Annotated in this window: 54 protein-coding genes and 3 pseudogenes (2 of these 57 running past the window's edge); 26 read left to right on the top strand and 31 right to left on the bottom strand. The window is 66.1% G+C overall.

The genetic code is table 11. From position 1 onward, the window contains the following. Window positions 1-843: the 5' portion of an FAD-dependent monooxygenase gene (locus tag ACQPW1_RS18665; protein ID WP_433663952.1), read on the bottom strand. 402 nt of this gene lie to the left of the window's left edge; the window shows 843 of its 1,245 coding nt (coding positions 1-843); it begins with the start codon at window positions 841-843; its stop codon lies beyond the left edge, outside the window. A 125-nt stretch (window positions 844-968) separates the two neighbouring features. Further along, window positions 969-1,865, bottom strand: a complete 897-nt coding sequence (locus ACQPW1_RS18660; RefSeq protein WP_433663951.1) for an NAD(P)H-binding protein — start codon at window positions 1,863-1,865, stop codon at window positions 969-971. Window positions 1,866-1,932: 67 nt separating this feature from the next. Here ACQPW1_RS18660 and ACQPW1_RS18655 point away from each other — a divergent pair, with 67 nt between their 5' ends. Together ACQPW1_RS18655 and ACQPW1_RS18650 are read left to right on the top strand one after the other, a co-directional pair. After that, window positions 1,933-2,742, top strand: a complete 810-nt coding sequence (locus ACQPW1_RS18655; RefSeq protein WP_433663950.1) for a LysR family transcriptional regulator — start codon at window positions 1,933-1,935, stop codon at window positions 2,740-2,742. A 192-nt stretch (window positions 2,743-2,934) separates the two neighbouring features. Then, the gene (locus ACQPW1_RS18650) at window positions 2,935-4,686 is read left to right on the top strand and encodes an FAD-dependent oxidoreductase (protein ID WP_433663949.1); all 1,752 of its coding nucleotides are present in this window, start codon (window positions 2,935-2,937) and stop codon (window positions 4,684-4,686) included. Window positions 4,687-4,908: 222 nt separating this feature from the next. On the opposite strand, the gene ACQPW1_RS18645 is transcribed toward ACQPW1_RS18650, so the two are convergent. Further along, the gene (locus ACQPW1_RS18645; RefSeq protein ID WP_433663948.1) at window positions 4,909-6,012 is read right to left on the bottom strand and encodes an IS630 family transposase; all 1,104 of its coding nucleotides are present in this window, start codon (window positions 6,010-6,012) and stop codon (window positions 4,909-4,911) included. A gap of 68 nt (window positions 6,013-6,080) precedes the next feature. On the opposite strand from ACQPW1_RS18645, the gene ACQPW1_RS18640 reads away from it, so the two are divergent. Next, on the top strand, window positions 6,081-6,248 hold the full coding sequence (locus ACQPW1_RS18640; RefSeq protein WP_433663947.1) for a hypothetical protein: 168 nt from the start codon (window positions 6,081-6,083) through the stop codon (window positions 6,246-6,248). A 63-nt stretch (window positions 6,249-6,311) separates the two neighbouring features. On the opposite strand, the pseudogene ACQPW1_RS18635 reads toward ACQPW1_RS18640, so the two are convergent. The 3 genes and pseudogenes from ACQPW1_RS18635 to ACQPW1_RS18625 all read right to left on the bottom strand — a co-directional run bounded on the left by ACQPW1_RS18635 (window position 6,312) and on the right by ACQPW1_RS18625 (window position 7,780). Beyond that, a pseudogene (locus ACQPW1_RS18635) lies at window positions 6,312-6,841 on the bottom strand (nucleotidyl transferase AbiEii/AbiGii toxin family protein). Next, window positions 6,838-7,044: a hypothetical protein gene (locus ACQPW1_RS18630; protein WP_433663946.1), complete on the bottom strand. Its 207-nt coding sequence runs from the start codon at window positions 7,042-7,044 to the stop codon at window positions 6,838-6,840. The pseudogene ACQPW1_RS18635 and the gene ACQPW1_RS18630 overlap by 4 nt, the downstream one beginning before the upstream one ends. A 115-nt stretch (window positions 7,045-7,159) precedes the next feature. After that, window positions 7,160-7,780 carry a GNAT family N-acetyltransferase gene (locus tag ACQPW1_RS18625; RefSeq protein WP_433663945.1) on the bottom strand — a complete coding sequence of 207 codons (621 nt, stop codon included), beginning with the start codon at window positions 7,778-7,780 and terminating at the stop codon, window positions 7,160-7,162. A gap of 323 nt (window positions 7,781-8,103) precedes the next feature. On the opposite strand from ACQPW1_RS18625, the gene ACQPW1_RS18620 reads away from it, so the two are divergent. Then, window positions 8,104-8,568: a DoxX family protein gene (locus tag ACQPW1_RS18620; RefSeq protein ID WP_433663944.1), complete on the top strand. Its 465-nt coding sequence runs from the start codon at window positions 8,104-8,106 to the stop codon at window positions 8,566-8,568. A gap of 1 nt (window position 8,569) precedes the next feature. Here ACQPW1_RS18620 and ACQPW1_RS18615 read toward each other — a convergent pair whose 3' ends face one another. Further along, a complete protein-coding gene (locus ACQPW1_RS18615; protein ID WP_433665280.1) occupies window positions 8,570-9,631 on the bottom strand; it encodes a threonine aldolase family protein in 1,062 nt (353 codons plus the stop codon). A 134-nt stretch (window positions 9,632-9,765) separates the two neighbouring features. Here ACQPW1_RS18615 and ACQPW1_RS18610 point away from each other — a divergent pair, with 134 nt between their 5' ends. After that, complete coding sequence (locus tag ACQPW1_RS18610; RefSeq protein ID WP_433663942.1) at window positions 9,766-10,101, top strand: histone-like nucleoid-structuring protein Lsr2; 336 nt, start codon at window positions 9,766-9,768, stop codon at window positions 10,099-10,101. Between the two features lie 70 nt (window positions 10,102-10,171). Here ACQPW1_RS18610 and ACQPW1_RS18605 read toward each other — a convergent pair whose 3' ends face one another. From ACQPW1_RS18605 to ACQPW1_RS18590, 4 genes are all read right to left on the bottom strand, one after another. Beyond that, window positions 10,172-10,504, bottom strand: coding sequence for a hypothetical protein (locus ACQPW1_RS18605; protein WP_433663940.1), 333 nt, complete (start codon window positions 10,502-10,504; stop codon window positions 10,172-10,174). Window positions 10,505-10,763: 259 nt separating this feature from the next. After that, window positions 10,764-11,003, bottom strand: a complete 240-nt coding sequence (locus ACQPW1_RS18600; protein WP_433663939.1) for a hypothetical protein — start codon at window positions 11,001-11,003, stop codon at window positions 10,764-10,766. Window positions 11,004-11,025: 22 nt separating this feature from the next. Then, window positions 11,026-11,193 carry a hypothetical protein gene (locus ACQPW1_RS18595; RefSeq protein WP_433663938.1) on the bottom strand — a complete coding sequence of 56 codons (168 nt, stop codon included), beginning with the start codon at window positions 11,191-11,193 and terminating at the stop codon, window positions 11,026-11,028. A gap of 345 nt (window positions 11,194-11,538) precedes the next feature. After that, window positions 11,539-11,700, bottom strand: coding sequence for a LuxR C-terminal-related transcriptional regulator (locus ACQPW1_RS18590; RefSeq protein WP_433663937.1), 162 nt, complete (start codon window positions 11,698-11,700; stop codon window positions 11,539-11,541). Between the two features lie 53 nt (window positions 11,701-11,753). Here ACQPW1_RS18590 and ACQPW1_RS18585 point away from each other — a divergent pair. After that, a pseudogene (locus ACQPW1_RS18585) lies at window positions 11,754-12,582 on the top strand (LLM class F420-dependent oxidoreductase). A gap of 12 nt (window positions 12,583-12,594) precedes the next feature. Here ACQPW1_RS18585 and ACQPW1_RS18580 read toward each other — a convergent pair. Together ACQPW1_RS18580 and ACQPW1_RS18575 are read right to left on the bottom strand one after the other, a co-directional pair. Continuing rightward, entirely contained in the window at window positions 12,595-12,918 is a 324-nt protein-coding gene (locus tag ACQPW1_RS18580; protein WP_433665279.1) for a GyrI-like domain-containing protein, read from the bottom strand. 32 nt (window positions 12,919-12,950) lie between these two features. Further along, window positions 12,951-13,469 carry a helix-turn-helix domain-containing protein gene (locus tag ACQPW1_RS18575; protein ID WP_433663936.1) on the bottom strand — a complete coding sequence of 173 codons (519 nt, stop codon included), beginning with the start codon at window positions 13,467-13,469 and terminating at the stop codon, window positions 12,951-12,953. Between the two features lie 254 nt (window positions 13,470-13,723). Here ACQPW1_RS18575 and ACQPW1_RS18570 point away from each other — a divergent pair, with 254 nt between their 5' ends. Beyond that, window positions 13,724-15,775 (top strand): phosphocholine-specific phospholipase C, encoded by a 2,052-nt coding sequence (locus tag ACQPW1_RS18570; RefSeq protein ID WP_433663935.1) that lies wholly within the window; start codon window positions 13,724-13,726, stop codon window positions 15,773-15,775. Here the strand turns inward: ACQPW1_RS18570 and ACQPW1_RS18565 are convergent. Further along, window positions 15,765-17,168 (bottom strand): amidase, encoded by a 1,404-nt coding sequence (locus ACQPW1_RS18565; RefSeq protein ID WP_433663934.1) that lies wholly within the window; start codon window positions 17,166-17,168, stop codon window positions 15,765-15,767. The two genes, ACQPW1_RS18570 and ACQPW1_RS18565, sit on opposite strands and share 11 nt — an antisense overlap. Window positions 17,169-17,722: 554 nt before the next feature. Here ACQPW1_RS18565 and ACQPW1_RS18560 point away from each other — a divergent pair. After that, a complete protein-coding gene (locus ACQPW1_RS18560; protein ID WP_433663933.1) occupies window positions 17,723-18,541 on the top strand; it encodes an SDR family oxidoreductase in 819 nt (272 codons plus the stop codon). A 64-nt stretch (window positions 18,542-18,605) separates the two neighbouring features. Here the strand turns inward: ACQPW1_RS18560 and ACQPW1_RS18555 are convergent, their stop codons facing one another. The 3 genes from ACQPW1_RS18555 to ACQPW1_RS18545 all read right to left on the bottom strand — a co-directional run bounded on the left by ACQPW1_RS18555 (window position 18,606) and on the right by ACQPW1_RS18545 (window position 20,239). Then, window positions 18,606-18,809, bottom strand: a complete 204-nt coding sequence (locus ACQPW1_RS18555; protein ID WP_107655522.1) for a cold-shock protein — start codon at window positions 18,807-18,809, stop codon at window positions 18,606-18,608. 277 nt (window positions 18,810-19,086) lie between these two features. Next, the gene (locus tag ACQPW1_RS18550; RefSeq protein WP_433665278.1) at window positions 19,087-19,293 is read right to left on the bottom strand and encodes a zinc ribbon domain-containing protein; all 207 of its coding nucleotides are present in this window, start codon (window positions 19,291-19,293) and stop codon (window positions 19,087-19,089) included. A gap of 262 nt (window positions 19,294-19,555) precedes the next feature. Beyond that, on the bottom strand, window positions 19,556-20,239 hold the full coding sequence (locus ACQPW1_RS18545; protein WP_433663932.1) for an RNA-guided endonuclease InsQ/TnpB family protein: 684 nt from the start codon (window positions 20,237-20,239) through the stop codon (window positions 19,556-19,558). A 79-nt stretch (window positions 20,240-20,318) separates the two neighbouring features. Here ACQPW1_RS18545 and ACQPW1_RS18540 point away from each other — a divergent pair, with 79 nt between their 5' ends. From ACQPW1_RS18540 to ACQPW1_RS18530, 3 genes and pseudogenes are all read left to right on the top strand, one after another. Further along, the gene (locus ACQPW1_RS18540; protein WP_433663931.1) at window positions 20,319-20,606 is read left to right on the top strand and encodes a hypothetical protein; all 288 of its coding nucleotides are present in this window, start codon (window positions 20,319-20,321) and stop codon (window positions 20,604-20,606) included. A gap of 65 nt (window positions 20,607-20,671) precedes the next feature. Further along, window positions 20,672-21,793: pseudogene (locus ACQPW1_RS18535) on the top strand (IS701 family transposase); the annotation flags it as partial. A gap of 20 nt (window positions 21,794-21,813) precedes the next feature. After that, window positions 21,814-21,978: a hypothetical protein gene (locus ACQPW1_RS18530; RefSeq protein ID WP_433653860.1), complete on the top strand. Its 165-nt coding sequence runs from the start codon at window positions 21,814-21,816 to the stop codon at window positions 21,976-21,978. A 14-nt stretch (window positions 21,979-21,992) separates the two neighbouring features. Here ACQPW1_RS18530 and ACQPW1_RS18525 read toward each other — a convergent pair whose 3' ends face one another. Beyond that, the gene (locus tag ACQPW1_RS18525) at window positions 21,993-22,877 is read right to left on the bottom strand and encodes an SDR family NAD(P)-dependent oxidoreductase (protein WP_433663930.1); all 885 of its coding nucleotides are present in this window, start codon (window positions 22,875-22,877) and stop codon (window positions 21,993-21,995) included. A 106-nt stretch (window positions 22,878-22,983) separates the two neighbouring features. Beyond that, window positions 22,984-24,207: an MFS transporter gene (locus ACQPW1_RS18520; protein ID WP_433663929.1), complete on the bottom strand. Its 1,224-nt coding sequence runs from the start codon at window positions 24,205-24,207 to the stop codon at window positions 22,984-22,986. Between the two features lie 62 nt (window positions 24,208-24,269). On the opposite strand from ACQPW1_RS18520, the gene ACQPW1_RS18515 reads away from it, so the two are divergent. Together ACQPW1_RS18515 and ACQPW1_RS18510 are read left to right on the top strand one after the other, a co-directional pair. Further along, entirely contained in the window at window positions 24,270-25,028 is a 759-nt protein-coding gene (locus tag ACQPW1_RS18515; protein WP_433663928.1) for a DeoR/GlpR family DNA-binding transcription regulator, read from the top strand. Window positions 25,029-25,131: 103 nt separating this feature from the next. Continuing rightward, entirely contained in the window at window positions 25,132-26,148 is a 1,017-nt protein-coding gene (locus ACQPW1_RS18510) for an iron-containing redox enzyme family protein (RefSeq protein WP_433663926.1), read from the top strand. Between the two features lie 2 nt (window positions 26,149-26,150). On the opposite strand, the gene ACQPW1_RS18505 is transcribed toward ACQPW1_RS18510, so the two are convergent. From ACQPW1_RS18505 to kduI, 5 genes are all read right to left on the bottom strand, one after another. Further along, complete coding sequence (locus ACQPW1_RS18505) at window positions 26,151-26,396, bottom strand: CDGSH iron-sulfur domain-containing protein (RefSeq protein ID WP_433663925.1); 246 nt, start codon at window positions 26,394-26,396, stop codon at window positions 26,151-26,153. A gap of 56 nt (window positions 26,397-26,452) precedes the next feature. Continuing rightward, a complete protein-coding gene (locus ACQPW1_RS18500) occupies window positions 26,453-26,965 on the bottom strand; it encodes a hypothetical protein (protein WP_433663924.1) in 513 nt (170 codons plus the stop codon). Window positions 26,966-27,068: 103 nt separating this feature from the next. After that, window positions 27,069-27,893, bottom strand: coding sequence for an IclR family transcriptional regulator (locus ACQPW1_RS18495; protein ID WP_433663923.1), 825 nt, complete (start codon window positions 27,891-27,893; stop codon window positions 27,069-27,071). Then, window positions 27,890-28,648, bottom strand: a complete 759-nt coding sequence (locus ACQPW1_RS18490) for an SDR family oxidoreductase (protein WP_433663922.1) — start codon at window positions 28,646-28,648, stop codon at window positions 27,890-27,892. Before ACQPW1_RS18490 ends, ACQPW1_RS18495 begins: the two co-directional genes overlap by 4 nt. After that, on the bottom strand, window positions 28,645-29,463 hold the full coding sequence (gene kduI, locus ACQPW1_RS18485) for a 5-dehydro-4-deoxy-D-glucuronate isomerase (protein WP_433663921.1): 819 nt from the start codon (window positions 29,461-29,463) through the stop codon (window positions 28,645-28,647). Before kduI ends, ACQPW1_RS18490 begins: the two co-directional genes overlap by 4 nt. A gap of 120 nt (window positions 29,464-29,583) precedes the next feature. Between kduI and ACQPW1_RS18480 the strand changes: the two genes are divergently transcribed. Genes ACQPW1_RS18480 through ACQPW1_RS18460 form a run of 5 tightly spaced genes read left to right on the top strand, consistent with a single transcriptional unit; the run spans window position 29,584 to window position 36,436 of the window. Further along, window positions 29,584-30,885, top strand: coding sequence for an ABC transporter substrate-binding protein (locus ACQPW1_RS18480; protein WP_433663920.1), 1,302 nt, complete (start codon window positions 29,584-29,586; stop codon window positions 30,883-30,885). Beyond that, the gene (locus tag ACQPW1_RS18475; protein WP_433663919.1) at window positions 30,882-31,769 is read left to right on the top strand and encodes a carbohydrate ABC transporter permease; all 888 of its coding nucleotides are present in this window, start codon (window positions 30,882-30,884) and stop codon (window positions 31,767-31,769) included. Before ACQPW1_RS18480 ends, ACQPW1_RS18475 begins: the two co-directional genes overlap by 4 nt. Beyond that, window positions 31,766-32,614: a carbohydrate ABC transporter permease gene (locus ACQPW1_RS18470; RefSeq protein ID WP_433663918.1), complete on the top strand. Its 849-nt coding sequence runs from the start codon at window positions 31,766-31,768 to the stop codon at window positions 32,612-32,614. Before ACQPW1_RS18475 ends, ACQPW1_RS18470 begins: the two co-directional genes overlap by 4 nt. Next, window positions 32,611-35,295, top strand: a complete 2,685-nt coding sequence (locus tag ACQPW1_RS18465; protein WP_433663917.1) for a hypothetical protein — start codon at window positions 32,611-32,613, stop codon at window positions 35,293-35,295. The genes ACQPW1_RS18470 and ACQPW1_RS18465 overlap by 4 nt, the downstream gene beginning before the upstream one ends. Then, complete coding sequence (locus tag ACQPW1_RS18460) at window positions 35,285-36,436, top strand: glycoside hydrolase family 88 protein (RefSeq protein WP_433663916.1); 1,152 nt, start codon at window positions 35,285-35,287, stop codon at window positions 36,434-36,436. Before ACQPW1_RS18465 ends, ACQPW1_RS18460 begins: the two co-directional genes overlap by 11 nt. Here ACQPW1_RS18460 and ACQPW1_RS18455 read toward each other — a convergent pair. Further along, window positions 36,389-38,122, bottom strand: a complete 1,734-nt coding sequence (locus tag ACQPW1_RS18455) for an enoyl-CoA hydratase-related protein (protein ID WP_433663915.1) — start codon at window positions 38,120-38,122, stop codon at window positions 36,389-36,391. The two genes, ACQPW1_RS18460 and ACQPW1_RS18455, sit on opposite strands and share 48 nt — an antisense overlap. A gap of 223 nt (window positions 38,123-38,345) precedes the next feature. Here ACQPW1_RS18455 and ACQPW1_RS18450 point away from each other — a divergent pair, with 223 nt between their 5' ends. The 8 genes from ACQPW1_RS18450 to ACQPW1_RS18415 all read left to right on the top strand — a co-directional run bounded on the left by ACQPW1_RS18450 (window position 38,346) and on the right by ACQPW1_RS18415 (window position 49,033). Continuing rightward, window positions 38,346-39,866, top strand: coding sequence for a catalase (locus ACQPW1_RS18450; RefSeq protein ID WP_433663914.1), 1,521 nt, complete (start codon window positions 38,346-38,348; stop codon window positions 39,864-39,866). Window positions 39,867-39,949: 83 nt separating this feature from the next. Beyond that, the gene (locus ACQPW1_RS18445; RefSeq protein ID WP_433663913.1) at window positions 39,950-40,105 is read left to right on the top strand and encodes a hypothetical protein; all 156 of its coding nucleotides are present in this window, start codon (window positions 39,950-39,952) and stop codon (window positions 40,103-40,105) included. Window positions 40,106-40,189: 84 nt separating this feature from the next. Beyond that, a complete protein-coding gene (locus ACQPW1_RS18440) occupies window positions 40,190-41,563 on the top strand; it encodes a DUF5933 domain-containing protein (RefSeq protein ID WP_433663912.1) in 1,374 nt (457 codons plus the stop codon). Window positions 41,564-41,676: 113 nt separating this feature from the next. Next, complete coding sequence (locus ACQPW1_RS18435) at window positions 41,677-43,122, top strand: WS/DGAT/MGAT family O-acyltransferase (RefSeq protein WP_433663911.1); 1,446 nt, start codon at window positions 41,677-41,679, stop codon at window positions 43,120-43,122. Between the two features lie 153 nt (window positions 43,123-43,275). Beyond that, a complete protein-coding gene (locus ACQPW1_RS18430) occupies window positions 43,276-45,408 on the top strand; it encodes an AMP-binding protein (RefSeq protein WP_433663910.1) in 2,133 nt (710 codons plus the stop codon). Next, a complete protein-coding gene (locus tag ACQPW1_RS18425; protein WP_433663909.1) occupies window positions 45,409-45,924 on the top strand; it encodes a MupA/Atu3671 family FMN-dependent luciferase-like monooxygenase in 516 nt (171 codons plus the stop codon). It begins immediately after the preceding gene. A gap of 238 nt (window positions 45,925-46,162) precedes the next feature. Continuing rightward, window positions 46,163-47,386, top strand: a complete 1,224-nt coding sequence (locus ACQPW1_RS18420; protein ID WP_433654210.1) for an IS110 family transposase — start codon at window positions 46,163-46,165, stop codon at window positions 47,384-47,386. 54 nt (window positions 47,387-47,440) lie between these two features. Then, window positions 47,441-49,033 (top strand): aminotransferase class I/II-fold pyridoxal phosphate-dependent enzyme, encoded by a 1,593-nt coding sequence (locus ACQPW1_RS18415; RefSeq protein WP_433663908.1) that lies wholly within the window; start codon window positions 47,441-47,443, stop codon window positions 49,031-49,033. 38 nt (window positions 49,034-49,071) lie between these two features. On the opposite strand, the gene ACQPW1_RS18410 is transcribed toward ACQPW1_RS18415, so the two are convergent. The 6 genes from ACQPW1_RS18410 to ACQPW1_RS18385 all read right to left on the bottom strand — a co-directional run. Next, a complete protein-coding gene (locus tag ACQPW1_RS18410; RefSeq protein WP_433663907.1) occupies window positions 49,072-50,772 on the bottom strand; it encodes a DUF885 domain-containing protein in 1,701 nt (566 codons plus the stop codon). Between the two features lie 38 nt (window positions 50,773-50,810). Continuing rightward, entirely contained in the window at window positions 50,811-52,319 is a 1,509-nt protein-coding gene (locus ACQPW1_RS18405) for an aldehyde dehydrogenase family protein (RefSeq protein ID WP_433663906.1), read from the bottom strand. A 152-nt stretch (window positions 52,320-52,471) separates the two neighbouring features. Further along, a complete protein-coding gene (ilvD, locus tag ACQPW1_RS18400) occupies window positions 52,472-54,178 on the bottom strand; it encodes a dihydroxy-acid dehydratase (RefSeq protein ID WP_433663905.1) in 1,707 nt (568 codons plus the stop codon). 670 nt (window positions 54,179-54,848) lie between these two features. Then, the gene (locus tag ACQPW1_RS18395) at window positions 54,849-55,550 is read right to left on the bottom strand and encodes a cation transporter (RefSeq protein ID WP_433663904.1); all 702 of its coding nucleotides are present in this window, start codon (window positions 55,548-55,550) and stop codon (window positions 54,849-54,851) included. Beyond that, on the bottom strand, window positions 55,550-55,879 hold the full coding sequence (locus tag ACQPW1_RS18390) for an ArsR/SmtB family transcription factor (RefSeq protein ID WP_433663903.1): 330 nt from the start codon (window positions 55,877-55,879) through the stop codon (window positions 55,550-55,552). The genes ACQPW1_RS18395 and ACQPW1_RS18390 overlap by 1 nt, the downstream gene beginning before the upstream one ends. Window positions 55,880-56,042: 163 nt before the next feature. Continuing rightward, on the bottom strand, window positions 56,043-56,887 hold the 3' portion of the coding sequence (locus ACQPW1_RS18385; RefSeq protein WP_433663902.1) for an AMP-binding protein. 577 nt of this gene lie beyond the right edge of the window; only the last 845 of its 1,422 coding nucleotides appear in the window; its start codon lies beyond the right edge, outside the window; its stop codon occupies window positions 56,043-56,045.

The raw sequence follows: 56,887 nt of genomic DNA, 5'->3' as shown, positions 1-56,887 counted from the left end.
CTCGTCGAAGTAGAAGTCGGGCGCCTCGGCCATGGTGTCCAGAATCTCCGGAACCACCCAGCCGTATCCGGCCAGTGCGTCGCGAATCAGCCGCTGCTGCCCCACGATATCCCCGCGCAGTCCGTCGTCGGCGGGAATGCGAGTGGAGATGATCGCCATCGAGGCCGCCGGGTCCGGATCGGGCCGCACCGCGACCACGCTACCCGGCACGGGATACACACCGACCCAACCGGTTTCGAGCTTCGTCCGCGGTGGCGTGGGGATGGTGAAGAATGCGATGTAGGCACCGAGGTACTCGGTGAACTGCTCGTGCGGACCGAATACCTGCGCCCGCATGGCCGAATGCAGTCCGTCCGCACCGATCACGAGATCGAAGCTGTCCGTGGTACCAGAGGCGAAGCGCACCCGCACCGCTTCGGCGTCCTGGTTCAGGTCCTCCACCCAGTCGCCGTAGCGGTAGTCGAGTACACCGGATTCTGCTGAGAGCGTTGCGATTTCGTCGAGCAGCACCTGATTGAGGTCGCCACGGGTGATCTCGATTTCGGCGACGAACCCCTCGCCACCGAACATCTCGGCTGGCATGCGGGCCCGCTGCCGACCGCGCTCATCGATGAATACCATTCCGCGCTCATCGAGTTGACGACGCCGGATGCCCGGCATCAGCCCCATGCGTTCGGCCACCTTGCGACTGGGCCCGCGCAGGTCGACAGCTTGGCCGCCGGGCCGCGGCGCGGATGCGCGTTCGACGACGGTGGTGTCGATGCCCGCACGAAGCAACTGCAACGCGACCGCGTTACCCGCAATACCGCCGCCGCAGACCAGCACACGAATCGATCGAGCCATGGTGAACCCCTCCCACACGACGCCTCAATCAGGCCAGTGTTTCAGCGATCACCACGGCGGAACAACCCGATATTCATCACATCATTCGACCAGCGTGCGGAGTACGGGCGACGGATCAGCCGCGCTCACGATTGAACCGCCGGCTCGAGGACTTCTGCACACCACGCACGGAAGGATGTCGGGCTCGCAGTCTCCGCAGTGCGCGGCACACCGACGTCGAGTCCGTCGTCCTTGGCGCACATCATGTCGATGAGCCCCTGCGCGTGTGCGTCCCCCACGCCGTATCGGGTCAGTGCGGCACGGAAATCATCGACCGACTGCCGCTCATAACGCACCGGACGACCGAGCACCTCGGACATGATGCGGGCCATGTCGTCGGCCGAAAGATCCTCGGGGCCAAGCACAGGCACCTCACCCGTCCCCGTCCACGAGCGGTCGAGCAACAGACCGGCGGCGGCCGCGGCGATATCCCGAGTCGCGACCATCGGCGCTTTCCGTTCGGCGGCAACGATATCGGTGAACACACCATCGTCACGAATCGAAACCACCTGCCGCAGCAAGTTATCCATGAACGACGGGTTCGCGAGCGCCCGGTAGGCCGCGCCCGTACCGGCGATCAGGTCGTCCATGGCCAGCGACGCAGTCACGTGCCCCGCGCGGCCCGCGACGGGAGTGCCGCGGCCGAGCGCCGAGACGCCCACAACGTGCCCGACCCCGTTGGCCGTGAACGCCTTCGCAGCGGCCCGGGTGAATTCGGAAAACACCGAATCCAGGCTCGCGGCCTGCGAGTTCGGCGGGATCAACCAGAAGACGGCGGCCGCGCCCGCGAAGGCCCGGTCGACGACCTCGGCGTCACCGTGCGAACCGATGACGACGTCGACGCGGGCGCGAACCGCCTCGGGGAGCTTCCCGGGATCGCGCACAATGACCCGCAGTTCCTCATTGCGAGTTGAGTTTTCGTCGAGCAGCAGCTCCAGTAGACGGCTGCCGATATTACTGGTGGGAGCGGTGATCACGATCATGCTTCGAGTCTCGGCGCGCCCACCCCACCCGTCCAATACCCTTTCCAGCAATTGATACCTTGAAGGTATGGATCTCGATCTACGCAAGCTCCGCTACTTCGTCACGGTGGCCGAGCAGCGACACTTCGGCCGGGCGGCGGAGCAGCTCTACATCGCCCAGCCGGTGCTCAGCCGTCAGATCAAGGCCTTCGAACAGGAGTTGGACTGCACCCTGCTCGTGCGGACCACCCGCAGCGTGGAACTGACCGCCGCCGGACAGCAGCTCTATGAGGAGGCACGGAGCATCCTCGCGACGATCGACGCCGCAGTCCGGCGCGTGCACGACGCCGATCGCGACGTCCAACGGCTCGTTGTCGCCTTCTCCCCGGGTCTGTATGTGTCCGAGGCAATCCGCGCATTCACCGCGCGCCACCCCGACGTCGAGACCGACGTCGTCCCGGCGCGCTGGTGGGAGCCGGACGCACCGCTCCGCGACGGCCGCGCCCAGGTCGGATACCTGCGACAACCATTCGACGAATCAGGACTGCGCATCATCCCGATCGGCCATGAACCCAGAGTCGCCTGCATGCCCGCGGCACACCCGCTCGCATCCCGCCACGAACTCACCACCGCCGACCTCGACAACGACCAGCGGCTCGACACACCAACCAGACGGACGTCCTCGCTGGAAGAGAAGTTCGAACTCATCGCCGCCGGACACGGCATCGCGCTCCTCCCCCTGAGCGTCGCGCGTTCCTACGCCCGCCCCGACCTCGTCCACCTCCCCGTGACCGACGCACCAGGGGCGGAGACGTGCCTGGCCGTCCCCGCGGACCGACACGAGCCCTTGCTACGCGACTTCCTGGACATCGCCACCACCACACTTCGACGCACCTGAGCGAGCACCGACTGGGCATGCGACCAGACCGGCGAATCTGAAAACACGTCTGCCCCAGCTGAATCCACCCTCGACGAATCGCCCGTACCACCGGCCGGTCAGTCGAGTTCCCCGGTGCACTCCGTGACTTCCGGTACCGTCGGCCGCCGTTGTGGCGAAGTGGGCTTCGCCCTCGTTCCGGGAGGTGCGGGAATGTCAGACAGCAGAGTTTCCCGGCGCCGCCTGCTGAGCACCACGCTGGCCGCAGGTGCCGTTGCCTCCGGTGCGATCGCGACGACGGCGTGTGCGCCGGGCGCGACCAAGGACCGCGGCCACAGCGAGTTGCTTGCCCGGCAGCTGTTGGGGGTCGACGAGAACGGCACCGATCTCACCCTCGCCTATTTGAAGATCCTCATCGATACCGGCCTGCCCGCCACGGACAAGCCCAAGAAGATCGTTGTTGTCGGCGCAGGTCCGGCGGGGTTGAGCGCCGCGAACCTGCTCGCCGAAGCCGGACATCAGGTAACGGTGTTGGAGGCCAACGGAAATCGCACGGGCGGGCGAGTCAAGACATTCCGCGGCATCTTCACTGATCCCGCCCTCTACGCCGAGGCCGGAGCGATGCGTTTGTCCAGCGTGCAGCCGATGGTGCTGGCGCTCGCGGACAAGCTCGGCGTGCCGCGCAGACCGTTCTACAACACCGACGTGCTCGCGGAAACTCGCACACCACCCACTCCGCCGGTGTTCTACCGCTCGTTCACCGGCGAGGAATGGTCCAACGGGCCCAAGCTGCGATACGTGCCGCCGCCTGCGGCCGGACGCAGCCTGATCAAAGTCAACGGAACGACCGCCACCCGTGGCGAATACGCCGCGAACCCCGGTGCGCTACACGCGGGCTTCGGCTGCGAACTGACAACATCCAGCAGCGCGGCCCTCGATACCGCACTGCGCAAAGTCGCAGCACTGCACAACCAACCGATCGAGCGGCAGGTCGAGGCCTGGGCAGAGTTGCTGTCCACTTACGAAAACCATTCCCTGCGTGGCTATCTCATGGAGCAGGGCTGGCCGAAGAAACGTATCGAGGCCATCGGCACACTCGAGAATCTGACCGCCCGACTGCGCCACAGCGTGGTCTTCCCGCTCGTCGACCACACCCTGATCCCGTCCGATGCCACCTACTGGGAGTTGGCGGGCGGCATGGCATCGCTCACCGACGCGCTGGCCGGTCGACTCGGACCGGCCATCCTGATGGGTAAGCGAATGACCCGGCTGGAACAGACCGACCACGGGGTGCGGATCTGGACCACCGGCGAGACCGGTGACGAAGGCTCCGACGGTCAGCCGACCGGTCCGGCCGAGTCGTTCGACGCCGACTACGCGATCGTCGCCATCCCGCTCACCGCGGCCCGGTTCTGCACCTTCGACCCGCCACTGTCCTACGACAAGCGGCGGGCCATCATCGAACTGCACCACGACGCGGCCACAAAGGTATTGCTAGAGTTCCGCAGTCGCTTCTGGGAGCAGGGGCCGACCGGATTCCGCGGCGGCCGCTGCGTCACCGACGCCCCGAACCGATCCATCCATTTCCCCTCGCACGTCGCGGACTCCGACGGCGGCGTGGTACTCGCCTCCTACACCTTTTCCGACGACGCGATGCGCTGGGATTCCCTCACCGAGGGCGAACGCATCCACTTCGCCCTGGCCGGAATGCGCGAACTGTTCGGCGCGCGAGTCGATACCGAATTCACCGGTGTCGGAATCACCCAGAGCTGGGTGCGCGCCAGATACGCCCTCGGCGAAGCAGCCATCCCCACTCCCGGCCAGCTGCACGACCACCACATCGCTACCCGATCGGTCGAAGGCCGGACCCATTTCGCCGGCGATCACACCAGCCTCAATACCGCGTGGATCGAGGGCGCCCTGGAAAGCGGCGTCCGCGCCGCGGTCGAGGTACATCGCCGCTGATCAGGTAGCCCGTTCCGGAAACATCGAGTATCCGGTACTCGTGCCGCACGTCAGAGATCGGTGGACGCTGGCACCTGCCCGAAGCCGATCAACTGGAGGTGCCCGTCATGGCCGCTTTATGGATTCGCACGCACCGGATGGTGCTGCCCAACACATTCGGAAACATCAACGACTTGAAGGCCAGTATCGTCCCGGTCCTAGTGTCTCGTGATTCTGATGGCGTTACTTCCCGTTGTTGTCGACGAGCTTCTTGATGTTGGTTTGAGCGAGTCGGACCTTGGCGAGGATCTCGTCGGTGGTCGCGGTCCATTCGAAGGGCTTCGGGTCGGTGTTCCAGTGAGTGATGTAGTCACGGATCTGTGTGACAAGGACTTTCACCGAACTGAAGGTGCCACGGCGGATCGACTGGCGGGTGATAATGCCGAACCAGATTTCGATCTGGTTGATCCACGACGATCCGACCGGGGTGAAGTGGAACTCCACGCGCGGGTGGGCCTCGAGCCACTTCACCACCTCGGGTGTGGCGTGGGTGGACAGGTTGTCGAGCACGATGTGGATGTCCTTGCCACGGTGTGGCTTGACGGCCTTGTCGAGGAACGCCACGAAGTCGGCGCCGTTGCGGGTCGGTTTGCATTCGCCGTAGACGCGCCCGGTGCCGATATCGAGGGCGGCGAACAGGTTCGTGGTGCCATGGCGCACGTAGTCGTGGGTGCGTTTCTCGGTCACCCCGAAGCAGATCGGCAACACCGGCTGAGTCCGATCCAACGCCTGGACCTGCGTCTTCTCATCGATACTGAGCACCACCGCGCCACCGGGCGGATCGAGGTAGAGCCCGACGATGTCGGCGAGCTTGTCGGCGAAGGCCGGATCGCGACTGAGTGTGAACGTGCCGTGGCGGTGAGGCTTCAATCCGGTGTCGCGCCAGAGTTTGGCCACATAATGCCACGACACCGACACGCCCTCGGTACGCGCGATGAACTTCACCATCTCCCGGCTCGACCACTGCGACAACCCGGCCGGCGGACTGGTACGCGTCGCCGCGAGAATCCGGGCGCGAATCCGCGCGGGCACCTGCTCGCGCCCGGCCCCACGCTTGTGATCAAGCAGCCCGGCGATACCGTCGGCCTCGTACCGGGCCAGCCACGCATCGACCGTCGGCCGCGACACCCCGGCCAGCGCCGCGATCTCGGTCTTGCGCCGATTCTCCGCGCGCCACAACACGATCCGCGCCCGAGTACCCACTGACGCAGCCACATCCGGGCTGTTCACCAGTCCCCGCAACGCCGCTACCTGATCCGCCGTCAACTCCACTCCGACAGTAAACACGACACTGAATCATCCTGTAAGACAATGAGAATCACGAGACACTAGTACAGAACGCATTCGACCACGTCGTGAACACCGAAGGCGAGGTAGCCGGAAACCGAGGCACTATTCGCCTCTCCGTGGTGTACCTGCCCATCGCCGGACGCGAGTTCTATCAGCAGATCATCGCCGCAGGAGACAAAGCCGACGTCACGTTGGCCGTGGTCGAGGACATCCAGCGCCAGATATCTATTTAGCGGGCGCTCAAATTACTCGACGAGAAGCCGGCGTGCCGCAGCCCAGCCATGCATGAACAGATTCTAAGTCGATGTCAGTTCGTGCAGCGCCGCGCGCAGATCACGGTCGCGGTTGAAGCCGCGCTCGGTAATCAAATCGATAGCTTCCTCTGCTTGGTTGACATCGTCTGAAGTTGCGGCCCCGAGGAGGCCATGAAGATCAGCGAGATCCTGCGGACGAGAAACATCGTCACGCGCCAACAGCTTGAGTGCGATGAGGTGCCCAGTGGTCGCGACTGGAAGGGTCAGCCCAGCCACGATCTCCAAGTTCTCGGCGGCCTGCACTATCTCGGGCTCAATCCCTGAACTTGCGAACAAGATGTCGACTAAGACCGCTCCACTGAGGCATAGAGGCCGTACCCCTCACCGATCAGCAGACGGACCAACTCCTCGGCTCCCCGGTCGTCCGCAACCGCTACGGCCATATCGATGTCATGAGTGAATCGCGGTGCCGACCGTGCAGATACTGCGAATCCGCCCACAAGAGCCCAGCCGTAGCCGTAGCGACTGAGGTCCGACGCTGCGCGGCGGAGTGCGGCTTCGAGCTGATTCATGCGAACCGGGTGGACGGACGCCCGAAGGCATCGCCGAGAGGTGCACCTGGGCGGGAGAGGAGCCAATCCTGAACGGCTGCTTCTACCTCTGCCTCGGTAGCCTCTGGTCGTGTTCTCCGGATGCGAGCACGTTGCATTCGCACACCGAAGTCATACATCTCGAAAGCGAGACGCAGACGCTGACCTGGCGATTCTTCCGGCACAAGGTCAGCCTACCGCTTTTGACCGTTCAGCCCGCGGCCAGCGCGCGGTAGGTTAGAACTCTCCGAGACGGTCACTAATCGGGAGGCGTCTACAGCCTGTGTCGACGCTGCTGGCTCAGATATCCACTGAGTTCGGCTCTGACCCGTCGCGCAGAAGCGCCCGGGCGCTGCCGGTTACACCTTGGCCGCGCCATTCGTCTGCCAGCATCGCGTAGATCACGCTGTCGCTCCACTCGTTCTTGAACCACATGTTCTGTAGGTGGACTGCTTCGCGGCGCATGCCTAGGCGTTCCAGGACGCGGGCGGAGGGGTGGTTGCGGCCGTCGATTTCGGCCTTGATGCGGTGCAGTGACAGTCCTTCGAAGCCCAAACGAAGCAGCGCGGTGGCTGCCTCGGTGGCGTAGCCGTGGCCTGCGGCGTCGGGTGAGAACACGTATCCTATTTCGCCGGTGCGGTTTTCGGCGCTGCGCCAGAACAGGACGACGTCGCCGAGCAATCGGCCGGACGCCCGGTCCTCGACGCACAGATTGAGTCCCTGACCTACCTCGGTCAGCTCAGTCCTGGCCCACAGCCCCTTGATTCGCTCGGCCACATCCTCGCGCGACATCGGTTCGTACGGCAGATAGCGGCACACGTCCGGTTGCGACTTGTAGGCATACATGTCGTCGAGGTCCGCGATGGTCGCGGGGCGAAGCAAGAGTCGCTCCGTGGTGATCGGATAGTCCGGCTGCAACACAATTTCCGACTATAGCGTCCGGCAGGCAAGGCGGTTCCCGGCTCGCCTCTGCCCCAGTTCAGTTGCGCTTCAACGAGATCGAGTGGGCGATAGACCGCACCGGTGTCAACAGACCTGCCGCCCACCGCGAGCTACGCACCGACCGCCCCGCATCAGGCATTTCGGCATGCCAGATACTGGCAACCCAACTGGGGACCGCATCGCGACGCGTAGTCGCCGTCACCAGTTGCTGAACAATTCACCGCTGCGGATCGTAGTCACTGATACGGGTGGCGCTTCGATCATCCGATTTCTGCGGATTCGAGGTTTGTGTCATGCATCTGATGTCTTCCGAAGCGAATGCCGGCCCGGCGCCGGGCGGTCGCGGTGCGGTTGTTCTTGGTCTGTTTCGTATTCTCGTCGGGCTCTCCTTCACCATCCACGGGCTGTCCGGGCTGTTCGCCTGGCCGGTGGCACCGCATGGTGGTCATGTCGCGGCCATCGGCAGCTGGCCGAGCTGGTGGGCCTCGGTGATCCAGCTTGTCGCGGGCGGGCTCGTCACGCTCGGCATCGGCACCCGGATCGCCGCGTTGCTCTGCTCGGGATCGATGGCCTACGCGTTCCTGTTCGTGCACCTCAAGACCGGCGTATTGCCGATCCAGAATGGTGGCGAGGGCGCCGTCTTGTTCTGCTGGTCGTTCTTCCTCGTCGCCATTCTCGGCCCCGGCGCGTTCGCGGTGGATGCCCTGCTGCCGAGCCGCGCATTGCGGCGCACGACCCCAGCAGACGTGGCACCCACCCGCGGATAGTTCAGGCCCGGCTCATCTCGTCGGCGATCGCCTCGGCGAAACCGTCGATATCGTCCTCGGTGGTGTCGAAGGCACACATCCAGCGGACCTCGCCGGTGTGCTCGTCCCACACATAGAAGCGATAACGCTTTTGCAGCCGCTCGGTCACCTGCCTAGGCAGAATCGCGAACACCGCGTTGGCTTGCACCGGACGCACCAGCCGCACACCATCGATGCCACCGACCGCCGCTTCCAGGCGCTCGGCCATGGCGTTGGCGTGTGCGGCACTGCGCAGCCAGAGGTCGCCGCCGAGCAACGCCTCGAACTGCACCGAGACGAAACGCATCTTCGAGGCCAGCTGCATCGACATCTTGCGCAGGTAAACGATGTCGCGGACCGCGTCCGGATCGAGCACCACGACGCACTCACCAAGCAGCAGACCATTTTTGGTGCCGCCGAACGACAGTACGTCGACCCCCGCATCCGTGGTGAAATCGCGCAGCGGCACACCCAGCGAGGCAGCCGCGTTGGCCAGCCGGGAACCGTCGACATGCACCAGCATGCCGCGCTCGTGCGCGTGCTCGCAGATCGCGCGGATTTCCTCGGGGGTGTAAACGGTGCCGAGTTCGGTGCTCTGCGTGATCGACACGGCCAACGGCTGGGCGCGATGTTCGTCGCCCCAGCCGTAGGCTTGACGATCGACCAAATCGGGAGTCAATTTGCCGTCGGGGGTCGCGACGGTGTGAATCTTGATCCCGGCCAGCTTCTCCGGCGCTCCGCACTCGTCCATGTTGATATGCGCGGAGTCGGCCGCGATCACCGCGCCCCAGCGCGGCAGCAGTGCCTGCAACGCAACGACATTTGCGCCGGTGCCGTTGAAGACCGGATAAGCGGTAGCACGCTCGCCGAAGTGCTGGACGAAGACGTCCCGGAGGTGGGCGGTGTAATCGTCGCCGCCGTAGGCGGTCTGGTGACCACCGTTGGCCAGCGCCAGCGCGGCAAGTACCTCGGGGTGCACCCCGGCGTTGTTGTCACTGGCGAAGCCGCGCACGGCGGGATCGTGCCTACGGACGGCGTCGGTCATCGGGCTGTCGGCCACAGATCAGGTTCCAATCCAGTTCGGTTGTTCGAAGTCGGATACCGCGAATTCCACGCGTTGTTCCGACGGTCTACGATTGTCGCTTCTACACATTCGAGCATCTACGAAGGGGAAACTCCATGGCACGCAAGGTCGTTGTGACACTGGTCGACGACTATGACGGCAAGTCTCAGGCCGAAGAAACAGTGCACTTCACCTTGGATGGCGTGGCCTACGAGATGGATCTGTCGGCACTGAACGCTAAGCAACTCCGCGGCATTTTCGCGGAGTGGACCGCGACCGCCCGCAAGGTCGGACGCGCGCCGCGCGGCACGAGCAGCCGCACGCAGCCGGTGGCTGGGCGGGAGCAGACCGGTGTCATCCGTGAATGGGCACGCCAGAAGGGTATTGATGTATCGAGCCGCGGGCGGATTTCGGCCGAGGTGGTGGACGCCTACAAGAAGGCGAGCATGTAAGTCCACTCGAAACGCCGAGTCGGGCTCGGCCGTGCAGACTTCGATCTGCCCTGCCGAGCCCGCGGCTTTCTCATCTCAGCCGACCGTTCATCGTTCGGGTGATTCGCCGGATTCGTTCGCGCGCAAGCAATTCGGTCATTTCGGTGAGCGAGTCGGCCAGCAGCGGGTGTAGTTCGGCGCGGGCTTGTGCGACCGCGGCCTGGATCACATTCGGCGACACCGTCGGGAATTCTCCGCCCAGCCGTTGGGCAGTCACCCGGCTGGCGGTCATCGACTTCACCCACTGCCACACCAGATCCGGTGCTAGCTTGCCTGATCCGCTACCGGGACTGGGCGCTGCGGTAATCGGCCGGTATTCCGAAAGATTTCGCGCCGAGCGCAAGTCGGACATATCGCTACTCATCGTGCATTACTCCAAAGACGGCACCCGTACGCAGCGAGCCTCGCTTCGGGACCCGTAGAAAGTAGTTGAACTCTACACCGGATACACAGCGGGTACAGACCAATCCACGTATTTGCCCACGGAAACCGAAGCGCGGCAACCAGTATCAGACCTCGTGTACGGAAACTGAAGTTCCCACTGGTCACAGTTGGCGAAACAGCCAGGGACGATGAGCCCAGCACACTCGAACTGGACAGTTGCCCGACACTACATTTGTGATCTACGTAGTGCCACCTCGACGGTCGGATCTGAGGAACATCACGGAGTTCTTCCCGAACCGATCGTGCAGCGAGGCCAACGTCGGCGAGTCCGCGGCGTCCACGTGCCGCGGCGACTTACTCAACAGCTGCTGGGATGCGTCCAGGACCCAGAAATACCCTTTCGAACAGGCGATAAGGATCTGGTCACCGGAGGCGAACAGGCTGAGGTCGCCCTCGTCCTCGGTGTGCTTCATAACCATGTCGGCCACTCTCTCCGGTCGGTCACTCGAACGCTTCTGGGTACTTCTTCTTCGCTTCATCCAGGACGTTCGGCGATGCCCCGCTGATGACCGCCTTGAGCGCGGTCTCCGCCTTCGCGACCTTCTCGTCGGCCTTCTCCTCGACCCGTTCGGCCTTCTCCTTGCCCCTGGACGCCGAACCAATACCCAAAGGTTGTGGTCAACAACGGAAGGACAACAAGCAGAATGTCTTTGGCCCGTCCGTACGGATCGACGAGGATGTTCCCCTGCGGGTCCTTGGTCGGTCCGGCGTCCACCCGGCCGAAGGCGACGTAGAGCCATCACACGGCGACGGCCAAGATCGCGATCGTGAAAAACCCTCGCCAATAGGTGTTGAACGTTTCCATCGCGACTCCTTGCGTAGAGCTCCGTCCCCTACCTTTGGATACGCAATTATGTGATCTGCGTTACTTCTCGGCCATGGTGTGGATGATGACAGCCAGGCCAATCCCCCGCGTCGGGTGCGCCGAGACGGCATGGGGAGGCCGCGGGCAATTCACAATGCGAGTTCGGCGGCGATGGCGGCGTTCGGGAGTCCCGCGGCTACGAAGGTTAGGACGTCGAATTCTCTGGCGGTCAGTTCCGGGAACGGGCGGGTGTGGTGGGTGGTGCCGGACAGCATGGTTCGGACCGCTGACCGAACCTCGGCACTTGCCACGTCATCTGCGCCCGCACGGAATATCCGGCATTAGGTCGGCGGTTGGTCAGCACATGCAGATCGGTATCAATACCTTCGTTACCGACGAGGGAATCAGCGGTCCGAAGCTCGGCCTGGCACTGGAAGAGCGGGGGTTCGAGTCGCTACTGCTGGCCGAACATTCGCACATTCCCGCGAGCCGGGAGACGCCCTACCCGGGCGGCGGCGACCTGCCCCGGATGTACTACCGGGTGGAGGATCCATTCGTCACGCTCGCCGCCGTCGCGGCCGTCACCGAGACGTTGATCCTCGGCACCGGCGTCACCCTGCTGATCCAGCGCGACGTCATCCACACCGCCAAGCAGGCCGCGACGATCGACCGAATCTCGAACGGCCGCTTGCTCTTCGGTGTCGGCGCGGGCTGGAATCGCGAAGAGATGGCCAATCACGGCACCGACCCGCGAACCCGCGGCGCGAAACTCGACGAGCAACTCGAGGCCATCCGTGAGATCTGGACCAAGGACCTCGCCGAATACCACGGCAAATTCATCGATTTCGACCCGATGTACGCCTGGCCCAAGCCCGTGCAGCAGCCGCTGCCGCCGATCTTCATCGGTGGCGGAGCGGCCGCCGCACAGCGCGCGATCCGGCACGGCGTCGGTTGGATCCCCCTCGCCCTGCCGGACCCCGGCCGCGATACCGGCTCAACTGGCCCTGCTCGAGGGACACGACCTGCCGATCTCGGTGGTAGGCGCCGGGCCCGACCCGGCCGTCCTCGAGGCCTACGCCGAAGCCGGGGTGGAGCGAGTCACGCTCTCCCTCCCGACCATCCCCGAATCGGAGACCCTGCACAAACTCGACGAATTCGCGAAGGTCGCCGATAGCTACCTGTCTGCGCGGTAACGGCCGCGCTCGTTACGCGGATTCGACGGGCAACCACAGCTCGCAGGTCGCGGTGCTGAAGTCGTCCGCGCGGTCGAGCACCGCGACGATCGCCGGGCCCGGCCGCAGCCGCCACGGGTTGGCCGGAAACCACGCGGTCGCGGTCGCGGCCCAGGTCGTCTGCAGGGTCTGCGGATAGGGTCCGGCCGTGTGGAAGACCGCCCACACGCCGGTCGGCACCTCGATGGCGTCGAGGTCGTCGGCGACCGACGTGTCCTGGGCGACCGCGACCCCGTGCAGGTAGGTCAGTTCGCTGCCCTCGGTGCCGTCCGGATCGAGGTCGTCGCAGACTTGCAGCAGGCCCGCGGGCTCGGTGTCCCCGAGGGCCTTCAGCCGCAGATGCTCCTCCTGCGGCAGCGCTGTGATGTGATGTGCTGCTGGATGTGCGGGTTGATGCCCTGGTGGATGAGCGGAACCCGGGCCGCGTGTCCGATGAGCCGGAACGCGGGGCGGTCGATGATGCGGGTATCCATGGGGTTGCTCCCTTCGACAGTCAGGCGGAACCTGAGTTGCGGTTGTGTGCGAAGGGGGCCGCCGTCGCGGCGCACGTCACTCGGACCAACGCCGTGCACGGCCCGGAACGCCCGGCCGAAGGCTTCGGTCGAGCCGTAACCGTGCCGGACGGCAATGCTCAGCAGATCGTCCGCGCCCCGGACCACGTCCGCGGCGGCGACGGTCATCCGACGCCTGCGCACATACTCCGACAGCGGCATACCGGCCAACGACGAAAACATCCGCCGCAGATGGTATTCGGTGGTGCCGAGCTGCTTTGCCAACCCATTGACGTCGAGCTCCTCGGTGAGGTGCTCCTCGACCAGGTCGACGAGCCGGTTGAGTGCCGAGATCATCTGGCCTCCCTTCGACGTCAACTCTGTCCGAATCGTCCCGGCCGGGCCCGACCGCTGCGGACCGATCCGATCATGCGCTGCCGATCATGCGGCCGGACTGTTCTTCCGGCGTCTGTCGACGGTTAACCGGGATTTTGCCAATACCGCTTGGCTCCCGCCAGTTCGGTTCCCAGTTACGGCTTGTTCATTGCCCAGTTGCCTCCGAACGAAAACATCGCAGGTGGTTATAGCAAGCGAACATCGAGAGGAATGCTGTGCCCCACGTAGGTTCTGGTTTTCCAAGGCGGCGATTCATCGGTGGGGCGCTCGGCGCAGCGGCAATAGGCGGTGGTCTGCAGGTATTGTCTTCCGGTATGGCCGAGGCCCTCGCGGCGCCCAGCCGTAAAGGGACGCTGAGTGACGTCGAACATGTGGTGATCCTGATGCAGGAGAATCGCTCGTTCGACCATTACTTCGGCACCATGCGCGGGGTACGCGGGCTCGCCGACGCGAGCGCCGTGGTCAAGGCCGACGGCCGCAACGTCTACTACCAACCGGACCCGGGTCGGTCCGACGGCGGCTACCTGCTGCCCTTTCACGTCGACACCAAGGTGGTCGACGGTCAGGACCTCGGCGACCTGCCGCACGGCTGGGGCGATCAGCATCGCGCGGTCCGCGGCGGCTGGAGCGACGGCTGGACGGCGGCGAAAGGTGAGATGGCCATGGGCTATTTCACCGATGCCGACATCCCGTTCCATCGCGCCCTCGCCGACGCGTTCACCGTCTGCGACCACTACTACTGTTCGGTCCTCGGGCCCACCACACCCAACCGGCTCTATCACTGGACCGGAACCATTGATCCCGCAGGACAATTCGGCGGTCCGGCGATCAGCAACCCGGCGGACTACAAGCCCGTCTACCGCTGGACCACCTATCCGGAACGGCTGCTGGACAAGGGCATCAGCTGGAAGGTCTATGCCAACGACGAGGTGGGTGACGACGGCGGCCACCCCTTCGTCGGCGATTACGGCGACAACCCGCTATGGCTGTTCGACGCCTACCACGATCCGAAGAACACCGAACTCGCTTCGCGGGCAAAGGTATTCGGGGCCGATAACTGGAAACCCGATTCGGGGCAGGGCAAGAAGGTCGACCACGTACTCGCCGACTTCATCGCCGACTGTGCCGGTGGGCGCCTCCCCCAGGTCTCCTGGGTGGTGGCACCGTACGGATACTCCGAGCACCCGGCCGCCCGTCCCGTCGACGGTGCCGCCTACACCCAGGCCGTGCTGAAAGCGTTGTGGGGCAATCAGAACCTGTGGAACTCGACCGCCCTGCTGATCAACTTCGACGAGAACGACGGATTCTTCGACCATGTGCCCCCGCCGATGGCACCGCCGGGCACTCCAGGCGAATACGTCAACGGCCAGCCCATCGGCCTCGGCCCGCGCGTGCCCATGCTGGTGATCTCCCCGTGGAGCCGCGGCGGCTGGGTGAACTCCCAAGTGCACGACCACACTTCGGTGATCCGTTTCCTGGAGAAATGGACCGGCGTCGACGAACCCAACATCTCCGCCTGGCGCCGATCCATCTGCGGTGACCTCACCGGGTGCTTCGACTTCGGCAAGGCCAACACGACCGTGCCGACGCTGCCCGACGCCAATGCCCTTCGGGCACAGGCCGATGCGACCCAGAGCAAACTACCCAAGCCCGCGCCGCCCGCCGTGGGCAGCCAGCATCCGCCGGAGCAGGAATCGGGAACCCGGCCCGCCCGACCGCTCCCCTATGCCCCCGTGGCGAACGCGACCCTCATCGCCAGTGGCGCGTTGACCACGACATTCCGAAACACCGGCTCCGCCGACATTCAATTGGCGGCCTATCGCAACGATGGACGCACCGACGGACCATGGCGCTATGACGTGAAATCGGGGGCCACGGTCACCGATACCTGGAGCGTGCAGAGCTATCCCGACAAGAAATACGGCATCGCGATTCACGGCCCCAATCGCTTTCTCTGGCGGATGACCGGAACCTCGACGTCACCGCTGGAAGTGACCGCCGCCTACTCCACCGACAACAAACTGCAAGTGTCGATGACGAACAAGGGCACCGCACCCGCGGTAGTCACGGTGAAGGCCAATAGCTACCGCACCGACGGACCCTGGACCTTCAAAATCGCGCCCGGGAAAACCACCACCGACACCTGGAACGCCCTCAGCTACGGCAAAGGCTGGTACGACCTGTCACTGACCGTCGACATCGACCCGATCTACCAGCGCCACTTCCGCGGGCACATCGAGAACGGCCAGCCGAGCGTCACCGGCTAGCCGGCGGTTCCGGCCACGGCTCCTGCGCTGGTCGCGCCTGCTCGAAGGCGGCGGCCAGTTGCAGGAGCCGGACGTCGTCGAAACGGCGCCCGATGAACTGGACACCGATCGCCGTGCCGTCGGCGACCCGGCCGCAGTTCATCGAGATCGCCGGGTGTCCGGCCGGGTTGAACGGGACGGTGAACCCGATGTGCCGGAACGGCAGGGTCGGATCGCCTTCGGGGGCGGTCTGTTCCACCGGCCACGCGGTGATCGGGGACGTCGGCGAGATCAGGAAGTCGACCAGGTCGAGCCTGCGATCCGCGGCGATGCCCATCGCGTCGAACTGCGAGTAGCCATCGAAAACCGCCGCACCCGTCAATGTTTCGGCACCGGCGATCCAGCCGCGGATGTACGGCGAGACTTTCGCACGGCGCGATTCGGGCAAGGACCGGATCTCCGACCACATTCGTACCCGCCAGAAGTCGTTCAGCCCGGCGAGCATCTCGTCGGTCATGATCGGCTCGACCTTCTCGACCGAGGCGCCCAAGGATTCCAGCAGCTCGGCGACGCCCTCGACCGCCGTGCTGACCACGGGATCCACCGGCCACCCGGTGCCCGCCTCCGTCATCAGGCCGATCCGGACACCCGAGAGCGCGAGCGGCCGGGCCGCCACGGTCCAATCGGCCGGCAGCTCCGGAGCAGCGGTGTGATCCCGCCGATCCGGTACCGCCACAACCGAAGTCGCTAACGCCGCATCGGCGACCGTCCGAGTCAGCGGTCCGACGGTGCGGCCCAGGTACGGCGGAACGACGGGGATGCGACCGAAGCTCGGCTTGAAGCCGACCACGCCACACCAGCTCGCGGGCAACCGGATCGAGCCACCGATATCGCTGCCGTAGTGGATCGGGCCGTATCCGGCCGCGGCCGCCGCACCCGCGCCCGAGCTCGAACCGCCCGGATTGCGCGCGAGATTCCACGGATTGCGGGTCATGCCGTGGAAGCTCGACAGGCCGCTGGACGACATCCCGTAGTCGGGCATCGTGGTCTTGCCGAACACGATGCCTGCCGCCTCGCGGATCCGGTCGGCGGTGGGACTGTTCGCCACCGCGGGCACGAGATCCGTGGCCGCCGATCCGAGCGGCGTCGGGCAACCTGCGGTCGCGATGTTCTCCTTCACGGTGAGCGGAACGCCGTCGAGCGCGCCCGCCGGTTCCCCGCGCCGCCAGCGATCGGCGCTGGCGACCGCCTCGGCCCGCGCCTGCTCGGGGTAGTAGGTGTACAGGGCATTGAGGTGCGGTTCCCACTGATCGATCCGCGCCAGCACCGCATCGATGACCTCGACCGGGGAGAGCGTCCGATCGCGGTAGCCCGCCAGTAGGGCGGTGGCAGGTAGGTCGGCCGGGTCGGTCATAGCGGACTCCTCTCGCGCGCTACCGTCCCCGCGCGCGGACGCCGAGGGCATGGTGCGCACTTGCGACTAGGTGTCGGGTGCGCTGAGCGAGACAGCCACCGCGACAACAAGATTCTTCCATCACAGCCCGTCGATGGCTTGCCGAACTCGCAGAGTCGCGATCGGTGTGCGCGGAGACCGAAGGTTCAGTGGCGATGCGCCGTGTCGTACCACTGGTGCGGCACCGACCAGTCCCAGCACCCATTCGAACGCTGGCCGACTGGGTTTTCTCTTGCCCACTCCATGTAGCAGCGAGCCGATCCACCGGCGCATGCGCCGCACAGGTTCAGTCCACGCAGCACGTGGCGCCACATCGGGCGGAGTGAGATGCGTCGCCGCATTGCGACCTCCTCGGCGGGGAAAGCGGTTCCGAGCAGAGGCAAAGCCTCAGGTCAGGGACGATACCGGCGCGGTATGCGGCGCGGACGAGAATCGCGTGGACTGCCCCACTCAGCGGGAAAGTCGTGGGCCGAGACCCTTGCTTGGAGTGCACTCCAGGTGACTACCGTGAACGTATGAGCAAAGTTTGGTTCATCACCGGCGTTTCCCGAGGATTCGGCCGCGAATGGGCACTCGCCGCGTTGGAGCGCGGCGACAGTGTCGCAGGAACGGCGCGCGACCTGAGTACGCTCGACGACTTGGTCGCCAAGTACCCCAACACGTTTCAGCCGATCCGGCTCGACGTCACCGACCGGGCGGGCGACTTCGCCGCCGTCCAGCAGACGGTCGATCGGTTCGGACGGCTCGACGTAGTCATCAACAACGCGGGCTACGGGCAGTTCGGCATGATCGAGGAGCTCACCGAGGCGGAATTGCGCGCGCAATTCGAGACCAACGTGTTCGGCGCGCTGTGGGTCACCCAGGCGGCGGTGCCGATTCTGCGCGAGCAGGGTAGCGGCCACATCATCCAGGTTTCCAGCATCGGCGGCATCTCCGCCTTCCTGAACCTGGGCGCGTATCACGCGTCGAAGTGGGCGCTCGAGGGTTTCTCGCAGTCCCTCGCGCAGGAACTCGCGCCGTTCGGTGTGCATGTGACGCTGGTCGAGCCCGGCGGGTTCGGCACCGACTGGGCGGGCCCGTCGTCCAAGCACGCCACCCCGAACCCGGCGTACGACTCCGCCAGGGAATCAAGAGCCACGCAGCGTGCGTTGGTGCGTCCCGGTGATCCGGCCGCTACCGGTGACGCGATTCTGGCGGTGGTCGACGCGGACGAACCGCCGTTGCGCATCTTCCTCGGCGAGGCTCCCCTCGCGATAGCCACCAGGGACTACGAATCCCGCCTGGAGCTGTGGCGCAAGTGGCAGCCGATCTCCGCTGCGGCACAGGGCAATTGACCCGGTAGACACAACGCAAGAGCCCCGCACCCAAAGGGTGCGGGGCTCTTTCACGCTATGTCGATCAGATAGCGCGGACGTCCTGGGCCTGCGGCCCCTTCTGTCCCTGTCCGACCTCGAACTCCACGCGCTGTCCTTCTTCAAGGGACTTGAATCCCGAGCCGGACACGGCGGAGTAGTGAACGAACACGTCAGCGCCGCCACCATCTTGTGCGATAAAGCCGAAGCCCTTTTCGCTGTTGAACCACTTCACACTGCCTTGAGCCATTACTTTTACTTCTTCTTTTCTGTAGATGAGCCAAACGAATCACGTCGATAAGCTTGATCTCACTGGACAACCATGTCACGGATCGGTGGCAATCCCTACGGTTTGTCCCAGTATGTGAGCTAACCGACACTCGCGCGGTTCGCCGGACACCGCCCGTTCATGACGCACCGCGTGCCCAATCGAAGGCCTGTCCAGGGGGACGGCATCCGAGCTGCCATCGACTAGCGCGAGTGAGGACCTTAGCGCTTTCCCTGTCTGATGACAGGAGATTCACAGCTCAGACCGCAACCGAACCACCCACCCGAGGGAGGTGACCCGCTTGTCTCACATCCTCAACACTGTTGTGGCCGCGTTCTGCCACAGCCAGAATCACCCTGGCAGCGTTCCGATCCCGACCAGCGGTATAACCGCAGTCGGGGCACTGGAAAGTTCGCTCGCGCAGTTCGAGTCGCTTGGCTCTCGCGAAACAATCACTGCACGTCATCGTCGTATAGGCGGGCTGAACCAACACCACCCTCCGGCCAGCCCGCACACCACGCTCGATCAACTCCGCCTTCGCCGCACCGATCGCCGCATCCGCGACCTTACGGGCCATCGTGGACTTGGCCAGAAACCTCGGCCGGAAATCCTCCACCGCGATCAACCCATGCTCAGCGACAACACGTTTCGCCCACACCCGCGCATCATGCTGCGTTTGCCGAGCTGCTTTCTTGTGCAACTTCGCCACCTGCCGAGCCGCCCACTGACTAGCCGCGCGACTGCGGACCGTGCCTGTCACTCCGGCGGCGGGCCATGCGACGTTGCGCTTTCGCAAGTTCCGCAGCGCACCGTTTCCGATGCCCGAGGAAGAGCAGGTCGAACTCGGTGTTGGTGGTTGTGGCGGTCGTGCTCACACCCCAGTCGATACCGATACCACCGGCTGCTGCCGGCACTGTTTCAACCTCGCGGCGGACGACGAACGAGGCATACCAATGCCCCAAACTATCCCGAGTGACACGCACAGACGTCGGTTCGCAGGGCAGCTCGCGCGACCATACGACCGGGACGGAAACCCCTTTCGCGAGGAGCAACCTGCCGTCACGGATGCTGAATCCTCGCACGGTGTATTCCAGCGACGGCAACGCCTTCTTCCGGGATTTGAACACCGGCCGCCCGCGGCCTTTGACCTTGAACGACTGGCCGTGAGCTTGCGCATAGGTGCGCAGGGTCTGCTGCTGGACGACTTGGGACCCCTCCCGCAACCACCCGTTCCCGGCACGCGCTCCAGTGAGCAACTTCCCGAGCTTGGCCAAGGTGGGGCGTGCACCCGACTTCTGTTGATGCACAGCCTCATTCCACAGAAACCGGCACCGACCCCACTCCGCGAGCAGCGCCCGCTCCGCCTGCGCACCCGGGCGCAGCCGGAAGGTGTACCGCACCACTTCCTCCACGCCCAGCAACCTAACCGACACCACCGACAAACCCGCGCGACCCAACTCTTGAAAGGAGGATGGTGCTTCGCTGTCCTACGTGGTCGGCGCGGCCATGGGGTACGTGCTGCTGCGCCGCCGCTACGGTCTGCTCGGATTCTCCAGCGTCGCAGTGACGTTCACGCGCGTCATCTGGGCGACCGCCACCGCGGGCTGGGCGTGCGTGGCGATCATGGTGATCACGCACCACACGGTGCCCGACCCACGCATCGAGCACCTCGTCACGCTCACGGCCGGGACGCTGATCGGTGTCACGGCATTCCTGCTGGCCGCCAAGGCAATCGGGATACCGGAGGTGCGCAACGCCCGGGCGTTGCTGGCGGCGTGACCGAAGTACAGCCTCGTTAGTACTGCAACGGCACCTATGTGAGTGAGTGCTGGTAGATCTGGTGTGTGGTGTTGGATCGTGTTGTGGCCGAGTTGGATTCGTTGATGTCACGGATTGCGGGCAGGTTCGCCCGGTCCGAGCCGCGGGAGCGGGCGCGGGAGTATGTGTCGGGGCTGTTGGCGGGTTTGGAACGCAAGAACGGGTGGACGCTCGCTGAACGTGCTGGTGAGGGCAGTCCGGACGGGATGCAGCGGCTGCTGCGCAAGGCTGATTGGGACGTCGATGCGGTGCGTGATGATGTGCGTGACTATGTGGTCGAACATCTGGGTGATCCCGAGGCTGTGCTGGTCGGTGACGAGACCGGATTCCTGAAGAAGGGCGTGAAATCTGCTGGGGTGCAACGCCAGTACTCCGGCACTGCCGGTCGCACGGAGAATTGCCAGATCGGGGTGTTCCTGGCCTACGCCTCGCGCCACGGGCATGCCTTGATCGATCGTGAACTCTATGTTCCCGAGTCGTGGACCTCGGATCGAGACCGCTGCCGCGACGCCGGGATCCCCGACGAGGTCGAGTTCGCGACCAAAGCGCGGCAGATGATCGCCATGCTGCAACGGGCGCTGGCCGCGGCAGTGCCGTTCGCGTGGTTCACCGCCGACGAGGTCTACGGACAGGCGCCCTACCTGCGGGACTGGCTCGAGGACCAGGACGTGTCCTATGTGCTGGCCACCCGCTGTGACCACCAGCTGAGCACCCGCGCCGAGCGCACCGCACGCGCCGACGAACTGATCGCCGACCTCGCCGCAAGCAAGTGGCAGCGGCTCTCGGTCGGAGCCGGCGCGCACGGACCCCGCGAATACGACTGGGCACGCCGCCCGATCGAGGGGACCTGGGCCCGCGGGCGCGGGCACTGGCTGCTGGCACGACGCGCGTTGAGTCCCAACAGCAACGGCGTCTACGAGATCGCCTACTACATCTGCTACGGCCCGCACCGATCCCGCCTGGTCGACCTGGCCTGGGTCGCCGGGTCACGCTGGCATGTGGAGGAGGCGTTTCAGCAAGCCAAGGGCGAAGCCGGGCTCGATCACTACCAGGTCCGCAGCTGGCGGGCCTGGTACGCCCACATCACCCTCTCGATGCTCGCACTCGCCTGGCTGGCAGCGTCGAAAACCCTTGCCGCAAAAGGGGAACCAGCGAACTCGAGCAAGACATGATCGCGCTCACGCTACCGGAAATCCGCCGCCTGCTCATCGCGTTCGTGCTCACCCCACACCATGTCGCCGATCACATCTGGGCCTGGTCGAGCTGGCGGCGACGCCGCCAGCACCAAGCCCGGTTATCGCACTACCGGCGGCGCGGCCACCCACTCACCTGAGTGCCGTTGCAGTATTAGAGGCCGACCAGTTCGGCGCTGCGGAGCCAGAGGCGCTGCTGATAGTCGGTGTCGCGGCGAATAGCGACGGGCGGCAGCAGGTTCAAGCCCGGGGTCGAGGTAACGAACTGGCCGGTCGTGGTTTCCAGCTCCGGGTCGATGCTCAGATCGATTCCGGCCCGGGCGCCCACTTCGGGTCGTCGGATGATGTGCGTGCGCGCAAGGGCTTTCATGGGGACCGCGATGAGGCGGGCCTCGCTGATGAGGCCGGTGGCGTTGGCGCCGGGGCAGAAGCAGTTCACGGTGACGCCGCTGCCCTCGAGTCGCCGGGCGAGCTCCTGGGTGAACAGGATGTTCAGGAGTTTGGACTGCCCGTAGGCGCGGAACGAGCCGACCGGCCCGAAGCTGCGGGGATCGGCGAAATGGTCGAGGTCGGGGCGGCCGCCGTTGCGGTGGGCTTCCGAGGCGGTGATGACGATGCGGGACGGCGCCGCGGCGATGAGTTGATCGAGGAGCAGGTTGGTCAGCAGGAACGGCCCGAGATGGTTTGTCGCCGCCATGGATTCGAATCCGTCCACGGTCGTGCGCGAGAACAGCGCGTGGATGCCCGCGTTGTTGACGAGCACGTCGATGCTGTCGTAGCGGGTGCGGATCTCCTCGCCCGCGCGCCGGACCGACGCGAGGTCGGCCAGGTCGCCGCTGACCACGTCGGGGCTGCCCTTCGCCCCGGGTTCCTGTTGGAGTTCCGCGGCGGTGGCCGCCGCTTTGGCCTCGTTGCGGGCCACCAGCGTCAGGTTCGCGCCGCGGCGCGCCAGTGCCCGCGCGATCTCCTTGCCGATGCCGTTGGTGGCGCCGGTGATGACGATCCGTTTGCCGGTGACGTCGATGTCGTTGATGCCCATGGGAATCGACCCTTCAAGGTCCGGTGGCGACGGCACGGACGGTCGGCATGATCTGGTGTGGCCAAGCGAGAATGAGTCACCACGAGTTACAGATAAACAGCGATGTTCACGACCGTAGCGCACCGCGACCGTCGACAGCATCCGATTGCGCGGTCGGTATGGCAGCCGAAGAAGGCTGCGGGCGTAAGACGTTGGCCGCACCCGCGGCGACGACGCAGAACACGACCGGCAGCAAGAGAACGATGTTGAGCGGCGCGAGATGAGTCAGTGGTCCGATGATCGCAGGCCCGGCGAGCACGCCGAGGTAGCCGAGCCCGGCGACGCGAGCGACGTTGGCGCCCGCGGCATTTCGGTCCGCGTGACCCGCGGCGCTGAACAGCTGCGGAACACACCCGGACAGCCCGGCGCCGAACACGGTCCAGCCGACCAGCGCCAGCGGAATCCACGGGGACAGTGCGGCCGTCATCAAGCCGAGCGCCCCCACCCCGGCCCCATAACGGAGGATGGCCACCGGCCCGAAGCGAGTGGCGACACGGTCGGCGACCAATCTGCCGACGGTCATGGCGGTGGCGAAAGCGCCGTAGGCCAAGGCCGCGGTGGCGGCGGGTGCCGAGAGCACATCGCGCAGGTGCAGCGCACTCCAGTCGTTGGCAACGCCTTCACACAGCATCAGCAGCAGTGCGAGACCGGCAAGCAACCAGATGCGCCGAGGCGTCGCCCGCCGCGTCCCCTGCTCGAAACCCACAGCGGAGTGCGGCTTTTCGGGCCGCAGCAACGCGGGCACGCCCAGCGCCGCGACGACCAGACCGAGCAGCGCCACCATGCCGAGGGCGGTCGCCGGGCTCCAACCCCAGCTGAGCGTGCGCGCACCGACCAACGCCGCGAGGACACCGCCGAGCGAGTAGGTGGCGTGGAACGCGGACATGACCGACCGCTGATAGCCGTGTTCGACCTGGACCGCGTGCGCGTTCATCGCGACGTCCAAGCAGCCGTTCCCGAAGCCGAGGGCGAGCAGCGAAACTCCGAGCGTCCAGACACTCACGGACAAGCCGGGCAGGACGACGGCGCCCGCGCACAGCGCCGCGCTGACCGGGACGACGATGCGAGCGCCGAATCGATCGGCCAGCGGACCCACCAGCCGCATGCCGACGAAGGCGCCCGCGCCGAGCAGCAGCAACAGCCAGCCGAGCGTCGGGTGACCGATCCCGACCCGGCGCTCGACGACCGGGATGTGCACTACCCAGATCCCGATCAGAAAGCCGTTCAACGCGAAATAGGCGAACGTGGCCAGACGAGCAGCCCGCAACGAACTGTGCATGCTTTCGAACATATCGGACATACTAGATGTTCGAAACGTTGACTTTCGAACACAAGAGATGTTCCATTGCGGTTGTGGCGACCGCAGACCGACTGAAGCAGATCACCGATGCCGTGCGCGAAGCAGGCCAGATCGGGGTGGCGGAACTGGCCGAACGCACCGGCGCCTCGGAGATGACCATCCGCCGCGACCTCGAGACCCTGGCCGGTCAGGGTGTGTTGGAGCGCTATCGCGGCGGCGCGCGCACCCTGTTGCTGCGCGGCGACGAACCACCTTTCGGCATGCGGGCCCGCGACGGATTGGAGAGCAAGCAGCGCATCGCCGCCGAGGTCGCCGGACTGATCGCCGATGGCGAGTCGGTCGTCCTCGACAGCGGTACCACCTGCCTCGAGGTGGCGCGCGCACTCGAACACCGTCGCCTGACCGTGCTTCCCCTCTCGCTGCACGCGGTGAACGCACTGACCGGCGCACCACTGCTGACCCTGTTGGTGCCCGGCGGCAAGCCGCGCCCGGGCGAACTGGCGTTGACCGGCCCATTGACCTTGGCCTCGCTGGCCGCTCTGCGTTTCGACACCGCGATCCTCGGCTGCTGCGGACTGAACGCGACCGACGGACTCACCGCCTACGATCTCGACGACGCCGCCATCAAACGCGCCGCCATCGCCGCATCCCGCCGGGTCATCGTCGTCACCGAAGCCGCGAAACTCTCCCGCACCGCCCTCGCGTTCGTCGCACCCGCCACCGCGCTGCACGCCGTCGTCACCGACGAGGCCGCGGCGCACGACGACTCCGACGCGTTGACAGCCGCAGGAATCATTGTTCAGCGGGTGTGAACGGGCAAGACAGCGGCCGGAGGCCGGGATGTGAACGACACCGCAGCGCGGGTTGGCAGACTCGGCAGCGGGTATGCGGCGGTGGAAGGGAGCGTGATCACCGATGAACCCACCCACCACAACACCCATGACGAGCGGACGCTCGATCGCTCTCCCGCAACCACGCGGTGAGTTGTCCTCAGCGGTAACCGAAATCCTGCGTGCGGCACCATCCGCACAGCCGCATTTCCCCGAAGTCGGTGCCGCGGATCCGTACGGTGACGATCTGCAACTGGCGCTGCACACCTGCTACGAACTGCACTATCACGGCTTCGAAGCCGTCGACCCGGGCTGGGAATGGGACCCGGAGCTGCTGCGATTACGCGGGAGCATGGAGCGTTTGTTCCGCCGCGCCCTGCACAACGACGTCAAGGGTGGCAACGACGTGACCCAGGCGTTGGCCGAACTGCTGATCGAGCCGATCGAACCGAACGATGTCGCGCACTATCTGCACGACGAGGGCCGGTGGTGGCAGCTGCGCGAGTATTTCGTGCAGCGCTCGATCTATCACCACAAGGAGGGCGATCCACACGCCTGGGTGATCCCGCGCCTGTTCGGTCAGGAAAAGGCGTCGCTGGTCGCGGTCGAATTCGACGAGTTCGGTGGCGGCCGCGGCGAACGACTGCACGCGCGCCTGTATGCCGATCTGCTCGCGGCCGCCGGGTTGGACGACGGCTACCTGCACTACGTCGACTTGGTACCCGCGCCGATGCTCGCACTCGTGAACATGATGTCGCTGTTCGGATTACACCGCGACCTGCGCGGCGCACTGGTCGGACAGCTCGCCACCGCCGAGATCACGTCCTCGCCCGCATCGCGGCGGATGGTCGCCGCGCTCGACAAGCTCGATGCCCCGCCGCCGTGTCGACTGTTCTACACCGAACATGTCGAGGCCGACGCCGTGCACGAACAGGTCATGCGCAACGACGTCATCGGCAGCCTGCTCGCGCGCGAACCCGCGCTCACCGAGTCGGTCGTGTTCGGCATCCAGGTGACGAACCTGCTGGAGGATCGGTTCACCGATCACGTGCTCGGCAGCTGGCGGGCCGGGCAGAGCTCGTTGCTGAAGCCGCTCGACTGAGCTCAGTCCGTGCGCCGCGCGCGCTTGCGATGACTGGTGTCGCAGAACGGGAAGTTCTTGCTGCGCCGGCACATGCACACCGCGACGAGGAAGCGGTCGGAGCACACGACGGTCCCGTCCGCGCGCACCAACTCGACCGGGCCCTCGACGAGCGCGGGCCCGTCCGCGGCGAATGTGATCCGGCGCCGGTCGACGTCCGGTCCGTCATTCGCCGACGTGTCGAGCTCTCGATCTCGGTTTGCCCGCATGTCGCACCTCCTGCGCTGCGGGTACCCGCACGCACGGTACGAAACCCGCGACTACCTCACACGACCTCGAGGTCGTAGGTGACCTCGGTCCAGAATCCGCCCGGTTCGTACTCGCCGCCGAGGGTGAGGATGTAGTCGCCGCGGCTGAGCTCGTCCAAGCTGCACCACAGGCCCCAGGCATTCGCCCGGTAGCGGCCGGGCGGGCCGAACGGTCCATCCGGATCCGCGTCGACGAGGAATGGGCTGCGGTTGGCGACTTCGCGCAGCGGCAAGGAGACGCCGTTGAGCTCCGCGTGACCGCTCGCCGTGGGTACGAACGGAACGCGTCTGCCGAAGAGCGACGCTCGCTGGAGGTAGTTGAAGGCGGGGAAGAAGATCGGGCGACCGTACGGCACGGAGCATTTCCTGCTGACCTTGCCGCCGAACGTGCCTGCGAGGAACCAGACGTCCGCGGACTGGCCTTCGGCCGCGTACTTTCCGGTCTCGTCGCTCACCGGATTCCTGGCGGTGGGAATCGCCGAGGCCCACTGCCACCATCGAGCCGCCAGCTCAATGTCCCTACTCCGCATATCTACCCGCCTTGATCTTCCAGCCTTGAACCAGGTCAGGATAGCCATGCGCGGACGGCGCCGACCACAGGGAACGACCATCCCCAGTTGTCCCCACTTGGTGTCAGCGGTCGCCGGTCTGCTTCATGGCGCCGCCTGGCCGGTGTCTGCGGGCGGCCGGGCCGGGCAGCGGCGGTCGGGTGGTGGTGGGCAGGCCGAGGGCGTGCGAGGCATCGTTGGCGCCCGCGATCAACAGTGGCGCGCAAGCTCGCACTTTCGCGCGGTCGAGATCGAACGCCAGGGCCGACACGCTGATGCCGCCGACCGGCACGCCGTGGTGATCGAGCACCGCGGCGCCGAGACACCGGGTCTGTGCCTCGTTCTCCTCGTCGTCGACGGCGTAGCCACGGTCGGCCACCGCGCCGACGTGGGCGATCAGCAGGTCGGGGTCGGTGATGGTGCGCGGCGTCATGGCAGTGAGCGGTATGCGCGTCAGCAGCTCGCGCAACTCCGGGCGGGACAGCCCGGCGAGCACCGCCTTGCCGATGGCGGTGCAGTGCAACGGAATCGACAGACCGACCCGCGAGCGCATCGCGTACGCGCGGTCGCCCTCGAGCTTGTCGACGTAGATGGCCTCGTCGCCGGAACGCAGCGCGAAGTGCACGGTGTGCCCGGTGGCCGCGCAGAGTCGCTGCAGGATGGGCCGCACCAGGTGCGTGATGCCTGCCGTCTGTCCGGCCAGCGACAGCAGGCGCACGCCGGGCAGATAGCGGTGGTCCGGGTCGATGCGTACCCAGCCGACGGCGGCCAGCTCCTGGAGTATCCGGTGCACCGTGGAGGTGGAAAGCCCGGTGCTCCTGCTGATTTCGGTGACTCCCCGGCAACTGGGCAGCGCCTCGAGTACGAGCACCACCTTGGCGACCGCGCTCGGCGGGGAGTCGGGGTTCACCGGGCCAGCCATCCTCCGTCGACCACCAGCACGTGGCCGTGCACGTAGGCCGCGGCGGGCGAGCAGAGGAAGACGATCGCGCCGGTGATGTCCTCGGGCTCGGCCCATCTGCCGATCGGAATGCGTTCGGTGATGGCGTGATTGCGCGCCGGATCAGCGCGCAATGCCGCGGTGTTGGCGGTGGCGACGTAGCCGGGGGCGACCGCGTTGACCCCGACGCCGCGTCCCGCCCATTCGGTGGCAAGGGCTTTCGTCAGTCCCACGACGGCATGCTTGCTCGCGGCGTATGAGCCGACGTTGACTCCGGCCTGAAAGGACAGCAGCGACGCGATATTGACGATCCGTCCGGCGCCACGCTCGAGCATCGGTGCGCCGATGCAGCGGGCCAGCAGGAATGCGCCATCGAGATTCACGTCCAGTACGCGCCGCCAGTCGGCGAGTGACACATCGACCGCCGGGCCGCGGGCGATGATGCCCGCGTTGTTGACCAGCAGATCGATACGGTGTTCGGCCGCAACGGAAGTCGCGACGTCCTCGACCGCCGTCAAATCGGCGAGATCGGCGCCGACCGTGGTGCAACTCCGGCCCAGTGCTTCGATCTCGGCCGCGACCGATGCCAGGCCGTCCCGGTCTCGACCCCACAGCACCAGGTCGGCTCCGGCGGCGGCCAACGCTAGCGCGGCGGCCCGGCCGATGCCGGTACGCGCGCCGGTGACCAGCGCGCACTGCCCGTCCAACCGGAACGGGTCGGTCACGAAAGCGACTCCGTCGCAACCAGATCCATATCGTTGTAGGCGAGGTTCTCCCCCGCCGTCGACCAGACGAACCGGTAGGGAGCGGTGCCGGCGCCGGTGTGCACCGACCACGGCGGGCTGATCACCGCCTGCCGGTCGGCGACGATGATGCTGCGGGTGCGAGCCGGTTCGCCGCACAGGTGCACGACGCGCTCGGCCGGGTCCAGGCCGAAGTACAGGTAGATCTCGGTGCGCCGGTCGTGGGTGTGGCACGGCATGGTGTTCCATACGCTGCCCGGCTCGAGTGTGGTGATGCCGAGGGCGAGTTCGCAAGAGCGGGCGCCGTCTTCGTGCACGTACTTGCGCAGTGTGCGCTCGCTGGCCTTGTGTGCCTCGCCGATTCGCACACTGTCGGCGTCGTCGCGGGTGATCAACGTGGTCGGGTGCGCCAGATGTGCTGGGGCGGAGACGATATAGAAGACCGCGTCGCCTGCCACCGTCACGCTCCGGGTCCCCTGCCCGACGTAGACGATGTCCTCGGCAGACACCTGATGCGTCCGGTCGTCGGTGCGCACCGCGCCGATGCCGTCCAGGCAGACGATGCCGAGTTCGCGTCGGTCACAGAGGTTTTCGGCACGCAGCTCTGCCGGTGGGACGAGCTCGAGCTCCGCACCGTTCGGCATCGCGCCGCCGATCAGCAGCCGGTCATGGTGGGAGAGCGTGAACCGAACCTCCCCCGCGGCAAACAGATTCGTCACCAGGAAACGTTCGCGCAGTTCCTCCGGCGCGAGCCGCGCCATCTCCCCCGGACTGGTCGCGTAACGGACGTCGGTCATGGCGCCACCTCATGTTTCCCGTCTGACGGAAAGTGCTTTCCCGCACAGAGAAAGCCGGAGGAGTATCCCGTACGAAGCAAGACCGCGGCAAGAGTGCCGCCCTCGCAAGGAGCAGTGCGCATGCGAATCAGGGCACGAGTAGTCGGATTGATCGCCGCGGGGGTGCTGGCGTTGACCGCGTGCGCACCGGGCGAGCCGGAGTCGAACGCTCCCGAAGGCCCGGTGGCGGTGGACTTCACCGCCTTCAAGGGCAAACACCTGACCTATCTGTACTTCACCGACGGCCCGGACCTGGACGCGACCAAGACGGCCATCGCCGGATTCGAGAAGGAAACCGGCGCGACGGTCGACTTGCAAGTGGTCCCATTCGCCCAGCTGAACACCTCACTGCAGGCACGCATCGCGTCGGGCACCGCACCGGAGGTGGCCCGGGTGCAGGACTGGCACCCGTACCGCGGCGAGGTGCTCGATTTCAACAACTACTTCGGCAAGTCCTATGCCGACGAATTCACCGACGGCACACTGGCAGTCACCCGCGACGAGGCGGGCCACCTCTACGCCATACCCAGCGACCAGACCATCAACGGCCCCTTCGTCAATGCCGACGCGTTCACCAAAGCCGGTGTACCGGTGCCGAATTCGACGGACAAGTGGACCTGGCCGCAGTTCATCGACGCGGCGACCAAGGTGGCCCAAGCCAACGGCATGCCGTTCGCGCTAAGCATGGACGTGTCGGGCAATCGGCTGAGCACGGTGCTTAGCCAGTACGGCACCACGCTGATCGGCGGGGACGGTCAGGTCGGACTCGATCAGGCCAAGGCGGAACAGGCGTTGGGCATGGTCGACGGGCTGCTGCAGTCGGGCAAGATGTCCAAGGACTTCTGGCTCGGCGCGGGTACCAGCTACAAGGGCGGCAACGACGCGTTCCTGGCCGGGCAGGCGCCGGTGTACCTGTCCGGGCCGTGGCAGGTCGGCGCGTTCGCCAAGGCGGCGCCGTTCAGGTGGGCGGTCGTGCCCAATCCCTCGGCGGCGGAATGCGGCGGGTTTCCCGGCACGAAGATGATGGTGGCCTTCGCGCGCAGCAAGGAGCCCACACTCGGCGCCGCCTTCGCCCAGTGGATGAACCGCACCGAGAACCAGCGCGAGATCGACAAGGCGGCGTTCTGGCTGCCTACCCGCAAGGATCTGGTGGCCTCCGGGGTGCGGTATCCCTCGCACGACGTGGACATGAACACCTTCATCAGCCAGATCGGCGTCACCCCGGCGGTGGATTTCGTCGCGGCCGCCAGTCCGGCCTTCACCGGCGTGGCCAACGCGTTGATCAAGGAGTTCGGCAAGGTGGTGGCCGGGCAGGAGAGCGTCGCCGAGTGCGTGACGAATCTGCGGGCGCAGCTCCCCGACATCATCAAAGCGTCGAAATGACCACGGGCAAGCGACTTTTCAATCGGCGCAAGGTGGCGCCCTACCTGTTCGTGCTGCCGAACATGGTGATCTTTGGGCTGTTCACGATCTGGCCCGCGATCAACGGGTTCAACCTCAGTTTCTACGACAGCAATAACGGGCGCACCTTCCATGCGGTCGGGACCGACAACTACCGCCGCGTCCTCGACAGCACCGAGTTCTGGGAGGTGTCGCGGCAGACGGTGGTGTTCGTGGTCGCCTTCGTGGTCGCGAGCACCGTGTTGGCGACCGCCCTTGCGCTGCTGCTGAATTCGCAGCGGCGCGGACGTGGCGCGTTGAGCGCGGCATACTTCCTGCCGATCGTGGTGTCGCCGGTGGTGGTCGGCCTGATCTGGAATGCCGCGCTGCAACGGCAGACCGGGCTGGTCAACTCGATGACCAGCGCGCTCGGCTTCGGGCATCCGGCCTGGCTGGTCGATCCCCAGCTGTCGCTGGTCTCGGTGATCATCGTCGGGGTCTGGATCCACCTCGGCTTCTACACGATGATCGTGCTGGCCGGTCTGCAGTCCATCGATGAGTCGATCTACGAGGCCGCCACCATCGACGGTGCGGGCACCTGGCAGCTGATCCGGACGATCACCCTGCCGCTGCTGCGCCCGACCACGATGGTGGTGATCACGCTGGCCACCATCGCCGGATTTCAGGCCTTCGACTTCATCTACACCCTCACCGGCGGCGGTCCAGTGGGCGCGACCACGTTGATCGTGCAATACATCTACACCAACGGTTTTCACGCACCGATCAGTTACGGCCTCGCGAGCGCGGCGGCGGTGATCCTGTTCCTTGTCGTCTTCGCGGTCACCTTCCTCAACTACCTGGTCGGCCGACGGCGGGAGGCGATGTGACCGGGCGGTGGACCTCGACCACCGGGTGCACGCCCCAGATCGGTGGCGTGGTGCGTGGGACGGTGCTGACGGCGGGCGCGATCATCATGATCGCGCCGATGATCTGGGCCGGGCTGTCGTCGTTCAAGAGCCAGGCCGAGCTGGCCACGCAGCCGCCGACGTTGTATCCGCACGCCGCCACCTTCGACAACTACCGAACCGGGTTGGCCGCCTTCGACTTTCCGCGCTACCTGCTGAACAGCACGATCGTCACGGTGGCGGCGACACTGCTCACGCTGCTGATCAACGCGATGGCCGCCTACGCACTCGCCAAGTACAACTTCCGCGGTCGCGATCTGCTGTTCCTGATCACCCTGTCCACCATCATGATTCCGTTGCAGGTGATCCTGTTGCCGGTCTATCAGGTGGTTTCCTCGCTGGGGATGACCAATTCGCTGCTGGGACTGATCATTCCGCCCGCCGCGACGCCGACGGGGGTGTTCCTGCTTCGCCAGTACATGTTGACGCTGCCCGACGAGACCATCGAGGCGGCCCGGATCGACGGCGCGGGTGAATTCGCGATCTTCTGGCGGATCGTGTTGCCGCTGTGCCGTCCCGCACTGGCGGTGCTGGCGATCTTCTCGATCATCTGGCGCTGGAACGACTTCCTGTGGCCACTGATCGTGGCGCAGGACGAGTCGAAACAGACGCTGCCGGTGGCGATCGCGCGGTTCGCCGGGCAGCAGGCCATCCCGTTCAACCAGATCCTGGCGGTCTCGGTGATTTCGATCATTCCGGTGATCGTCACGTTCTTGATCTTGCAGCGGCAGATCATCTCCGGACTCGTCAGCGGGGCCGTTCGATGAACCGCGCCATCCCCGAGTTCGCGAGCAGCGAGCGAACGGTGCACGCCCTCGACCGGCACGGTTATGTGCGGGATTGGCTGAGCGCGGCGGCGTTCTCGTCACCTTGCACGGATCTGCACGACGTACTCGAACCGGACGGTGACCCGTGGGGGCCGGACGGTCGGTGGATGCTGACCAACGGGCCCGATGTGGCACCGCTCAAAGAAGTTCTCTACCAGCGTCATCCGCTGCAATCCGAGCCACTACTCCCCGAGGTCCTGGAGGGTGGGAACCTTTCGTGGCACGTAACACCGGGCGATAGTCGGCAGACCCGTTGGGAACGTAGACATACCGGTGCGGACGGTCTGCTCGACTGGAGCGAGTTTTGTTTCACACCGGAGTACCGGCAGGCGATCGCCGCGACAGTGCTCGAGGTCGATCAGGCCGAGTACCGGACTCTCGAGGTGGGCAGCACGGGACCGATCGCCGTCTTCATCGATGGCGAATTAGCTTTGCTGACAACAGGGTTCACCTACATGGAGCCACATCGGACGCAGCTGCGGGTTCGGCTGCGCTCGGGGCTGACTGCGGTGCATCTGGTCACCTGGCAGGTCGCCTTCCGTGAATGCAGGCAGGTGGCCGGCCTGCGGGTGTCGGGGCTGCCGGTCCGCGTGGTGATCCCGGCGCGCGGTGCGGACGAATCCCGTTCGGCGGCAGCGGAAGCGACGCTCGACGCGGTGGGGCTCGCACCGTGGGCGAGCACCGACGGCACCGTGACGCTCACCGGTCCGGTCGGTGCGCGATACCTCGTCGCCGCAGACGGAAACCCTGCGAGCGCGGTAGTACTCACCGAGGGGACTGCCCCGTTCACGCTGCCGGGCGGGTCGAGCGACGAAGCCACGGCCTCCATGCTGCACACGGGTGAGACGGTGCTGACCGTCCGCGTCGACGATCCCGCCGCGCCGGTGTTCCGACGATTGCGCGCGGCACGCGTCCCCGCCGTGCACCGCGCGCATCCCGTCGGCACCGATCACAAGATCTGGCGGGATGAACTGCTGCACCATGTCGCACGCGGGGTACCCAGGGTCGCCCGTGCCCTCGCTCGACACATCGCCGATCCGACCGCAAAGCTCGCCGACGACGACCTCGCACCCGCGCTGCAGATGATCGAATCCCGTTCCGACTGTGCCGATTTCGAGGCAGTCGGGTTGGTCCACCTGTGGCGGCAACTCGGCGACGACGCATGGTCACCGGCACAGCGCGACCGGGTGCGAGATGCACTGCTCGGCTTCAAGTACTGGATCGACCAGCCCGGCCTGGACGCCATGTGCTACTTCACCGAGAACCACCAGTTCGTCTGGCACACCGCCGAAACCCTGGTCGGCGAACTGTTTCCGGACGACCGATTCGCCAACACCGGCTGGACCGGCCACACCCACGCCGAGCACGGGCGGCACCTGGCCGAGGAGTGGATGCGACGCAAGATCGCCAGTGGTTTCAGCGAATTCGATTCCAACGCCTACCTCGCCATCGATTCGCTCGCCCTGGTTTCCTGGATCGAGTTCGCCCGCGACGACCGTCTGCGGCAGCTCGCCGAAGCCCTGCTGGACAAGGCGCTGCTCACCCTCGCAAGCAACTCGTGGCACGGCATTCATGGTGCGGCGCACGGACGCTCCTACGTGCCGACGCTGCGATCGTCGCGGTTCGAGGAGACCGCGCCGATCATGTGGACGCTGTGGGGCGCAGGCTCATTGAACGCGGCGGCACTGCCCGCCACTGCATTGGCGACCGCAACGAATTACGTTCTGCCCGAGCTGATCCGGGCAGTCGCCACCGACCTGCCAGAGGAGTGGGACGGTCGACAGGCCTACTCCGGCACGTACCGCCCCCAGCGCGATCTACTGGACCGCCCGTACCGATCCGATCTGCGGGTATGGCGGACACCGGACGCGATGCTGTCCAGCGTTCAGGACTACCGCTCCGGACTACCCGGACTCCAAGAACACATCTGGGGCGCGACACTCGGGCCGGAGGTGCAGGTCTTCGCGACACACCCTGCCGCGGACAACACTTCGTCGTCCGCTCGCCCCAATGCCTGGGCGGGACAACGGATCTTGCCGCGGGCGCACCAGCACCGCGACACCGTGCTCGTGCTGCACCGAATCCCGGAGTCCGACTGGTTCGGGTCCACTCATCTGTGGTTTCCCACACCGCATATGGACGAATGGACCCGCCACGGTTCATGGCTGGCCGGTCGTGTCAGCGCCGGTTACGTTGCGGTCGCCACCGCCGGTGGGTTCCGGCCCCGCACCACGGGCGACGAGTGCGACCAGACTTGGCTACCCACCGGTGCCGGTCTGGCATACGTCGCAACAGTCGGGCGTGCGACCACGGACGGAACCTTCGCCGACTTCGTATCCGCCCTCACCGAACCAGATTTCACGCCCGAATCAGTGTCGTGGCGTGCCCGCGACGGACGCGCACTCGCCTTGTCATGGCCGGGCGCATTCACCGTAAATGGCAGTGTGGCAATCGATTCAGCTGAACCACCACACCTGGACAACCCCGCCGCACACGTCCCGTTCGGCGCCGACCGGCTGACAGCCACCTGGCGAGGCCACCGACTCGTACTCGATCTCACACACGGCCGCCGGATCGAACCACCGAGCGCCGTGCGGACCCCGGACCACCATGTCAGCTGACGATCTAACCTCCGCCCAGCACGCCGCTCCCCCGCTCCCACCCCTGGCCGACCTGTCCCCCGCCTCCTTGATCGTGACCGGCGAACGACTGATGGCCCGCACCTGGCAGACGGGCCTACCGTCCTGGTTCTGGGGCGAAGGCGTCTGCCTACTCGGCATGATCCGCTACACCCAGGCCCGACACCTGCGGATCCCGCCAGAAGTCGTGGCCTGGCTACGCCGACACCACTCGGCAGGCATCAGCGTCACCCACGTCAACAATCTCGCCCCCGGCACCGCCGCACTGCTCGCCGCCACCGACCACCCTGATCTGGCGCTCGCCGCCGACCAGCTCGCCCAGTGGTTTCGCGATTCGTCCTCGACCACCCGAGCGGCCAACGGCGCACTCGAACACTGGCCGGACGGCGTCTGGGCCGACACCACCTTCATGGCCGGAGTCTTCCTCGGACATCTCGGCGAATACCACCGCGACCCCGACCTGGTCGCCGCCTTCGGCACCCAGCTGATCGCCCACGCCGAGATACTCCAGCACCCCGACACCGGTCTGTTCGCACACGGATCACACCGAGGACAAACGATCTGGAGCTACTGGGGACGCGGAAACGCCTGGTGCGCACTCAGCGCCGTCGAGTTCGTCGAGCTGGCCGCACGCGGGAACGTCACCGTCGACGACGAGCAGCTCGAACAGATCACCGAGCTCCTGACCCGGCAACTGTCCGCCCTGGCAGCCCTGCAACCAGACCACGGCGTATGGAGCGTCCTCGTCGACGAACAACCCGAAAACGCGGGCATCGTCGAACCCTCCGCAGCCGCGGGCATCGGCGCCGCAATGCTGCGTGCCGCGACCGTACTCACGAACTGTCCGCCGGAGGTCGTGACCGCAGGCTGGCGAGCGGTAGCGGGCGCACTCGGTTACGTCGACGCCACCGGCACTCTCACCCAGGTCAGCGCCGGAACCGTGCTGCAACTCGTGCCCTTCGGCTACAGCGTGATCCGCAACGACCGCATCCAGCCCTGGGGTCAGGGCCTCGCCCTGCACGCGGTGGCCGCCGCGCTGCAGGCCATCGAACTGGGCTTGGATCCGCGATGTGGGCTATCCCCGCACAGGCCGAGCGTCAGCAGTCACCGAACTACCTCGTAAGGCAGCCCGGTTCATGAAAGCAGACCGTTTAGCCGCGAAGCCCAGGCTGTCGTCGAACAGATTCCGTGCCATGCCTCCCAGCTCTTCGTACTCATAGGCGTCGAGCGGCTTTCGGGCAATATCGCGCGCCAGCTGGTCCTTCTTGTGGTCCGTCGTCTTCCGCCATTGACCCGGCTGCGCGTAGTGGTGGGCGAGATCGGTCAGCGTCCGGTCGAAACCGACGTCAGGAACGATTTGGTCGATCAAACCCATCGCGCGGGCTTCGACGGTATCGATCGACTCGCAGGCGGCGAGCAGTCGTTGCGCGGTCTCGGCGCCGACCCGCCGCGGCAGCGTGTAGGTGTGCAGTTCGGACCCGCCAAGGCCCATGGTGGCGTAGTGCGGATCGAACACCGCACGATTCGTCGCCACGACCACGTCTGCCGCCAACGGCAGCATTACCCCACCCGCACCGGCCGATCCGGTGAACGCGCCGATGGTGACCTGCGAGGCAGCCATCAGGATCGTCCGGCATACCGCATTGATCGCTTTGATATTGCGCCACGCCGCCCCGGCCGGTTCGTCGGAGATCTCGATCGCACCTAGATGCAGGCCGTTGCTGAATACCGCACCACCGCGTCCACGGATCACCAGCACTCGGGTGTCCTGGCGGGCAGCGGCGTCGATGGCCGCCATCAACCGACGACAGAGGTCACCGGTCATCGCGCCGTTATAGGCATGGAACGTCACCGTGCCCACGAAACCAACTCGCTCATAGCTGATGTCGGAGAACGTGCCGTTGCGGTCGACCGGGACTGCATCCAGCGTGACCCCGGCCCGCGCCAACGCCAACGTGGCTGGAGCCTTGCACGACCACCCGTCGCCGAGTTCGACGCGCAGGTGCCCGATCCAGAGGCTGCCACCTGCCCCGCAGCTGACCTCGACGGCATGATGGCGGCGACCGAGCACCGTGCCCGGTTCGACGTCGAGGCCGCCGGTCCGTCCGGGATGAGCGTCGTAAAGATAGGCCGCACAGCCCATGATCATGGACAACACGCCGGGAAATCCGTCCGCGGCGCGGATCCGCCGCAGGATCAATTCAGCATCGGCGGACCAATCGAACGCCCTGTCTCCCTGCCGCATCATCGGCCGGGCTCCGGTATCCGCCACCCGCCGTGTTGCCGAGGCTTGGTCGACCGGCCGGAACGCCGGATCGGCTGCCTTGTCCGCAACCTCCGCAATGCACTCCACCGCCGCGTCGGCGACTGCCGCGTTGTAGACCACCGACTTGCGCTCGATCGGAAGCTCGAAAGTTCTTGTCGCCCAGACCGGTCCAGCATCCAGCTGCTCGACTGCGGACATCGCCGTCACACCCCAGATCGGCGCTGCCTCGCTGATCGCCCAATCCAGCGCGTGCGCGCCGCGATCACCGACCGGACCAGGATGAATGACCACCGTTGTCCATTTTCGATGAATGGCCTCGGGGATCCGCGACTTCAGGAACGGACAGATAACCAGATCGAAGTCGCCAGGCTCGACCGCGGCCTCCATCCCCGCGCCGTCTGTCACGACCGCCACCCGCACCGTCCGGCCCGCGCGGCGTAACGCCAGCGCAGCACGGCGGGTGAGCCCATTATCGGCACTGCTGAGAAGCAGAATTCGCTGCTGCATGTCGACCTTCTCGATCCACGCCAACCCGTACTTCAAGAAATGTCTGTTGTACGGACAATAGGCCCGTCTGTCACCGCCATGCGGCCGAACGAGGCGGCTTTTCAGCCACGGACCAAGACTTCGCGATACGTTTGACCTTCAGGCACCTGGGAAGTCGGTCGGTGAACCGAGACGAACGGGCACAGCCACCCGCCGTCGTCGGCGCATCGCGACCGGCTCGCCGCAGGGCGCTCCTTACCGCTGGTAGAAGAGGAGAGATATGTCTGATCCGAACTACACCACCGACGACGCCGGAATCCCGGTGCCCAGTGACGAACACTCGCTGACGGTCGGCGCCGACGGCCCGATTCTGCTGAATGACGCGTACCTGATCGAGAAGATGGCGGCCTTCAACCGCGAACGGGTGCCCGAGCGGCAACCGCACGCCAAGGGCGGCGGCGCGTTCGGCACCTTCGAGGTCACCCAGGACGTGAGCGCGTACACCAGGGCCGATGTCTTCCAGCCCGGCAAGAAGACCGAAGTGCTCGCCCGGTTCTCCACCGTGGCCGGCGAGCGTGGGAGCCCGGATACCTGGCGGGATCCGCGCGGGTTCGCCCTGAAGTTCTATACCGAGCAGGGCAACTTCGACATGGTCGGCAACAACACGCCGGTGTTCTTCGTGCGTGATCCGATGAAGTTCCAGGACTTCATCCGGTCGCAGAAGCGCCGGGCCGACAACAATCTGCGCGATCACGATATGCAGTGGGACTTCTGGACGCTGTCACCGGAATCCGCGCACCAGGTAACCTGGTTGATGGGTGATCGCGGCATTCCGCGCACCTGGCGGCACATGAACGGCTATTCCAGCCACACCTACCTCTGGTACAACGCCAAGGGCGAAAGGTTCTGGGTCAAATACCATTTCAAGTGCGATCAGGGCGTCGAGTTCTTCACCCAGGACGAGGGTGACCAGATGGCCTCGATGGACACCGATTACCACACCCGCGACCTGTGGGAGGCGATCGACGGCGGCAACTTCCCGAGCTGGACGTTGCACATGCAGATCATGCCGTTCGAGGACGCGAAGACCTACCGGTTCAACCCCTTCGATCTCACCAAGGTCTGGCCGCACGGCGACTATCCGCTCATCGAGGTCGGCAAGATGACCTTGAATCGGAACCCCGCCGACTACCACACCGAGATCGAACAGGCCGCGTTCGAGCCGAGCAGTTCGGTGCCGGGCACCGGCCCGAGTCCAGACAAGATGTTACTCGGCCGGTGGTTCTCCTACCCCGACGCGCATCGCTATCGGATCGGCGTGAATTACAAAGAGCTGCCGGTCAATTCGGCCCATGCGACCACCGTGCGGTCGTATTCGAAGGACGGCGCGATGCGCCACCACAACCCCGGCGATCCGGTGTACGTGCCGAATTCGAAGGGTGGCCCGCACGCCGACGCCACGGTCTCCGGCCCGGTCGTCGGCTGGCATACCGACGGCGAAATGGTCCGCACCGCTTACACATTGCGCAAGGACGATGACGACTGGGGCCAGGCAGGCACCATGGTCCGCGACGTGCTCGACGACGCGGCCCGGGATCGGCTGGTCGACAACATCGTCGGGCATCTGCTCAACGGCGTCACGCCGCCGGTACTGGGCCGGGCATTCGAGTACTGGCGCAATGTCGACAAGGGGCTGGGCGACCGGATCGAAGCGGGCGTGCAGGCCAAAAAGGACGAGCTCGATCCCAAGGCCGCGAAGCAGGCGAACCCCGCGCGCTCCTCGGCACAAGACAAAGCCTGACAATTCCGGCAAACGCAGGGCACGCTTCGGCGCGCCCTGCGTTTGCCCCGTTTGAGCCCGATATCGCCGGGTAGCTCGGGGCCATGACTGCGAGAACGACGCGTTTGGAGCAGGACACACCAGTACTCGGATCGCCGCTGAGCGCGATCACCACCGCCGCGGTAGTGATCATCGACTCGGTCGGGGCGACCGCGACGGCAAGCCTCGGCATCATCGCGGCGCTGGTCCTGGTGCTATGAAGCCGAGAGGTTTCCGCGTGTCCGCGAGCGGCGCGAGTTCACCGGGTCGCATGGTCATGTTCACATCGTGTTTACGATGTCCGAATGCTTATTCACGACGCACCGGGAAGTCCGCCCCCACCCGCCGAACAAACGGGTGCTGAGCGGCTCCAGGAACGTCGTGTTCGACCGTCGACGATCTGGTGCGGCATTGCCGCCGCGGTGCTCGTGCTCGTCGCGGGCGAACTCATGGCCGCGCACATCCACGCGCTCGGCCCGCTGACCAGTCTGTTCCGCGATTACGTCGGCAGGCCGAAGTCCGCAACCACCTCGTGGGCCGGGTTCCTGCTCGCGCTGGTCGGCGTCACGACCCGGGTCCGGGTGACCGCCCTCGCCGCGGCGATCGGCATCGACGTGATCTTCGTGGTCATCCGGGCGATCGAGGGCAGGCTGTTCACCGTCGGCAACGGTCCGACCATCGTGCTCACGGCGCTGGCGGTGATCGCCGCCTGGCGTTGGTCCGGCGAGCGACGCCGAACCGCGCTGCGCGCCATCACTTTCGGCGCGCTGCTGATCCTCGCGACGAAGATCGGCGAGATCTGGCTGGACATCACCGCGTGGGCCTGCCCGACGGTCCTCGACCCGTACGCGGAGTTGGCCGACCATGCGCTCGGCAATCCGTCCTGGTTCATCGGACACCTGCTCGACATCGCGGGACCGGTGCCGCTCGGCGTGGTGCGCTGGGTGTACTTCGAGCTCCCGGTCGCGGCCATCGTGGTCGCCGTCTGGCAGCTGCGCGGCGTGACCACCGGCGCGTGGCCTCGGCACCACCTGGTGCGCACCTTCCTGGCGCTCGGCCTGATCGGCCCGCTCTTCTACGTGGTCTTCCCCGTGGTCGGGCCGGTTCTCGCCTTCGGGCCGGAGGGGCACGGCCTCGAGCTCGCCGATGTCTGGCCGAATATCGTTCCGCCGCTGCCGTTCTCCGTCGAACCGATGACGTTCGACGGCATCACCCCGCGCAACTGCATGCCGTCACTGCACACCGCCTGGGCGCTGTCGCTGTTCATCCACTCCCGCCGCGGACCGCTGTGGTTGCGCGTGGGTGGTGCGTTCTGGCTGGTCTGCACCCTGATCGCGACCCTCGGCCTCGGCGCGCACTACGGCGTCGATCTGGTCGCGGGCGCCGCCCTGTGCCTGACCGTCGAATCCGCGCTGCGCGACCCGGACCGCGGCTGGGATCACTACCGCATCCGGCTGGTCGCCTTCGGCATCGTCACCTTCGCGACCACCCTCCTATCCGTGCGCTATCTCGCCCCGACGATGGCCGACCATCCGCTGCTGTCCGGCCTCGCCCTCCTCGGCCTGCTCGCCGCCCTGGCCACCTTGTTCTACCTGACCTGGTTCGCCCCGACCCGCCCGCAGAAATCCCAGGCACCCGAGGCCGAACGCATCGCCCTCGACGATCCGATTTCCCGCTGACCCACCCCTTTACGCGTGTCGCGCGGCTTCGTGACGGCGGAGCAGTTCGTTTCGGAGACTGCGCGAACCGGAGGTGCGATGCTCAGATCCTCAGGAGCAACAGAGGATCACAGATGAAGCAGCTCTCCGGCCTCGACGCCGCCTTCTTGTCGCTCGAGACGCACAACTCCACCGGGCACGTCGGCGGATTGTGCGTGCTCGATCCGAACGAATCACCCACCGTCCTCGACCTTGCCGCGCTGACAACCCTGCTCAGCGAACGGGTGCCGCTGATCCCGCTGCTGCATCAGCGGCTGACGTATGTGCCGCTCGGCCTCGATCAGCCCTATTGGATCGATGACGAGAACTTCGACATCGAGTATCACGTCCGCGAGATCTCGCTGCCCACACCGGGTTCGGACACGCAACTGACCGAACAGGTCAGCAGGCTGCACGCGCGGCCGCTCGATCGGCGCAGGCCGCTGTGGGAGGCGTACCTCATCTCCGGGATCGCCGAGGGGCGCCTCGCGGTCTATACGAAGATGCATCACGCGGCGATCGACGGTGTCTCCGGGGCGGAACTCATGACGATCCTGCTCGACCTCACGCCGGAGGGCCGAATAGCCACTCTCCCAACCACTGTCGCTCGCGAGCCGAAGCCGAGCCGACGAACGATGCTCACCCGTGCGGCAGTTTCGATGGCCAGCAGGCCATTACAGGCCGCGCGGATCGCCGGAGATCTGGGCCGTTCGATGCCGCTCGTCGGCAGCTATGTATCGCCCTATGTCGGAGCGATACTCGGCCGTGAGCACGACGACGGCGACGTGATCGCCAGCGCGGTCGGGCTCGCGCCGAAGACGCCGTTCAACCGCGAGATCACCCCGCACCGGCGGTTCGCCTTCCGCAGCGTCGACCTCGGCGAGGCGAAGACGGTCAAGAACGTCTTCGGCATGTCGGTCAACGACGTCGTGATGGCCATGTCCGCGGGGGCGTTGCGGCAGTGGCTGATCGACCACGACGCGTTGCCACCGGTGCCGCTGGTCTCGATGATCCCGGTCTCGGTGCGCGACGAAGGCAGCAGGTCGAAGCTGGGCAACAAGGTGTCGGCGATGTTGGCGTCCTTGCCGACCCACCTCGACGATCCCGTCGATCGGCTGAGCGCCGTGCACCGGGCGACGAAGATCGCGAAGGCGCAGCAGGCGGCGATCCCGCCCGGGCTCACCGAGAACGTCACCGACTTCGCGCCCCCGGCGCTGGTGGCGCGCGCGGCCCGAGTGGCCTTCGCGATGGGTCTGCCGCATCGGATCCCGCCGTTCAATCTGGTGATCTCCAACGTGCCGGGACCGAACGTCGACGTGTACCTCGGTGGCGCGAAAATGGTTGCCAACTATCCTCTTTCGGTCGTGATGGACGGTCAGGGCTTGAACATCACCGTCAGCAGCTCCGGCGGGCGGTTGCACTTCGGTCTGCTCGGTTGTCGCGAGCTGGTCCCCGACATCGATGTCATTGCCGGTTATCTCGTCACCGAGCTGGAGGCCCTGCTCCTCTCGGCGAACAAGGCGAATGGCGACGACCGGTAAATGCTGGTGCCCGCTCTTCTGTGGGCTTGTCTCGCTGCGGAAGTGCACGTTCACTGGTCCTGAATTCTGTTGAGTCGAGACGAGTGATCGTGAGATCAGTGCTCCGCTTGTCGGCGCGCCGCCTATGCCCACGGTTGCGGGGTTGGAGGTGCTGTGGCCGGACAGCGTGGGACGACATTGGTGCAGATTCTGAGCGACAGGGCGACGGAAACGCGTGATCGGACGGCATATACGTATCTGTCCGACACCGGCGGGCAGGAGTCGCTCACCTATCACGAGGTGTATGCCGCGGCAGTGGATCTTGCGACGAAGGTGCGTAGTGTCGGCGCTCCGGGCGATCGGGTGCTGATTTCTTCGGTGTTCGGGCCGCACTTTCTGACGTCGTTCTTCGGGTGCATGCTCGCGGGGCGTATTCCGGTGCCGGTCGCGAATCATCAACCCGGAGCGCCCTTCTCGGATATGTCGGCGTTCGCGGCATTGGCGTTGGATTGTTCGGCGTCGGCCATCTTGGCGCCGCGGGCCGCGCTGGCACAGTTGCGTGCCGCGAGCGCGGAGTATCCACCGCTGGCCCGGCTTGCTTGGCTCACCAGTGATGAGCCGTCGGGAGACACCCTGGAGCAGCCGCTCGCGCTGGATCCCGACGGTATTGCCTTCTTGCAGTACACATCCGGGTCGACGCGCGCACCGCGCGGGGTGATGGTGAGCCATGCCAACCTGACGCACAACCTCGGCGTCATCGAGCAGGCGTTCGGGCATACGCCGGAGAGCAAGGGCGTCATCTGGTTGCCCGCGCACCATGACATGGGGCTCATCGGTGGGCTGTTGGAGCCGCTCTACGCGGGCTTTCCGGTGGTGCTGATGTCACCGGAGGCGTTTATCCGGGACCCGCTCACGTGGTTGCGGGCCATCTCCGAGCACGGCGGGACAACCAGCGGTGGGCCGAATGTCTGCTACGACTACAGCGTTCGGCGGATCGCCTCCGACGATGCCGCGACCCTGGATCTGAGCCGATGGGACGTCGCGTTCGTCGCCGCCGAGCCGATCAATCCACGTGCACTGCAACGTTTTACCGACCACTTTGCGCCTGCCGGGTTCCGGCCTGAAAGTCTGATTCCCGGTTACGGATTGGCGGAATCGACGCTGTTCGTCAGCGTGACCCCGCGTGGTGCCGGTGTGCAGTCGACGCATCTGGCCGGGCGGGATGTCGTCAGCTGCGGGGTGGTTTCGGGTGGTAGCGCGATCATCGCGGACCTGGAAGGGCACAACCGGCTCGAACCCGGTGAGATCGGCGAGATCTGGTTGACCGGGCCGAGCGTGGCCGGTGGGTATTGGGGCAAGCCGGACGAGACCGAGGAAGCGTTCCACGCCAACCTGCCCGGCGATCCGGTGACCTATCTGCGTACGGGTGATCTCGGATTCCTGCGCGACGACGAGCTGTTCGTGACCGGGCGGGTGAAGGAGTTGATCATCATCCGCGGCCGGAACATCGCGCCGCAGGACATCGAGTGGTCGATCGAAACGCAGCATCCGGCGTTGCGGCGTGGCCGGTGTGCGGCCGTCGGGCTCGACGTCGACGGCACCGAAGCTCTGGCGGTGCTGCTGGAGGTCGACGCGAGCAAGCTCGATGTAACTCTTGATGAGTTGGAAACCTCTATCCGGCAGACGGTCTCGCAGAGCTACGGCCTCGACACCCACCGCGTCGAGTTCCTCTCCCCCGGGCAGTTGCCGAGGACGACCAGCGGCAAGGTGCAGCGGTTGAAGGCCAAGGACATGTTCCTCGCCGAACCCGAGATCGCTGAATCCGCGCCGCTTTCGGTCATCGACCAGCTCACCCACTGGCTGGCGAACCAGACGGGTGTCGAGCCCGCGACCTTGGATGCCGAAAAGCCGATGACCACGCTCGGTTTGGATTCGGTGAAGGCCAGCGAGTTCGGTGTCTACGTCGAGCGGGAGTTCGGTTACGCGGTGTCGGCCGAGAAGCTGTTCGAGGGCCTGACCATGGCCGACTTGGCGACCGATATCGCTGGGCACGGCAAGGTTTCGCCCGTCCGCAGCGCCGATACGTCTCCAGCCCTGGCACGACACACCGGATCATCCAGCGCCCCTGTCGAATTCAGCCTGTTCTTCTTCGCCAGCGACGCGGAACCGGACAACGCGAACCGCTACGGTCTGTTCCTCGACTGCGCCACCTTCGCCGACGAGCACGACTTCCACGCGGTCTGGCTGCCCGAGCGGCACTTTCACCGATTCGGCGGGCTGTTCCCGAACCCGGCGGTGCTGGGTTGAGTGCTGGCGCGGACAACCGAGCGGATCCGCATCCGAGCAGGCAGTGTCGTACTGCCACTGCACGATCCGGTGCGCGTCGCCGAGGACTGGTCGGTGATCGACAACCTCTCCGGCGGTCGCGTCGACATCGCATTCGCCACCGGCTGGAATCCGGACGACTTCGTCTTGGCCGCAGCCGATTACACCGACCGTGAGCAGGTCATGCTGACCGGCGCGGACAAGGTTCGGCGGCTTTGGCGGCGCGAGTCGATCAGCCTGCCGAACGGCAAGGGCGAGCAGGTCGAGATACGCACCTTTCCGCCGCCGATCCAGGCCGAACTGCCGATGTGGATCACCTGCAGTGGCGCCATAGGCCGGTTCGAACAGGCCGGTGAGCTCGGCGCCAATGTGCTCACCGCGTTGCTGTTCCAGGACATCGACGAGCTACGCACCAAGATCGAGGCCTACCGCAAAGCCCTTGCGGCACATGGTCATGACCCGCAGACCGGCCACGTCACCCTCATGCTGCACACCTAATCAGTTCTGGGAGTGAGCTATCCGGCACACTCCTGGTAGTAGCCGGCCGGTAGGTGAGCACTTTCGCACCCTGGACTTCGAGTCCTGGAGAAAGACCGTGCCCCTGCCGGTAGGCCGGGAGAGTTGATCGCTGCTGGGATGTCGTGCCCGCCCGAATGGGCGTGAGCACTGCTTGATTAGGTCGCTGATGGTTCTCCTGCTGGCTGCTCGACGGTGATCGGCATTAGCAATTGGAGGATTGTTGCGACTGTTCGTAGGAGATGACTGGGCTGAAGACCACCACGACGTGGAGGTGATGGACACCGCCGGGCGCCGCCTGGCCAAAACGCGCGTGCCCGAGGGCGTCGCCGGAATGGCGAGACTGCACGCGATCCTCGGCGGCCTGGTCGACGACGCCGACGAGGTCGAGGTCCTGGTCGGGATCGAGACCGACCGCGGTCCCTGGGTCGGGGCGCTGGTCGCCGCCGGATACACGGTACTGGCGGTGAATCCATTGCAGGCGGCCAGGTTTCGGGACCGGCTGGGAGTCTCGGGTGCCAAAAGCGACGCTGGTGACGCTCACGTGCTGGCGGATATGGTCCGCACCCATTCCCACGAATTGCGACCTGTCGCTGGGGATTCCGCGCGAGCCGAGGCCGTGAAGGTGGTGGCCCGTGCTCACAAGACGATGATCTGGGACCGAACTCGCCACACCCAGCGGTTGCGTCACGCTCTGCGTGACTACTTCCCCGCCGCGCTGGCCGCGTTCGACGACCTCGACGCCGCCGACACCCTGGAACTGCTCGCCAAAGCACCCACCCCAGCTGCGGCGGCCCGGCTCACGATCCCCCAGATCAGTGCCGCGTTGAAGCGGGCGCGCCGCCGCAACGTCGCCGACAAAGCCACCGCTATTGCGGCCGCACTGCGCAGCGAGCAGCTCGGCCAGCCCGAGGTCGTGGCGCAGGCCTACGCAGCCTCGGTCCAGGCGCTGCTGGCGGTCCTGACTGTCCTCAACACCCAGATCAAGACGTTGCAGGGGCAGGTCGAGGCGCATTTTGGGCAGCACCCGGCCGCTGAGATCATCGCGTCCCAGCCCGGTTTGGGACAGGTCCTCGGTGCCCGGGTGCTCGCAGAGTTCGGTGACGACCCCGACCGCTACCGCAGCGCCAAAGCCCGCAAGAACTACGCGGGCACCTCCCCGATCACCCGCGCGTCGGGCAAGAAGAAGGTCGCCCTGGCCCGGTTCGTACACAACGACCGGCTCATCGACGCCCTCACCACCCAGGCGCAATCCGCGCTGATGTGGTCCCGGGGCGCCCGCGACTACTACGACCGTCAGCGAGCCCGCGGTGTCGGTCACTACGCCGCGCTACGCCAGCTCGCCAACCGACTCGTCGGGATCCTGCACGGCTGCCTCAAAACCGGAACCCTCTACAACGAGACCACAGCCTGGCCCGACCCAGCTCAGCAGTCCGCTGCTTGACATTCAAGCTCCTGGGATGTCTTTCTCGATCCCGACGAGAAGACCGTCCGGCACGTGGTCGAGAAGCCGTTCAAGAACTATCTGCGCGACTCGGTCGACCTATGGCGCCGTGGCGCGGAACCGCTCAACAATCTGAGCGAGGCCGAACAGGATCGGGTGCTGGACTACGCCTTCGCCCGCTACTTCCACACCAGCGCACTGCTCGGCACCCCGGACCGTGCCGTCGAGCTGATCAACGAACTGGCCGCGGCAGGCGTGAACGAGATCGCCTGCCTGGTCGATTTCGGTGTCGACCAGGCTCGGGTGCTCGGCGGCCTGCGCCACCTCGCCGACCTGCGGAACAGGTGGCCCGGCAGCACAACCCAGCCCAGTCCCGTCACGAAGCCCACTCGCCCCGCCGAACAGCAGGACCTCGGCGCGTCTATCCGCAATCGGCACGCGCTGGCCCATCGCAACAGTGGCGGTGTGCTCGCCAAGGCCCGCGACTTCGACCTCGCCCGCCGATTGCAAGAGGCCGATCTGCTGCCGTTCTATCCGGACCTGAGCGACTCCGACGGTGCCACCTGCCGCTACCAGGGTCGCGAGCTGATCATGCTGGGCTCCAACAACTATCTCGGTCTCACCGCCGACACGAGGGTCCGGGAAGCGACCGCGGCCGCCGCGTTGAAAGACGGCCCGAGCGTCACCGGTTCCCGGCTGATGAACGGGTCCACCCCGGCACACGGTGACCTCGAACGCACCCTCGCCCGCTTCCTCGGCCGTCCGGACGCTCCGCTGTTCACCACCGGGTACCAGGCGAATCTCGGTTTCCTGTCGGCCTTTATGGGCGAGGGCACCGTGCTGGTGGTCGACGAGGAATGCCACGCCTCCATCTACGACGGCGCCGCCATCGGCGGCTGCCGCCTGATCCAGTTCCGGCACAACGACATCGCCGATCTCGACCGCAGGCTGCGCACGGAACTGGGCGGACTGCCCGCCATGGTCATGGTCGACGGCGTGTACTCGATGTCCGGCGATATCGCCCGGCTGGCCGAGATTCGGGAGGTGTGTGATCGCCACGGGGTACCGCTCGCGGTCGACGACGCCCACGGCCTCGGGATGATCGGTGCGACCGGCCGTGGCGTCGAGGAAGAGCTCGGTATGCCCGGCGCCGCCGACATCCTCACCGGCACCTTCTCCAAGAGCCTCGCCTCGGTCGGCGGCTGGCTGGCCGGTCCGCGCGACCTGATGGACTGGGTGCGGTATTACGGCCGCGCCCAACTGTTCTCGGCCTCGATACCGCCACCGGCGGTCGCCGCGGCAACCGCCGCCCTCGGCATCCTCGAGGCCGAACCCGCACGCATGACGAAGCTGCGCGAGCTGTCGGCCTACTGGCGGAAAGGTCTGTCGGAGTTGGGCTTCGACACCGGCACGTCCCGCACGACCATCGTTCCGGTGCGCATCAGCGACGAACTCCGCTGCCTCCAGTTCGCCAAACACCTTCTCGACGAAGGTGTTTACGGCAACTGTGTGCTCGCCCCCGCGGTGCCCGCGGACCGCGCGATGATCCGCACCACCGTCACCGCGGTCCACGAGCTCCACCACCTCGACCACGCCCTTGCCGTGTTCGCCAAGGTCGGCCGCCTGATGGAGGTCATCCCCGGCTGAGTCCCGCCTGCCCCGATCACCGTGGGCAGGCGGGACTTTCAGAGCGCGGAGAGTTCGGCGACGAGATCGTCGAGGCCGAGTGAGCCCTGCGACAGCGCGGCCATGTGCCATGCCTTCAGGTCGAACGCTGCTCCGTGGGCTGCGGACGCGGCGGCCCGGCCGCGCAGCCACGCGCGCTCACCGAGCTTGTAGCCGATCGCCTGGCCGGGCCAGCCGAGGTAGCGGACGAGCTCGCTGTCGAGGTGTTCCGGCGGCAGTCCGCAGTATCGGGCGAGGAATTCCCCGGCGTTGTCCGGCAGCATGCGCTCGCCGGGCCGGTACGGGGAGTCGGGCGGATAGTCGAAGCCGACGTGCAGACCGATGTCGACGATCACCCGCATTGCGCGCAGTATCTGTGCGTTGAGGTAGCCGAGGCGGTGGCCGGGGTCGGTGAGATAGCCGAGTTCGTCCATCAGCCGCTCGGCGTACAGCGCCCAGCCCTCCAGGTTGGCACTCACGCCGCCGATACTGACCTGATAGACGGACAGCTGGTCGGCGAGGTAGATCCACTGCGCGAGCTGGAGGTGGTGGCCGGGGACGCCCTCGTGATACCAGGTGGTGACCAGGCTCCACACCGGAATTCGGTTCGGGTCGAGAACGGGCAGCCAGGTGCGGCCAGGGCGGGTGAAGTCCAGCGAGGGCTCGGTGTAGTAGGGCGCGGCCGCGCTACCCGGCGGTGCGATCATCGACTCGACCTTCAGCAGCGGCTCGGCGAGATCGAAATGGGTGCCCTGTAGATCGCGGATGGCCCGGTCCATCAGGTCCTGCAGGTAGCGGCGGGCGCTGTCCGCGTTGTCGAGCGCCGGGCCCTCCTCTTCCAGCCACCGCATGGCCTCGATCGGGGTAGCGCCCGGCCGCACCTTGTCCGCTTCCGCCCGCATCTGGGCGACGATCTCATGGAACTGCTCCCACGCCCAGCTGTATGCCTCGTCGAGGTCGAGATCGGCGCCGCTCCAATAGCGGGCCAAACGCTGGTAACGCTCTCGGCCTACCGCATCGGGGGCGTCGATTGCCTTCGGGCCGTAGCCATCTCGCAGCCAGTCGCGCAATTCCGCCACTGCGGCGGTGGCGCTGACGGCGGCCGAATCCAGTTCGGTGCGCAGCGATTCCGGGGCGTCGGCAACGAAATCGCCGAACCAGCCAGCCGGATTGTCGCCCGCGATCCACTCCTCGAGTTGCTGAATCACGGCGCTGACTTGCCGCGGCGCGGCCAGCAGGCCGCGGTCGAGCCCCTCGGCCAGCGTGGACCGGTACTGGGACAGCGCGACCGGCACCCGGTTCAGTCGGCGGCCGATGGCGTGCCACTGCGCTTCGGTGGCGGTTGGTAAGAGGGTGAAGAGTTCGCGGACGTCGTGTACCGGGGAGGCCAGGTTGCGGATCGCCCGGAAGTGTTCGCCCGCGTCGTAGACGGCCAGTTCGGCGGCGAGGCGCTCGCGCAGCAGCTTGGCACAGCGACGCTCGGCCGGGTCCGGATAGCCGCCGGTGGGCTCGGCGGCATCGAGCTCGGCGAGGGTGGCACGGGAAAGCGCGGCCTTCGCTTCGAGGCCGGCCGGGGACAGGTCAGGGAGTCGGTCATCGTCGGGGTTGCGTCCGAGCCGGACCGCGATCAGCGGGTCGAGCTCGGTCAGGGCGTCGACATACGCGTCCGCGATGCCGCGCGCCGTGCGCACAGGAGTCGAATCGGTTGTGGTCTCATCCATCTCATCGACTCTGCTGGAAGTCGTCGACCTTTACAAGGTCAACCGCGCCCGTAGAGGATTCGAGCGGCGGCGGCGAGCAATCGGTTGTCGAGGGGGCGGCGGGTGAATGTCGTCGTCCGTACGGGGCTCGAAAATCTTTGCCGGGTAATGGCTTTGGCCGTGGTCCACTCACGTAACCCGTCCGGTCCGTGGATGCGGCCGAAGCCGGAGTTGCCGACGCCGCCGTATGGGAGGGAGGGGACTCCGGTGTAGGCGACCACCGAGTTCACCGACGTCATCCCGGATCGCATGCGGCGCGCCAGGTTCAGGCCGTTGGCACGGGCGAAGACCGCGCTGCCGAGGCCGAAACCGGTGGCGTTCGTTTTGGCCAGCGCCTCGTCCATGTCGGCCACTTTGGCGATGACCAGCACGGGACCGAAAGTCTCCGCGCGCGCGACCAGTGCGTCTTCGGGTACGTCCACCAGGATCGTCGGCTGGATGTAGCGCTCGCCGATGCCGTCGAGGCCGCCGGTCAGCGCTCGGCCGCCGCGCTCCAGGGCGTCGGTGATGTGCTGCCGGACGACCGCCACCTGATCGGGCATGGTGATCGGGCCGATCGGTTGTCCCGCACCGGCTTTCAGGTTCCCGATGATCTCGACGGTCCTGTCGACGAACTCGTCGTAGACCCGTTCGTGGACGTATGCGCGCTCCACCGAGATGCAGACCTGCCCTGCGTTGTTCATGGCGCCCCACACCGCCGCGTCGGCCGCGGCCGCCAAGTCAGCGTCTTCGTCGACTATCAGCGCATCGGAGGCTCCGGCGTCGACGAGCACGGGGGTAAGCGTTTCGGCGCAGGCGGCCAAGACCTTTCGTGCGGTCGGCAGCGAGCCGGTGAAGCTGATCTTGTAGACACCGGATCGGCAGAGAGCCTCGCCCGTCTCGTCGGCAACGGCGACGCTCTGGAACAGTCGCTCGTCTCCGGCGACGCGACCGAAACTCTCGGCCAGCCACTCCCCGATCCGTGGCGTGTACTCACTGTGCTTGAGCACCAAGGTATTTCCGCCCGCGAGCGCGTAGGCGGCCGTGCCGACCGGGCCGAAGACGGGAAAGTCCCACGGCCCGAGTATGCCGATCACGCCGAGTGGCCGATATTCCAGCCACGCCGACTGATTCACCATGAACGGCCCGGATGCCACTCGACGCGGGCCCAGCACCTTTCGTGCGTGCTTGGCCGCCCAGTCGATGTGCTGGGCCGCGACGATCACCTCGATCGTCGCGTCCGCGTGCGGCTTTCCGTTCTCGGCGTGCACCAGATCTTCCAGCTCGGCCCGCCGCTTGATCAGCGACGACCGCCAGGACGTCAGCACCTTTTTGCGCTCGTCGAACCCGGTGTCTGCCCAAGCGGTTTGGGCTTCGCGGGCTCGCCGGACCGCCGCGCCGACCTCGGCCGCGGAGTTGACCGGAAAGGTGCCGATCACCGCGCCGGTCGCCGGGTTGAACGACGCGAAGGTCTCCCCTACCGCGGCGGCGAAACCCTCAACCGACACACCTGACTGTCCATCGATCACTCACGAAATTCTATCGACCACGCCGTCTTTCGAAAGACCGCACTCGAGGGGGCTTGCCGTACCGGCAGCCGCACACCCCCTGATTTCCCGCACACCGACTCGCCGGACAAACACGCGTGCGGTATGTCAGAGGGTGTGCGGCTGATGCAGGGCTAGCCGCAGACAGCTCCGTAGGAGGCCGACCCGACCAGCTTCGAGTACTTGGCGAGCACGCCGCGGGTGTAGCGGGGTGGCAGTGGCGCCCAGCCCTCGGCACGGCGGGCGAGCTCGTCGGCGTCGATGAGCAGATCGAGGGTGCCCTTACCGACGTCGAGCTGGATCTGGTCGCCGTCGCGCACGAACGCGATCGGGCCGCCATCGACCGCTTCCGGCGCGACATGGCCGACGCACAGGCCGGTGGTGCCGCCGGAGAACCGTCCGTCGGTGAGCAGCAGAACGTCCTTGCCCAGTCCTGCGCCTTTGATCGCGGCGGTGATCGCGAGCATCTCGCGCATCCCCGGGCCACCCTTGGGTCCCTCGTAGCGGATGACCACCACGTCGCCCGCGGAGATGGTGCCGTCTTCCAGCGCATCCATCGCCGCTCGCTCACGGTCGAAAACCCGTGCCGTGCCGGTGAATACGTCGGAGTCGAAGCCCGCCGACTTGACCACGGCGCCGCCGGGGGCCAGGGTGCCTTCGAGGATGGTGATGCCGCCGGTCGGGTGGATCGGCGACGTCATCGCGCGCACTACCTTGCCGTCGGGGTCCGGCGGCGCGATCTCGGCCAGGTTCTCCGCGACCGTCCGGCCCGTCACGGTCAGGCAATCCCCGTGCAGCAGACCGGCATCGAGCAGCGCCTTCATCAACACGGGTACGCCACCGACCCGGTCCACGTCCGTCATCACGTGCTGGCCGAAGGGTTTCACGTCGGCGAGGTGCGGCACCTTGCGGCCGATCCGCGCGAAATCGGCCAGCTTCAGGTCGACGTTCGCCTCGTGCGCGATGGCGAGCAGGTGCAGCACGGCGTTGGTGGAGCCGCCGAAGGCCATCACCACGGCGATGGCGTTCTCGAATGCTTCCTTGGTCAGGATGTCCGAGGTGGTGATCCCGCGCCGGAGCAACTCGACCACCGCTTCGCCGCTGTGCCGGGCGTAGCCGTCGCGGCGGCGGTCGGTGGCGGGCGGTGCCGCGCTGCCGGGCAGCGACATCCCCATCGCCTCGGCCGCGCTGGCCATGGTGTTGGCGGTGTACATGCCGCCGCAGGCGCCCTCGCCGGGACAGATGGCCCGCTCGATGGCGTCCACGTCTTCGCGGCTCATCAGCCCGCGCGAGCAGGCGCCGACCGCCTCGAACGCGTCGATGATGGTCACCTCGCGCTCGCTGCCGTCGGACATCTTCGCGATGCCGGGAAGGATCGAACCGGCGTACAGGAACACACTGGCCAGGTTCAGCCGCGCGGCCGCCATCAGCATGCCCGGCAGCGACTTGTCGCAGCCCGCGAGCAATACCGAGCCGTCGAGCCGCTCGGCCTGCATCACCGTCTCGACGCTGTCGGCGATCACCTCGCGCGACACCAGCGAGAAGTGCATCCCCTCGTGGCCCATGGAGATGCCGTCGGACACCGAGATGGTGCCGAACTGCATCGGGAAACCGCCGCCGGCGAACACGCCGTCCTTGGAGGCCCTGGCGAGGCGGTCGAGCGAGAGGTTGCACGGGGTGATCTCGTTCCACGACGAGGCCACGCCGATCTGCGGCTTCTCCCAGTCGTCGTCCCCCATGCCGACGGCGCGCAGCATCCCGCGGGCGGCGGTTTTCTCGAGGCCGTCGGTGACGTCGCGGCTGCGTGGCTTGATATCGGTGACGTTCGGATCAGTGGGCACGATTCCCCATCATCCTCTCGTCCGATCCGAATCCCGCAGCGCCCACGCCCGCCGGAGGTTCGGCCGGGTGATGCGGAACCTCACGACGGACGCAATCGAGCGGATCCGAACAATCACGATCGAATCCGGATGACATATCCGATTGCTATAACTGTCGGCGACTTCGACTACTCGCATTCCGAATACATCCAGCGAAAGTCGGCCATACCGAATAAGCCCAGGCCGCAGGCGGTCCAGTTCGACGTAATACCGCCATAACGGCACTCGAACACCCATTGGCAAATGAATGGCAATCAAGCCAACCCGCAAGCGTATCGCACCAAATCCGTTCTGCGTCAGCGTATTTCACAACAAGACAACATACCGGTCGTTATTTTTAATCGGAAACTTCCCTGTGACAATGTGTAACCAAGTGGAAATAGCGATATCGGTAAGCTCCGAATCGGAGAATGGAAAGTCCTTCTTCGAGAACGAGATCGAGATCTAAGGAGAGAACAATGGGTTTGCTCGCCGGTTTGATCGATGTTGTCGGAAGCGTTCTGCACCTCCTCCTCGGAGGGCTCTAATTGCGTCGCATGACGCAATAGCCACACCAGATCTTCAGTAAGGAGACTGCCCCGTGTCGCGCGGACACGGTGCAGGCCGTCTCAGATGTTTCGCGATGCCTGCCTCAGTCGCAGCAACCGCAGTCGTCCACACCGGCATCCGACCGTCCGGCCACGGCCATCGGTGTAGCGCAGCACGCGTCACCCCGCCACGCGTTGCGGCCCTCCTTGACCGCGATAACCGCGATGACCAGCGCCGCGACCGGGTCCGCCCACGACCAGCCGAACAGGCTGTTGAGCAGCAGGCCGACCAGCAGGACCGCCGAGAGATACGTGCACAGCAGGGTCTGCTTCGAATCAGCGACCGCCGTCAGCGAACCGAGTTCCCGCCCGGCTCGCCGTTGCGCCAGCGACAGCACCGGCATGACAACCAAACTCACTGCGGCCAAAGCAATCCCGACCGAAGAATGCCGCGCCTCACCGACCCCCAGCAATGAGCTGATCGCGTCGACAGTGACATAAAGCGCCAACGCGAAGAACGAGAACGCAATGATCCGCAGCGTCAACCTTTCTCGCGCCGCAGGATCCTTCGCAGAGAATTGCCACGCTACCGCTGCCGCGGATGACACCTCGATGACCGAATCGAGCCCGAAGCCGATCAAGGCCGCCGACGACACCCGGGTGCCCTCGGTCAACGCGATCACCGCCTCGATCACGTTGTAGGTAATCGTCGCCGCCACGAACAGCCGGATGCGCCGCGAAAGCACTTGTCGCCGTTCCGGAGTCGGCACACCGAGCACAACCGGCAGCCCAAGGTTCGAAGCCATCAGCAGCACCCTTCAGCGTCGGAGTCGGGGCAACAGGCCGGATCGACCGCCAGCACCAAGCCGACCAGGTCGTCGAGCGCGCGACCGATCCGCGGGCCAGCCAGCTCGTACCGGCTCCGCCGCCCTTCGGGCACAGCCACAACCAGCCCGCAGCCACGAAGACAAGCGAGATGGTTGGACAGGATCTGCCGAGAGACACCTATGCGATCAGCAAGATCCGACGGATAGCCCGGCGCGGTCCGCAGCGCGAGCAGGATCTGCGATCGCGTCGAGTCCGACAGCGCGTACCCGAAACGAGACAGCGCGTCACTGTGCACCACGGTGGCCATGCCTTGACGGTACAGATATTTCTGTATTCACGTCAATCTGTACAGGCCCTAACCGGACCGACCCGCCCCGGCCTGCCGCTGCGCACTTGTTGTTCTGCTGCGCGTGTAATTGCTGGCCATTTCGGGCGCGGGAGCATGATTCGTGCGCCGAGAGCCACTTGGCCTAGCGGTCGAGCCGGTTCTCGGCATCGGCAGCCGCTTCGCCTTCCCGTTGGTCGGCCAGAGCCGCGGCGAGGGCTAGGCGGTCGAGCTTTCCGCGTGGGGTGCGCGGGAGGCTGGCGAGGGTCAGAATCTGGACCGGGATGCTCGGGCTCGGCAGGGTTGCGCGGACGTGCCGCCAGATCTCGGCGATGGTTGGGGCGTTGTCGTCCACCACGATCGCCGCGGCGGGTGCCTCGCCCATGCGGGCGTCGGGGATGCCTATGCAGGCGGCCTCCGAGACGCCGGAGATGGCGGTGAGTGCGGCTTCGACGGCGGCGGGTTCCACGTTGAGTCCGGCTCGGATGAGCATTTCGCTGTCGCGTCCGAAAAGGCGCAGCTGGTTGCCGGTGACGGTGCCCCTGTCCCCCACCGACATCCAGCCGTCGACGGGCCCGTCGGCCACACCGTGCTCGGTGAGGTAGCCGTCGAAGAGCATGTCGCTGCGGACGAACACCAGGTCGGCTCGGATGTCGATCTCGACGCCGTCGAACAGTTCGCCTGCCGAATTCTCGTCGGTGGTGCCGAGTCCTCGGTCGAAGGACACGAAGCTCAATTCGGAGGCGCCGTAGAAATGGACGAGTGCCGCGTTCGACAGAACCTCTTGCAGCGCTTGCCTTCCCGTGCGCGGCCAGCGGGCGGCCGAGGACAGTACCTCGCGGACGCCGGGCAACGGACCGGTGTCTGAACGCACTACGTCCCACGCGATGGTCGGCACCGAATACAGGTGTGTCGCGCCGTCTTCGAGTGACTCGACGACCGGGCGGAGGTCCACGGTCGCGCCTCGGGTCAGCGCGTGCAGTGCGCCGT

Origin of the sequence: Nocardia sp. CA-128927, assembly GCF_050955855.1 — a bacterium.
In the GTDB taxonomy this organism is placed as follows: Bacteria; Actinomycetota; Actinomycetes; order Mycobacteriales; family Mycobacteriaceae; genus Nocardia.
Note: the sequence above shows the minus strand (reverse complement) of the source record. Positions and strands in the feature narration are given on the sequence as shown.

Excerpts from the sequence above, each read along its gene's own strand:
- ACQPW1_RS18435 (WP_433663911.1), top strand. The coding sequence starts at position 41,677 with ATGAAGCAGCTCTCCGGCCTCGACGCCGCCTTCTTGTCGCTCGAGACG.
- ACQPW1_RS18505 (WP_433663925.1), bottom strand. The coding sequence starts at position 26,396 with ATGCGGGCAAACCGAGATCGAGAGCTCGACACGTCGGCGAATGACGGA.
- ACQPW1_RS18620 (WP_433663944.1), top strand. The coding sequence starts at position 8,104 with ATGTCTTCCGAAGCGAATGCCGGCCCGGCGCCGGGCGGTCGCGGTGCG.
- ACQPW1_RS18510 (WP_433663926.1), top strand. The coding sequence starts at position 25,132 with ATGAACCCACCCACCACAACACCCATGACGAGCGGACGCTCGATCGCT.
- ACQPW1_RS18440 (WP_433663912.1), top strand. The coding sequence starts at position 40,190 with ATGCTTATTCACGACGCACCGGGAAGTCCGCCCCCACCCGCCGAACAA.
- ACQPW1_RS18520 (WP_433663929.1), bottom strand. The coding sequence starts at position 24,207 with ATGTTCGAAAGCATGCACAGTTCGTTGCGGGCTGCTCGTCTGGCCACG.
- ACQPW1_RS18395 (WP_433663904.1), bottom strand. The coding sequence starts at position 55,550 with ATGGCTTCGAACCTTGGGCTGCCGGTTGTGCTCGGTGTGCCGACTCCG.
- ACQPW1_RS18605 (WP_433663940.1), bottom strand. The coding sequence starts at position 10,504 with ATGAGTAGCGATATGTCCGACTTGCGCTCGGCGCGAAATCTTTCGGAA.
- ACQPW1_RS18530 (WP_433653860.1), top strand. The coding sequence starts at position 21,814 with ATGATCGCGCTCACGCTACCGGAAATCCGCCGCCTGCTCATCGCGTTC.
- ACQPW1_RS18445 (WP_433663913.1), top strand. The coding sequence starts at position 39,950 with ATGACTGCGAGAACGACGCGTTTGGAGCAGGACACACCAGTACTCGGA.
- ACQPW1_RS18480 (WP_433663920.1), top strand. The coding sequence starts at position 29,584 with ATGCGAATCAGGGCACGAGTAGTCGGATTGATCGCCGCGGGGGTGCTG.
- ACQPW1_RS18560 (WP_433663933.1), top strand. The coding sequence starts at position 17,723 with ATGAGCAAAGTTTGGTTCATCACCGGCGTTTCCCGAGGATTCGGCCGC.
- ACQPW1_RS18500 (WP_433663924.1), bottom strand. The coding sequence starts at position 26,965 with ATGCGGAGTAGGGACATTGAGCTGGCGGCTCGATGGTGGCAGTGGGCC.
- ACQPW1_RS18575 (WP_433663936.1), bottom strand. The coding sequence starts at position 13,469 with ATGATCTCGGCACTCAACCGGCTCGTCGACCTGGTCGAGGAGCACCTC.
- ACQPW1_RS18655 (WP_433663950.1), top strand. The coding sequence starts at position 1,933 with ATGGATCTCGATCTACGCAAGCTCCGCTACTTCGTCACGGTGGCCGAG.
- ACQPW1_RS18390 (WP_433663903.1), bottom strand. The coding sequence starts at position 55,879 with ATGGCCACCGTGGTGCACAGTGACGCGCTGTCTCGTTTCGGGTACGCG.
- ACQPW1_RS18460 (WP_433663916.1), top strand. The coding sequence starts at position 35,285 with ATGTCAGCTGACGATCTAACCTCCGCCCAGCACGCCGCTCCCCCGCTC.
- ACQPW1_RS18660 (WP_433663951.1), bottom strand. The coding sequence starts at position 1,865 with ATGATCGTGATCACCGCTCCCACCAGTAATATCGGCAGCCGTCTACTG.
- ACQPW1_RS18555 (WP_107655522.1), bottom strand. The coding sequence starts at position 18,809 with ATGGCTCAAGGCAGTGTGAAGTGGTTCAACAGCGAAAAGGGCTTCGGC.
- ACQPW1_RS18410 (WP_433663907.1), bottom strand. The coding sequence starts at position 50,772 with ATGGATGAGACCACAACCGATTCGACTCCTGTGCGCACGGCGCGCGGC.
- ACQPW1_RS18475 (WP_433663919.1), top strand. The coding sequence starts at position 30,882 with ATGACCACGGGCAAGCGACTTTTCAATCGGCGCAAGGTGGCGCCCTAC.
- ACQPW1_RS18465 (WP_433663917.1), top strand. The coding sequence starts at position 32,611 with ATGAACCGCGCCATCCCCGAGTTCGCGAGCAGCGAGCGAACGGTGCAC.
- ACQPW1_RS18610 (WP_433663942.1), top strand. The coding sequence starts at position 9,766 with ATGGCACGCAAGGTCGTTGTGACACTGGTCGACGACTATGACGGCAAG.
- ACQPW1_RS18615 (WP_433665280.1), bottom strand. The coding sequence starts at position 9,631 with ATGACCGACGCCGTCCGTAGGCACGATCCCGCCGTGCGCGGCTTCGCC.
- ACQPW1_RS18565 (WP_433663934.1), bottom strand. The coding sequence starts at position 17,168 with ATGACCGACCCGGCCGACCTACCTGCCACCGCCCTACTGGCGGGCTAC.
- ACQPW1_RS18525 (WP_433663930.1), bottom strand. The coding sequence starts at position 22,877 with ATGGGCATCAACGACATCGACGTCACCGGCAAACGGATCGTCATCACC.
- ACQPW1_RS18550 (WP_433665278.1), bottom strand. The coding sequence starts at position 19,293 with ATGACGTGCAGTGATTGTTTCGCGAGAGCCAAGCGACTCGAACTGCGC.
- ACQPW1_RS18650 (WP_433663949.1), top strand. The coding sequence starts at position 2,935 with ATGTCAGACAGCAGAGTTTCCCGGCGCCGCCTGCTGAGCACCACGCTG.
- ACQPW1_RS18600 (WP_433663939.1), bottom strand. The coding sequence starts at position 11,003 with ATGGTTATGAAGCACACCGAGGACGAGGGCGACCTCAGCCTGTTCGCC.
- ACQPW1_RS18450 (WP_433663914.1), top strand. The coding sequence starts at position 38,346 with ATGTCTGATCCGAACTACACCACCGACGACGCCGGAATCCCGGTGCCC.
- kduI (WP_433663921.1), bottom strand. The coding sequence starts at position 29,463 with ATGACCGACGTCCGTTACGCGACCAGTCCGGGGGAGATGGCGCGGCTC.